Source organism: Microbacterium allomyrinae, from assembly GCF_020682705.1.
In the GTDB taxonomy this organism is placed as follows: Bacteria; Actinomycetota; Actinomycetes; order Actinomycetales; family Microbacteriaceae; genus Microbacterium; species Microbacterium allomyrinae.
On sequence record NZ_JAGTTN010000002.1, the window covers coordinates 110,314 to 167,237 of the forward strand.

57 protein-coding genes (1 of these 57 running past the window's edge) are annotated in these 56,924 nt (G+C 67.2%); 44 read left to right on the forward strand and 13 right to left on the reverse strand.

All coding sequences use genetic code 11. The features are described 5' to 3' along the window. Positions 1-49: 49 nt before the first annotated feature. Entirely contained in the window at positions 50-1,144 is a 1,095-nt protein-coding gene (locus KEC57_RS06825) for a polyprenyl synthetase family protein (RefSeq protein ID WP_229383826.1), read from the reverse strand. Positions 1,145-1,224: 80 nt separating this feature from the next. Here KEC57_RS06825 and KEC57_RS06830 point away from each other — a divergent pair, with 80 nt between their 5' ends. The 10 genes from KEC57_RS06830 (at position 1,225) to KEC57_RS06875 (ending at position 12,412) form a co-directional block, all read left to right on the forward strand. Further along, entirely contained in the window at positions 1,225-1,590 is a 366-nt protein-coding gene (locus tag KEC57_RS06830) for an SCO2097 family morphological protein (RefSeq protein WP_229383827.1), read from the forward strand. Between the two features lie 200 nt (positions 1,591-1,790). Continuing rightward, positions 1,791-2,222, forward strand: coding sequence for a division/cell wall cluster transcriptional repressor MraZ (mraZ, locus tag KEC57_RS06835; RefSeq protein ID WP_229383828.1), 432 nt, complete (start codon positions 1,791-1,793; stop codon positions 2,220-2,222). 105 nt (positions 2,223-2,327) lie between these two features. Continuing rightward, on the forward strand, positions 2,328-3,281 hold the full coding sequence (gene rsmH / locus KEC57_RS06840) for a 16S rRNA (cytosine(1402)-N(4))-methyltransferase RsmH (protein ID WP_229384398.1): 954 nt from the start codon (positions 2,328-2,330) through the stop codon (positions 3,279-3,281). Then, the gene (gene ftsL, locus KEC57_RS06845) at positions 3,278-3,904 is read left to right on the forward strand and encodes a cell division protein FtsL (protein WP_229383829.1); all 627 of its coding nucleotides are present in this window, start codon (positions 3,278-3,280) and stop codon (positions 3,902-3,904) included. Before rsmH ends, ftsL begins: the two co-directional genes overlap by 4 nt. Positions 3,905-3,966: 62 nt before the next feature. After that, complete coding sequence (locus KEC57_RS06850) at positions 3,967-5,751, forward strand: peptidoglycan D,D-transpeptidase FtsI family protein (protein WP_229383830.1); 1,785 nt, start codon at positions 3,967-3,969, stop codon at positions 5,749-5,751. A 23-nt stretch (positions 5,752-5,774) separates the two neighbouring features. Then, a complete protein-coding gene (locus KEC57_RS06855; protein ID WP_229383831.1) occupies positions 5,775-7,202 on the forward strand; it encodes a UDP-N-acetylmuramoyl-tripeptide--D-alanyl-D-alanine ligase in 1,428 nt (475 codons plus the stop codon). Beyond that, positions 7,199-8,311, forward strand: a complete 1,113-nt coding sequence (mraY, locus tag KEC57_RS06860; RefSeq protein ID WP_229383832.1) for a phospho-N-acetylmuramoyl-pentapeptide-transferase — start codon at positions 7,199-7,201, stop codon at positions 8,309-8,311. Before KEC57_RS06855 ends, mraY begins: the two co-directional genes overlap by 4 nt. Further along, entirely contained in the window at positions 8,308-9,858 is a 1,551-nt protein-coding gene (gene murD / locus KEC57_RS06865; RefSeq protein WP_229383833.1) for a UDP-N-acetylmuramoyl-L-alanine--D-glutamate ligase, read from the forward strand. Before mraY ends, murD begins: the two co-directional genes overlap by 4 nt. Further along, the gene (gene ftsW / locus KEC57_RS06870) at positions 9,812-11,098 is read left to right on the forward strand and encodes a putative lipid II flippase FtsW (RefSeq protein WP_372456977.1); all 1,287 of its coding nucleotides are present in this window, start codon (positions 9,812-9,814) and stop codon (positions 11,096-11,098) included. Before murD ends, ftsW begins: the two co-directional genes overlap by 47 nt. Before the next feature lie 225 nt (positions 11,099-11,323). Then, complete coding sequence (locus KEC57_RS06875) at positions 11,324-12,412, forward strand: UDP-N-acetylglucosamine--N-acetylmuramyl-(pentapeptide) pyrophosphoryl-undecaprenol N-acetylglucosamine transferase (protein ID WP_229383834.1); 1,089 nt, start codon at positions 11,324-11,326, stop codon at positions 12,410-12,412. A 12-nt stretch (positions 12,413-12,424) separates the two neighbouring features. Here the strand turns inward: KEC57_RS06875 and KEC57_RS06880 are convergent, their stop codons facing one another. Continuing rightward, positions 12,425-12,820, reverse strand: coding sequence for a GntR family transcriptional regulator (locus tag KEC57_RS06880; RefSeq protein ID WP_229383835.1), 396 nt, complete (start codon positions 12,818-12,820; stop codon positions 12,425-12,427). A gap of 107 nt (positions 12,821-12,927) precedes the next feature. Here KEC57_RS06880 and murC point away from each other — a divergent pair, with 107 nt between their 5' ends. From murC to KEC57_RS06925, 9 genes are all read left to right on the forward strand, one after another. Then, positions 12,928-14,352, forward strand: coding sequence for a UDP-N-acetylmuramate--L-alanine ligase (murC, locus tag KEC57_RS06885; RefSeq protein WP_229383836.1), 1,425 nt, complete (start codon positions 12,928-12,930; stop codon positions 14,350-14,352). 6 nt (positions 14,353-14,358) lie between these two features. Then, positions 14,359-15,429 carry an FtsQ-type POTRA domain-containing protein gene (locus KEC57_RS06890; protein ID WP_229383837.1) on the forward strand — a complete coding sequence of 357 codons (1,071 nt, stop codon included), beginning with the start codon at positions 14,359-14,361 and terminating at the stop codon, positions 15,427-15,429. 187 nt (positions 15,430-15,616) lie between these two features. Then, entirely contained in the window at positions 15,617-16,774 is a 1,158-nt protein-coding gene (ftsZ, locus tag KEC57_RS06895) for a cell division protein FtsZ (RefSeq protein WP_229383838.1), read from the forward strand. Positions 16,775-16,798: 24 nt separating this feature from the next. After that, the gene (locus tag KEC57_RS06900; RefSeq protein ID WP_229383839.1) at positions 16,799-17,485 is read left to right on the forward strand and encodes a YggS family pyridoxal phosphate-dependent enzyme; all 687 of its coding nucleotides are present in this window, start codon (positions 16,799-16,801) and stop codon (positions 17,483-17,485) included. Between the two features lie 32 nt (positions 17,486-17,517). Continuing rightward, complete coding sequence (locus KEC57_RS06905) at positions 17,518-17,979, forward strand: cell division protein SepF (RefSeq protein ID WP_229384400.1); 462 nt, start codon at positions 17,518-17,520, stop codon at positions 17,977-17,979. Positions 17,980-17,988: 9 nt separating this feature from the next. Further along, the gene (locus KEC57_RS06910) at positions 17,989-18,288 is read left to right on the forward strand and encodes a YggT family protein (protein WP_229383840.1); all 300 of its coding nucleotides are present in this window, start codon (positions 17,989-17,991) and stop codon (positions 18,286-18,288) included. A gap of 135 nt (positions 18,289-18,423) precedes the next feature. Next, complete coding sequence (locus KEC57_RS06915) at positions 18,424-18,996, forward strand: DivIVA domain-containing protein (RefSeq protein WP_229383841.1); 573 nt, start codon at positions 18,424-18,426, stop codon at positions 18,994-18,996. Between the two features lie 9 nt (positions 18,997-19,005). After that, complete coding sequence (gene lspA / locus KEC57_RS06920; RefSeq protein WP_229383842.1) at positions 19,006-19,641, forward strand: signal peptidase II; 636 nt, start codon at positions 19,006-19,008, stop codon at positions 19,639-19,641. Positions 19,642-19,646: 5 nt separating this feature from the next. Further along, positions 19,647-20,567, forward strand: a complete 921-nt coding sequence (locus KEC57_RS06925; protein ID WP_229383843.1) for an RluA family pseudouridine synthase — start codon at positions 19,647-19,649, stop codon at positions 20,565-20,567. Between the two features lie 12 nt (positions 20,568-20,579). Here KEC57_RS06925 and KEC57_RS06930 read toward each other — a convergent pair whose 3' ends face one another. Further along, positions 20,580-21,056 carry an NUDIX hydrolase gene (locus KEC57_RS06930; protein ID WP_229383844.1) on the reverse strand — a complete coding sequence of 159 codons (477 nt, stop codon included), beginning with the start codon at positions 21,054-21,056 and terminating at the stop codon, positions 20,580-20,582. Positions 21,057-21,183: 127 nt separating this feature from the next. Here KEC57_RS06930 and KEC57_RS06935 point away from each other — a divergent pair, with 127 nt between their 5' ends. The 7 genes from KEC57_RS06935 to KEC57_RS06965 all read left to right on the forward strand — a co-directional run bounded on the left by KEC57_RS06935 (position 21,184) and on the right by KEC57_RS06965 (position 30,325). Then, entirely contained in the window at positions 21,184-21,756 is a 573-nt protein-coding gene (locus KEC57_RS06935) for a GNAT family N-acetyltransferase (protein WP_229383845.1), read from the forward strand. 96 nt (positions 21,757-21,852) lie between these two features. Further along, complete coding sequence (locus KEC57_RS06940) at positions 21,853-22,272, forward strand: DinB family protein (protein ID WP_229383846.1); 420 nt, start codon at positions 21,853-21,855, stop codon at positions 22,270-22,272. Between the two features lie 447 nt (positions 22,273-22,719). Further along, complete coding sequence (gene dnaE, locus KEC57_RS06945) at positions 22,720-26,190, forward strand: DNA polymerase III subunit alpha (protein ID WP_229384401.1); 3,471 nt, start codon at positions 22,720-22,722, stop codon at positions 26,188-26,190. Between the two features lie 111 nt (positions 26,191-26,301). After that, positions 26,302-27,363, forward strand: a complete 1,062-nt coding sequence (locus KEC57_RS06950; protein ID WP_229383847.1) for a hypothetical protein — start codon at positions 26,302-26,304, stop codon at positions 27,361-27,363. 30 nt (positions 27,364-27,393) lie between these two features. Then, on the forward strand, positions 27,394-28,731 hold the full coding sequence (hisD, locus tag KEC57_RS06955; protein WP_229383848.1) for a histidinol dehydrogenase: 1,338 nt from the start codon (positions 27,394-27,396) through the stop codon (positions 28,729-28,731). Positions 28,732-28,743: 12 nt separating this feature from the next. Further along, a complete protein-coding gene (nrdR, locus tag KEC57_RS06960) occupies positions 28,744-29,241 on the forward strand; it encodes a transcriptional regulator NrdR (RefSeq protein ID WP_229383849.1) in 498 nt (165 codons plus the stop codon). A gap of 55 nt (positions 29,242-29,296) precedes the next feature. Then, positions 29,297-30,325 (forward strand): quinone-dependent dihydroorotate dehydrogenase, encoded by a 1,029-nt coding sequence (locus KEC57_RS06965; protein WP_229383850.1) that lies wholly within the window; start codon positions 29,297-29,299, stop codon positions 30,323-30,325. Between the two features lie 28 nt (positions 30,326-30,353). Here the strand turns inward: KEC57_RS06965 and KEC57_RS06970 are convergent, their stop codons facing one another. After that, complete coding sequence (locus tag KEC57_RS06970) at positions 30,354-30,950, reverse strand: DUF3043 domain-containing protein (RefSeq protein ID WP_229383851.1); 597 nt, start codon at positions 30,948-30,950, stop codon at positions 30,354-30,356. Positions 30,951-30,997: 47 nt separating this feature from the next. Between KEC57_RS06970 and KEC57_RS06975 the strand changes: the two genes are divergently transcribed. From KEC57_RS06975 to KEC57_RS07000, 6 genes are all read left to right on the forward strand, one after another. Beyond that, the gene (locus tag KEC57_RS06975; protein WP_229383852.1) at positions 30,998-32,398 is read left to right on the forward strand and encodes a dipeptidase; all 1,401 of its coding nucleotides are present in this window, start codon (positions 30,998-31,000) and stop codon (positions 32,396-32,398) included. Between the two features lie 106 nt (positions 32,399-32,504). Then, the gene (locus tag KEC57_RS06980) at positions 32,505-32,870 is read left to right on the forward strand and encodes a HesB/IscA family protein (RefSeq protein WP_229383853.1); all 366 of its coding nucleotides are present in this window, start codon (positions 32,505-32,507) and stop codon (positions 32,868-32,870) included. Positions 32,871-33,059: 189 nt separating this feature from the next. Beyond that, complete coding sequence (ctaC, locus tag KEC57_RS06985; protein WP_229383854.1) at positions 33,060-33,947, forward strand: aa3-type cytochrome oxidase subunit II; 888 nt, start codon at positions 33,060-33,062, stop codon at positions 33,945-33,947. A 2-nt stretch (positions 33,948-33,949) separates the two neighbouring features. Continuing rightward, positions 33,950-35,713 (forward strand): aa3-type cytochrome oxidase subunit I, encoded by a 1,764-nt coding sequence (gene ctaD / locus KEC57_RS06990; RefSeq protein WP_229383855.1) that lies wholly within the window; start codon positions 33,950-33,952, stop codon positions 35,711-35,713. A 1-nt stretch (position 35,714) separates the two neighbouring features. Next, entirely contained in the window at positions 35,715-36,149 is a 435-nt protein-coding gene (locus tag KEC57_RS06995) for a cytochrome c oxidase subunit 4 (RefSeq protein ID WP_229383856.1), read from the forward strand. Positions 36,150-36,206: 57 nt separating this feature from the next. Continuing rightward, the gene (locus KEC57_RS07000; protein WP_229383857.1) at positions 36,207-37,013 is read left to right on the forward strand and encodes a PP2C family protein-serine/threonine phosphatase; all 807 of its coding nucleotides are present in this window, start codon (positions 36,207-36,209) and stop codon (positions 37,011-37,013) included. Between the two features lie 7 nt (positions 37,014-37,020). Here KEC57_RS07000 and KEC57_RS07005 read toward each other — a convergent pair whose 3' ends face one another. The 5 genes from KEC57_RS07005 to ctaE all read right to left on the reverse strand — a co-directional run bounded on the left by KEC57_RS07005 (position 37,021) and on the right by ctaE (position 42,080). Further along, positions 37,021-37,440 (reverse strand): rhodanese-like domain-containing protein, encoded by a 420-nt coding sequence (locus tag KEC57_RS07005; protein WP_229383858.1) that lies wholly within the window; start codon positions 37,438-37,440, stop codon positions 37,021-37,023. Positions 37,441-37,610: 170 nt separating this feature from the next. After that, positions 37,611-39,467 carry a cytochrome bc1 complex cytochrome b subunit gene (qcrB, locus tag KEC57_RS07010; protein ID WP_229383859.1) on the reverse strand — a complete coding sequence of 619 codons (1,857 nt, stop codon included), beginning with the start codon at positions 39,465-39,467 and terminating at the stop codon, positions 37,611-37,613. After that, positions 39,464-40,543 carry a cytochrome bc1 complex Rieske iron-sulfur subunit gene (gene qcrA / locus KEC57_RS07015; protein ID WP_229383860.1) on the reverse strand — a complete coding sequence of 360 codons (1,080 nt, stop codon included), beginning with the start codon at positions 40,541-40,543 and terminating at the stop codon, positions 39,464-39,466. The genes qcrB and qcrA overlap by 4 nt, the downstream gene beginning before the upstream one ends. Positions 40,544-40,584: 41 nt before the next feature. Then, positions 40,585-41,418 (reverse strand): cytochrome bc1 complex diheme cytochrome c subunit, encoded by an 834-nt coding sequence (gene qcrC / locus KEC57_RS07020; protein WP_229383861.1) that lies wholly within the window; start codon positions 41,416-41,418, stop codon positions 40,585-40,587. 20 nt (positions 41,419-41,438) lie between these two features. Then, the gene (ctaE, locus tag KEC57_RS07025; protein WP_229383862.1) at positions 41,439-42,080 is read right to left on the reverse strand and encodes an aa3-type cytochrome oxidase subunit III; all 642 of its coding nucleotides are present in this window, start codon (positions 42,078-42,080) and stop codon (positions 41,439-41,441) included. Positions 42,081-42,267: 187 nt separating this feature from the next. Here ctaE and trpD point away from each other — a divergent pair, with 187 nt between their 5' ends. The 3 genes from trpD (at position 42,268) to KEC57_RS07040 (ending at position 44,958) form a co-directional block, all read left to right on the forward strand. Beyond that, positions 42,268-43,329: an anthranilate phosphoribosyltransferase gene (gene trpD / locus KEC57_RS07030; RefSeq protein ID WP_229383863.1), complete on the forward strand. Its 1,062-nt coding sequence runs from the start codon at positions 42,268-42,270 to the stop codon at positions 43,327-43,329. Positions 43,330-43,436: 107 nt separating this feature from the next. After that, on the forward strand, positions 43,437-43,928 hold the full coding sequence (locus KEC57_RS07035; RefSeq protein ID WP_229383864.1) for an aromatic ring-opening dioxygenase LigA: 492 nt from the start codon (positions 43,437-43,439) through the stop codon (positions 43,926-43,928). 28 nt (positions 43,929-43,956) lie between these two features. Further along, positions 43,957-44,958 (forward strand): PHP domain-containing protein, encoded by a 1,002-nt coding sequence (locus tag KEC57_RS07040; protein ID WP_229383865.1) that lies wholly within the window; start codon positions 43,957-43,959, stop codon positions 44,956-44,958. Between the two features lie 37 nt (positions 44,959-44,995). Here the strand turns inward: KEC57_RS07040 and KEC57_RS07045 are convergent, their stop codons facing one another. Next, complete coding sequence (locus tag KEC57_RS07045; protein ID WP_229383866.1) at positions 44,996-45,919, reverse strand: 5'-3' exonuclease; 924 nt, start codon at positions 45,917-45,919, stop codon at positions 44,996-44,998. Between the two features lie 310 nt (positions 45,920-46,229). On the opposite strand from KEC57_RS07045, the gene KEC57_RS07050 reads away from it, so the two are divergent. The 4 genes from KEC57_RS07050 to KEC57_RS07065 are packed head-to-tail and all read left to right on the forward strand — an operon-like array spanning position 46,230 to position 50,576. Next, on the forward strand, positions 46,230-47,174 hold the full coding sequence (locus tag KEC57_RS07050) for a hypothetical protein (protein WP_229383867.1): 945 nt from the start codon (positions 46,230-46,232) through the stop codon (positions 47,172-47,174). Further along, positions 47,171-48,364, forward strand: coding sequence for an acylneuraminate cytidylyltransferase (locus KEC57_RS07055; RefSeq protein WP_229383868.1), 1,194 nt, complete (start codon positions 47,171-47,173; stop codon positions 48,362-48,364). The genes KEC57_RS07050 and KEC57_RS07055 overlap by 4 nt, the downstream gene beginning before the upstream one ends. Further along, entirely contained in the window at positions 48,361-49,233 is an 873-nt protein-coding gene (locus KEC57_RS07060; RefSeq protein ID WP_229383869.1) for an N-acetylneuraminate synthase family protein, read from the forward strand. Before KEC57_RS07055 ends, KEC57_RS07060 begins: the two co-directional genes overlap by 4 nt. Next, a complete protein-coding gene (locus KEC57_RS07065) occupies positions 49,230-50,576 on the forward strand; it encodes a DUF6716 putative glycosyltransferase (RefSeq protein WP_229383870.1) in 1,347 nt (448 codons plus the stop codon). Before KEC57_RS07060 ends, KEC57_RS07065 begins: the two co-directional genes overlap by 4 nt. Positions 50,577-51,415: 839 nt before the next feature. Here the strand turns inward: KEC57_RS07065 and KEC57_RS07070 are convergent. Then, positions 51,416-52,111, reverse strand: a complete 696-nt coding sequence (locus KEC57_RS07070; protein WP_229383871.1) for a hypothetical protein — start codon at positions 52,109-52,111, stop codon at positions 51,416-51,418. 360 nt (positions 52,112-52,471) lie between these two features. On the opposite strand from KEC57_RS07070, the gene KEC57_RS07075 reads away from it, so the two are divergent. The 5 genes from KEC57_RS07075 to KEC57_RS19170 all read left to right on the forward strand — a co-directional run bounded on the left by KEC57_RS07075 (position 52,472) and on the right by KEC57_RS19170 (position 55,301). Then, positions 52,472-52,981 (forward strand): helix-turn-helix domain-containing protein, encoded by a 510-nt coding sequence (locus KEC57_RS07075; RefSeq protein ID WP_229383872.1) that lies wholly within the window; start codon positions 52,472-52,474, stop codon positions 52,979-52,981. Next, on the forward strand, positions 52,978-53,412 hold the full coding sequence (locus KEC57_RS07080; protein WP_229383873.1) for a hypothetical protein: 435 nt from the start codon (positions 52,978-52,980) through the stop codon (positions 53,410-53,412). Before KEC57_RS07075 ends, KEC57_RS07080 begins: the two co-directional genes overlap by 4 nt. A 142-nt stretch (positions 53,413-53,554) precedes the next feature. Beyond that, positions 53,555-53,812 (forward strand): hypothetical protein, encoded by a 258-nt coding sequence (locus KEC57_RS07085; RefSeq protein WP_229383874.1) that lies wholly within the window; start codon positions 53,555-53,557, stop codon positions 53,810-53,812. Between the two features lie 207 nt (positions 53,813-54,019). Beyond that, positions 54,020-54,592: a recombinase family protein gene (locus tag KEC57_RS07090; RefSeq protein ID WP_229383875.1), complete on the forward strand. Its 573-nt coding sequence runs from the start codon at positions 54,020-54,022 to the stop codon at positions 54,590-54,592. A 250-nt stretch (positions 54,593-54,842) separates the two neighbouring features. Beyond that, on the forward strand, positions 54,843-55,301 hold the full coding sequence (locus KEC57_RS19170; protein ID WP_372457007.1) for a DNA N-6-adenine-methyltransferase: 459 nt from the start codon (positions 54,843-54,845) through the stop codon (positions 55,299-55,301). Positions 55,302-55,309: 8 nt separating this feature from the next. On the opposite strand, the gene KEC57_RS07095 is transcribed toward KEC57_RS19170, so the two are convergent. Both KEC57_RS07095 and KEC57_RS19085 read right to left on the reverse strand, forming a co-directional pair. Then, positions 55,310-56,809, reverse strand: coding sequence for a recombinase family protein (locus tag KEC57_RS07095; protein ID WP_229383876.1), 1,500 nt, complete (start codon positions 56,807-56,809; stop codon positions 55,310-55,312). After that, positions 56,806-56,924, reverse strand: partial view of a hypothetical protein gene (locus tag KEC57_RS19085; protein WP_229383877.1) — the final stretch only. Its footprint extends 436 nt past the window's final position; 119 of the gene's 555 nt are visible here — the last part of the coding sequence; the start codon falls outside the window, past its right edge; the stop codon is at positions 56,806-56,808. Before KEC57_RS19085 ends, KEC57_RS07095 begins: the two co-directional genes overlap by 4 nt.

Below are 56,924 nucleotides of genomic sequence, written 5' to 3' on the forward strand. Positions count from 1 at the left end.
CCCGACCGCCGAGCATGGGTGCCGGGTCGATGCCCGCGCGCGCGTCCGATCAGGTGACCCGCACCGTTGCCGCACGAGCGAGGTCTCGCAGTTCGCCGACCGCCGCGTTGCCGAGCTTCGCGCCTGACAGGGCTCGGTCGGCTTCCCGCACGTAGTCGGCGATGAGCGCCTCGACCCGATCGAGCGCCCCGGTGTCGACGATCGTTCGCTGGAGCGAGGCGATCTGGCCGGCCTCGAGCGTCGGATCGCCCACGAGCTCGTCGACGATTCGTCGCGCGGTGGGCGAGAGGGCCTCGCGCGCATAGGCGATCAGGACGGTGCGCTTTCCTTCGCGCAGGTCGTCGCCCGCGGGCTTGCCGGTCTCGCGCTCGTCGCCGAACACGCCGAGCACGTCGTCGCGCAATTGGAACGCCATGCCGAGCGGATGCCCGAATGCGGCCAGTGCCGCCGATTGCGCGGCATCCGCTCCCGCCAGTGCACCCCCGATCGCGAGCGGCTGCTGCACGCTGTACCGGGCCGACTTGTAGGAGGCCACGCGTAGGGCTCGCGCGGCATGCCGGTCGTCGGGCTCGGATGCGTAGGCGGACTCCTCGGCGATATCGAGGAACTGGCCGAGCGTGACCTCGCGACGCATGCGCCCGTACTCGCCGCGGGCGGCCGCCGCACGCGGGGTGCTGGTCACGGCGAGACCCTCTTCGAAGAGGTCGTCGCTCCAGGCCACCATCAGATCGCCGAGCAGGATCGCACTGGACCGGCCGAATGCCCTCGCATCGCCGACCCAGCCGGCATCGCCGTGCGCGGATTCGAGCGCTCGATGCGCCGACGGTCGGCCGCGACGCGTGTCGGAGTTGTCGATCAGGTCGTCGTGGACGAGCGCCGCAGCGTGGAAGATCTCGAGCGCGGCGGCCGCGGCGAGCACCGGTTCCGGTGCGCGGCGCGGCGCGGCCGAGGATTCCTCCACAGCCCTCCACCCGGCGATGCAGAACCGACCGCGGAGACGCTTTCCGCCCGTCGTCGCACTCGCAGCCGCCTCGACGAACAGGGCTGCATCGGCTCCGGCATCCGCGATGCTCGCCCGCTGAACCGAGACGAAAGTGTCGAGTCGCTGGGAAATGGCTTCGATCGGCTCTGCAGAGGCTGACACGGGCCTAGCCTAGTGATCTACGGCACGCGTAGACTTTGACAACGGCCGCTGAAGGCCATCGGAAGTACAGAGGGGGATGCATGCCACTCTCCGAACAGGAGCAGCGCCTGCTCGACGAGATGGAACGCCATCTCATGCGCAACGACGCGGATGTCGTCAGCGCGCCCCGCGACGGACGCAGCCTGAGCTATCGCAACATCGTCTACGGCACGATCCTCGTGCTGCTGGGCCTCGGTGCCCTCATCGTCGGCGTATCGATCCCGCTCGTCGTGGTGGGAGTCATCGGATTCGTCGTGATGCTCGGCGGCGTCATCCTCGCCGTCACACCTTCCAAAGGCCTCGGCCATGTCCGCACCGAGCCGGACCGACCAGCCGCACCGCAGAAGAGCGCGTCGTTCATGGATCGCATGAACGACCGCTGGGACAGGCGGCAGGAGGAGCGCTGAGCGTCCCCACCCGCTAACCCGGCAACGAAAAGCACCGACCTGAGGGTCGGTGCTTTTTTGTGTGCTCGCACGTCTGCGGGATCGGCCCGCACGATGGCGAAGCGGGTGCCAGGCGTGGGCAGACGGGTAGCGAAGTGGAGGAGAGTGGAGTAAAGTGGCGGATAACCCGGGGGGCCGGCTGAAGGGGGTGTGATGTACCGATGCTGTTGGGCACGCACACACCCAAGCTCGATGACAAAGGCCGCGTCATCCTTCCGTCGAAGTTCCGCGACGACCTCGGTGGAGGAATCGTGGTGACACGCGGGCAGGACCGCTGCCTCTACGTGTTCAGCGAGCAGGAGTTCGAGCGGGTGCACGAACGCATCCGTGAGGCGCCGCTGGCCAACAAGCAGGCTCGAGACTTCCTGCGCATGTTCCTCTCGGGCGCGAGCGCCGAGAAGCCCGACAGCCAGAACCGCATCACGATTCCCCAGCCGCTCCGCGCCTACGCCGGCCTGGAGCGCGACCTCGTCGTCACCGGCGTGGGCGCTCATGCCGAGATCTGGGATGCCGCGGCGTGGAACACCTACGCCGAGGCCAACGAAGCCAGCTACGCCGAACTGGAGCAGGAGGTGATTCCCGGCCTGTTCTGAGGCCCCCGGTCCTGACTCCCAGCCGCTCCCGCCCTGACGCACTTCCCCGGCGCCAGGTCAGAGCGGATGGGGATCAGGACCGGGGGAGCAGAAGCCCCGATGATCATGAACCTGCGCGATATCCACACTCCGGTCATGCTCGATCGCTGCATCGAGCTGCTGGCGCCCGCCCTCCAGCGCGAAGGCGCGGTCTTCGTCGACGCGACCCTCGGCATGGGCGGCCACTCCGAGGCATTCCTGGAGCGCTTCCCGGGCCTGCGCCTGGTCGGCCTCGACCGTGACACCGATGCGCTCCGCATCGCCGGCGAGCGTCTCGCACGATTCGGCGATCGGGTGAGGCTCGTGCACACCGTGTACGACGGCATCGCCGACGCCGTCCGATCGTCGGGCTTCGCCGCCGCCGACGGCATCCTGTTCGATCTCGGCGTCTCGTCGCTGCAGCTCGACATGGCCGACCGCGGCTTCGCCTACTCGAAGGATGCCCCGCTCGACATGCGCATGGATCAGTCGGCCGGCACCACCGCCGCCGACATCCTCGCCACCTACGGTGAAGGCGACATGCGGCGCATCTTCGAACGGTACGGCGAGGAGAAGCTCGCCGGCAGGTACGCCCGCGCGATCATCGCGGCGCGGGCCGAAGCCCCGATCGAGCGGTCGGGGCGGCTGGTCGAGATCCTGCAGGCGGCGACACCGGCTGCGGTGCAGAGAACCGGACATCCTGCAAAGCGGGTCTTCCAGGCCCTGCGCATCGAGGTCAACCGAGAGCTGTCGGTCCTCGAGCGTGCAATCCCTTCGGCTCTCGGCATCCTTCCCGTCGGCGGACGCATGGTCGTGCTGTCCTACCAGTCGCTCGAGGACCGTCTGGTGAAACGTGCCCTCGCGGAGGTCTCGACCTCGACCGCGCCCGCGGGGCTGCCGGTCGAGCTGCCCGAGCATGCGCCGAAGTTCACGCTGCTCGTGAGGGGTGCCGAACTCGCCTCCGAAGAGGAGCGCGCGGTCAACCCGCGCGCCACACCCGTGCGCCTGCGCGCCGCTGAACGAGTGAGGCCGGACGCATGAGCACGACTGCGAACGCCCTCGCCGCGCCGCTGACCCTGCCGGGCCGGCCCGCGCCGCGCACCGTCGGACCCGACCGCGACGACGCTCCGTCGCGGCGTCTGCGCGTCGTCGACGCCCCCGCCCGCCGCCGTCGCCCCAAGCTGCTCTACGGCGTCGTGGCCGTGCTCGGCGCGTTCCTGATCGCCGGCTCGCAGATGGCATTGTCGATGATGACGACGCAGAGCTCCTACGAGCTGTCGTCGCTGGTCACGCAGCAGCGCGATCTGACCTACCAGAAGCAGATCCTCTACGACGATGTGGCCGGACTCAGCTCGCCCCAGTACCTCGCCGCCAATGCGGCCGCGCTGGGCATGGTGATCGACGAGTCGCCGAGCTACCTACGGCTGAGCGATGGCGCCCTCCTCGGCGCGTCGGAAGTCGCCCTCGGCTCGTCATCGGTCGACGCGATCGGACGGGGAGCGGTTGCGAATGCACTCATCGCCGACACACCGCTGGTCACGGTGCCCGACGCGACCATCGGCGGGCTTCCGGTCGAGGTCGCCGAGACCGTCCCCGGCGACGGCGGAGTGTCCAACACTCCGCCCGCATTGACCGACGGACTGCCCACGCCGAGCACACACTGAACCATGACGAGCGCGAGCCGTTGGGGCGATGAAGATACGAAACCGATGAGCACGCGAAGCCGATGACCACACGAAGCACGAGAAGCCCACGCCGCCGCACCGTGGTGGCTCTCGCCGTCGTCCTCGCGGTGCTCGCGGGGTTCATCGTCCGACTCGTCGACATCCAGGTCGTGAACGCCGACGAGCATGTCTCGGACTCGATGGACAACGCGTTCGCGGGCACGCAGACGCTGTACGGCACGCGCGGCTCGATCGTCGACGAGAGCGGCCAGACGCTGGCCGGGAGCATCCTGCTCTACGACTGCCAGCTCTCCCCGCTGCTCATCACGCAGATCGACGCCGACGTCCTCGCCGAGAAGTCGGACGACCGGCTGTGGGCGGATGTGTCGGACGACGTCGCGGAGATCACCGGGCAGACCCCGGAGGAGGTCCGGCAGATCGTCGCCGACGCCCTCGCCGAGAACCCCGACTCGCAGTTCACCTACCTGAAGAAGAGCGTCTCGACCGAACAGTTCCGCGCGCTCGCCGACCTCGACGCTCCCTACATCAGCTGCATCCAGCATCCGGCCCGCGCGTACCCCGATGGAGCGGTGGCCGGCAACGTCGTGGGCTTCGTGGGCAGCGACGGAGCAGCGCTCGAAGGGTTCGAGCAGTCGCAGGACTCCTGCCTCGCGGCGACCAACGGCAAACGGGAATACCAGCGGGGCAAGGACGGCGTGATCATCCCGGGCACCGAGAGCGAAGTCGCGGCGACCGACGGCGGCACCCTGCAGCTGACGATCAACCGAGATTTGCAGTGGTACTTGCAGCAGCTGATCGCCGAGCAGACCCAGAACATGGCGGCCCAGCACGGCTCGATCCTCGTCTACGAGGTGAAGACCGGAAAGGTGCGCGCCGCCGCCGAGTATCCCACCGTCGATCCCAACAACGTCAGTGCCACGGAAGCCGACGACCGTACGAGCCAGATCCTGCGTGGCACGTTCGAGCCGGGCTCGACATTCAAGGCGCTCACCGCGGCGACCGTGATCGACGCGGGCGGGCAGACGCCGACCTCCACCGTCGTCGCGTCGGGCCTGGAGACCTTCCCCAACGGCGCCCGCGTGCGCGACTCGTTCCAGCACCCGGCGAACGAGTACACGCTCACCGGCGTGCTGATCGACTCGTCCAACGTCGGCATCTCGAAGTTCAGCGAGAAGGTGAGCGCGCAGACGCGCTACGACTACTTCAAGCGGTTCGGCATCGGCGACGGCACCGCCTCGGGATACCCGCTCGAAGGGAACGGCCTCATCTATCCGGCCGACGAGTGGGGCGCCCAGAGCACCTACAACACGGCGTTCGGCCAGGCGCTCACGACCACCATGCCCGAACTCGCGCGCGCCTACGGCGGCATCGTCAACGGCGGCGTCATGATGCCGCTGTCGATCATCGAGTCGTGCACGACGGCCGACGGCACCGTCGTCCAGCCCGAGCTCGCCGAACCCGAACAGGTCGTCAGCGAGAGCACGTCGGCCCAGATGCGCGCGATGCTCGAGAACGTGTTCCTGCAGGCGCCCTACGCGAAAGCCGTCGAGATCCCCGGCTACCGCATCGGCGGCAAGACCGGAACCGGCGAGAAGAGCGACGGAAACGGCGGATACAAGGCTGGCGTCTACTACACGACCATGGTCGGCTTCGCCCCCGCCGACGACCCCGAGTACGTCGTCGTCGTCACGCTCGACGAGCCGACGAAGGTAACATCGTCTGCGGCCAACGCGACCGCGTTCCAGAAGGCGATGACCCAGGTTCTCAAGACCTACCGCGTCATGCCCTCCACGACGGCGCCGGAGCTGCTGCCCAAGTTCGGGTAGCCTCCCGACCCGGCCGGAGAATCATGATCGCGCTCACCATCGCCCAGATCGCCCACGCCGTCGCAGGCGAGGTGCACCTCGCCCGCGCCGACACGCTCGAGACCGCCGTCTCGGGCGCCGTCGACACCGACTCGCGCCTCATCGAAGCCGGAGGCATCTTCGTCGCGAAGCCCGGAGCCGACACCGACGGTCACCGATTCGTCGACGCCGCGGTGGCGAACGGCGCCGCGGTCGCTATCGTCGAGCACGTCGTCGAGACGGCGCCGGAGGCGGCGGTCACCCAGATCGTCGTACCGAGTGCCGTCGCTGCGCTCGCAGACCTCGCCCGCGCGGTGGTCACGCGGGTGAAGGCGGCCGAAGAGCTGCGAGTCGTCGCGATCACGGGCTCGAACGGCAAGACCACGACGAAGAACCTGCTCGCGCGCATCCTCGAGGGCGAGGGCGAGACCGTCGCCCCGAAGGCGTCCTTCAACAACGAGGTCGGTGCACCCCTGACGATGCTTCGCGTCACCGAGGACACGCGCTTCCTGGTCAGTGAGCTCGGCGCGAGTGCACCCGGCGAGATCGCCCGGCTGGCGGGACTCATCGATCCCGATGTGGCCGTCGTCCTCATGGTCGGCATGGCCCACGCGGGCGGGTTCGGCGGCATCGAGGCGACATTCCAGGCCAAGTCCGAGCTGGTCCGCGCGCTGCGCGCGCGCGGCGTCGCCATCCTCAACGCCGACGATGCCCGCGTCGCGGCCATGGCGCCGCTCGCCGCCGAGCGTGAGGCGTCGGTGCGATGGTTCGGTCGTGGGCCCGCAGCGACCGATGTGCGCGCCGACGACGTCGTGGTGACGGCATCCGGAACCTCGTTCGTCGTCACCGCCGACGGCGTCTCGCTCGCGCTCCGCCTCAAGGTGCTCGGCGAGCACCATGTCATGAACGCCCTTGCGGCGGTCGCCGCCGCCACCGCGCTCGGCGTGAGCCTCGCCGACGCCGTCGCGCGGCTGGAGACGGTCGAGATCGCGGAGCGCTGGCGCATGCAGCCATTGGGCTCGGATCGCATCCGCATCATCAACGACGCCTACAACGCCAGCCCCGATTCGATGGCCGCAGCGCTTCGCACCCTCGCGCAGATCACGGGACCGGGGGAGCGCACCGTCGCCGTCCTCGGCGCCATGAGCGAGCTCGGGGAATACGCCGAAGAGGAGCACGACCGCATCGGCCTGCTCGCGGTGCGACTGGGCATCCAGCGCATCGTGGTGATCGGTCCCGACGCGCGCCGCATGTTCCTCGAGGCCGTCGCGCAAGGGTCGTGGGACAACGAGGCGGTGTTCTTCGCGACCGCCGACGAGGCGTTCGTCTATCTCCAGAGCGAGCTGCGCGACGGCGACCGCGTGCTGGTCAAGTCCTCGAACTCTGCGGGGCTGCGGTTCCTGGGCGATCGTCTGGGAGAATCGTTCTCGTGAGATCTCTCCTGACCGCGGCGGCGATCTCGCTGGCCTTCACGCTCTTCCTCACCCCCGTGTTCCTGCGGCTGTTCCGCAAGTGGGGCTGGGGTCAGGTGATCCGCACGCCCGAGGACATCCGCAACCCCAACCATCAGACCAAGCGCGGCACGCCCACGATGGGCGGGACGATCTTCATCGTCGGCACGATCGTCGGCTATCTCGTCGGCGCCTACACCGGCAACAACCCGCCGACGATCTCGGGCCTGCTCGTGATCTGGATGATGGTCGGGTTCGGCGCGGTCGGGTTCATCGACGACTACATGAAGGTGCGCCAGCAGAAGTTCATGGGACTCAGCGGCTGGCGCAAGATCGTCGGCCAGATCGTGGTGACGGTTCCCTTCGGCGTCGTGGCCCTGACCATGCCCAACAGCTACGGCCAGACACCTGCGTCGCCGTTCGTCTCGGTGTTCCGTGACGTTCCCGCGTTGTCGTTCATGGCTCTCGGTCTCATCATCGGCTGGATCCTCTACCTCGCGTGGGTCTCGTTCATCGGCGTCGCCTTCTCCAACAGCGTCAACGTCAGCGACGGGCTCGACGGGCTGGCGGCGGGCGCCGGAATCTTCGTCACCGGCGCCTACAGCCTCATCGCCTTCTGGCAGTTCAACCAGGCCTGCTGGGGAGGCGAGGTGCTCTCGGCGTCCGCCCAGGCAGCCTGCTACCCGACCCGCGACCCGTTCGACCTCGCGATCGTGTCGGCGTCGTTCGTCGGCGCCCTGGTCGGTTTCCTCTGGTGGAACGCCCCGAAGGCGAAGGTCTTCATGGGCGACGTCGGATCCATGGCGATCGGCGGCGTGATCGCCGCGATGGCGATCCTCACCCGCACCGAGCTGCTGGCCGTTCTCGTGGCCGGCGTGTTCATCATCGGCCCCGGCTCGGTCATCCTGCAGCGGCTGTACTTCAAGCTCACGCGCGGCAAGCGGCTCTTCCTCATGAGCCCGTTCCACCACCACCTCGAGATGCGCGGCTGGTCCGAAGTCACGATCGTCGTGCGCATGTGGATCATCGCCGGACTCCTCGCCGTCTCGGGCGTCGGCTTCTTCTACGTCGAATGGCTCTCTCGCACATGACATCGCCTCGCCTCGCCGCGCTCACCAGCTGGAACGCCGACTGGAAGGGTCTGCGGGTCGCGGTGCTCGGCCTCTCGGTCACCGGATTCTCGGTCGCCGACACCCTCGCGGAGCTCGGCGCCGATGTGCTCGTGGTCACCGAGAAGGCCGACGAGGAGTACGCACGCCTGCTGCCGATCATCGGTGCACGCCTGTGGGCCGGACCGCTCGACGCGGTGCCGCAGACGCTCGTCGACTTCGCCCCCGAGGTCGTGGTCGCCTCGCCCGGCTTCTCGCCGCGGCATCCGATCGTCGAGTGGGCGCAACGCAGCGGCATCGCACTGTGGGGGGATGTCGAACTCGCCTGGCGGGTGCGCGACAAGGTGGTGCGCGCGGACGGCACACCGGCCGACTGGATCCTCATCACCGGAACCAACGGCAAGACCACCACGACCCGCCTCGCGGCCACCATGCTCGTCGCGGGGGGTCTGCGCGCCGCGCCCGTCGGCAACATCGGCACGCCTGTGCTGGACGCCGTGCGGGATCCATCGGGCTTCGACGCGCTCGTCGTGGAGCTCTCGAGCCACCAGCTCTGGTACCTCGGGCTGCAAACCGGCGCCGACCCCGTCTCGCCGCACGCCGCAGTGTGCCTCAACCTGGCCGACGACCACCTCGAGTGGCACGGCTCGTTCGAGGCCTATCGCGACGCGAAGGCGCACGTCTACGACAACACGCGCGCCGCCTGCGTCTACAACAAGGCGGATGCCGCGACCCGGCAGATGGTCGAGGACGCCGATGTCGTCGAAGGCGCGCGTGCCATCGGCTTCGACCTCGGCATTCCGGGGCCGAGCGATCTGGGCGTCGTGGACGGCATCCTGGTGGATCGTGCGTTCCTGGACGACCGCCACACCAGCGCCCTCGAGTTGACGACCGTGGACGAGTTGACAGAGCTCGGCCTCTCGGCACCGCACATCGCCGCGAACATCCTCGCCGCTGCCGCGCTCGCGCGCTCCCTCGGCGTCGCGCCCGAGGCGATCCGCGATGCGCTGAGAGACTTCCGCCTCGACCCGCACCGCATCGAGGTCATCGCCCGGCATCGGGGCATCACGTGGGTCGACGACTCCAAAGCCACCAACCCGCACGCCGCCGCCTCGTCTCTCACGGCGTATCCCGGCGCCGTGTGGATCGTCGGCGGATTGCTGAAGGGCGTCGACATCTCCGAGCTGATCGCCGGCCGAGGCTCGCGCGTCAAGGCCGCCATCGTCATCGGCATCGAGCGGGACGCCGTCCTCGCGGCGTTCTCACGACACGCGCCCGCGGTGCCCGTGTTCGAGGTCGACGACGTCGAGACTGAAGAGGTCATGACGCGGGTCGTCGAACTGGCGGCGGGGGTGGCGCGTGACGGGGACGTGGTTCTGCTCGCCCCCGCGTCGGCATCCTTCGACCAGTTCACGTCCTACGCCGACCGCGGCCACAGGTTCGCCGCAGCCGTGAGAGACCGGATCGGAACGGGGGTCGAGGGTGAGCACGACACAGCCGCGGATCCGTCCGATACCGATCTCTCCTGAGCCGGAACAGTCCGGCAGGCGCGGGCTCGCCGCGCGTGTATCGCTCGGCAGGGTCTTCGCGCCGGTGCCGAGCGAGTTCCTCCTGATCGCGTCGACGACGCTCCTGCTGACCGTGTTCGGTCTCGTGATGGTGCTCTCGGCCACCTCGGCGACCGCCTCTGCACGAGGTGAGGCGCCGTGGGACATCGCACTCAGGCAGGTCGTGTTCGCGGTGATCGGCATCCCGCTCATGCTCATCGCCAGTCGCCTGCCGGTGTCGTTCTGGAAGAGGATCGCGTGGCCCGCGCTCATCTTCGGCGTCGTGTTCCAGCTGCTGGTGTTCACACCCCTCGGGTACTCCAACGACGGAAACCGCAACTGGATCATGATCGCGGGCTTCCAGGCGCAGCCGTCGGAGTTCCTCAAGCTCGGGCTCGCGCTGTGGGTCGCGTACGTGCTGTTTCGCAAGCAGACGCTGCTCACCAAGTGGCAGCACGTGTTCATCCCGCTCGTCCCGGTGGCGATGCTGGCCATCGGGACGGTGCTTGCCGGTGAGGACCTCGGCACAGCGATGATCCTCGTCCTCATCGTGCTCGGGGCGCTCTTCTTCTCCGGTGTGCGCCTGCGGATCTTCGTCCTTCCGGCGATCGGGGCTGCCGCGGCGGTGGCGTTCCTCGCGGTGACCAGCCCCGACCGCATGCGCCGGTTCATGAGCTTCCTGAATCCCAACTGCCTCGCCGATTATCTGAACGACTGCTACCAACCGCTGCACGGCATCTGGGGCCTCGCGAGCGGCGGAATCTTCGGGCTCGGGCTCGGCAACTCCCGCGAGAAGTACGATTGGCTCCCCGCGGCCGCGAACGACTACATCTTCGCGATCGTCGGCGAAGAGCTGGGCCTCATCGGCTGCGCCGTCGTGCTGACCCTCTTCGCGCTCTTCGCCGTCGGCGCCTTCCACGTGATCCGAAAGACCGACGACCCGTTCGTGCGCATCGCTGCCGGCGGCATCACGGTGTGGATCGTCGGCCAGGCGCTCATCAACATCGGCGTCGTGCTGCGGGTCTTCCCCGTGCTCGGGGTGCCGCTGCCATTCATGTCGCAGGGTGGCACGTCGCTCGTGTCGGTGCTGCTGGCCTCGGGGGTCCTGCTCGCATTCGCGCGCTCGCTCCCGGCATCCGTCGCGAAGCGCGAGGCGGCGATCCAGCAGGCGCGCACGGCTCGCCAGCGCCGCGAGGCGCGCGCCGCCCGCGCATCCCGCTGAGCGGGCCGGTCGCGGACAACGCGCCCGACCCTCGCGCATGATTCGGATTGGCGTCGCATCATCCTTGGGAATGCGCCCCGGGGCGCATTCTTCACGTTGGGGCGTGATTCGCCCGTCCCGACGTGAAGAACGTGCCCCGGGGCGGCGCCGTTCCTGGTCGACCGCAGCCGGGTGCCTCGCATGCACCCGCATTACGCCGCTCTTGTGCATGGAAGAATCGTTCGGATGACGACGTACCTTCTTGCCGGCGGTGGCACCGCCGGCCACGTCAATCCGCTCCTGGCGGTCGCAGACGCGCTGCGTGCACGCGATCCCGAAACCGACGTGCTCGTGCTCGGCACCCGTGAAGGTCTCGAAGCCCGGCTCGTGCCCGAGCGGGGCTACGAACTCCTGTTCGTCGACAAGGTTCCCTTCCCGCGGCGCCCCGATCGCGCAGCCGTCGCCTTCCCGGCGCGTTTTCGGCGCGCCATCGCCCAGGTTCGAGACCACATCGCCGCACGAGAGGTCGACGTGGTCGTCGGCTTCGGCGGGTATGCCTCCGCTCCCGCCTACCTCGCCGCGCGGCGCGCGCACGTGCCGTTCGTCGTCCACGAGGCCAACGCCAAGCCGGGCCTGGCCAACGTGCTGGGAGCTCGTCGGGCGAACGGGGTGGGTGTCGCATTCGCCGGCACACCGCTCAAGCGTTCGCGCGTGGTGGGGATGCCCCTGCGCCGTGAGATCGTCACCCTCGACCGCACTGCGCTGCGCGCCGAGGCGGCCGACCACTTCGGTCTCGACGCCGCGCGACCCGTCCTGCTCGTCTTCGGCGGCTCGCTGGGGGCGCAGCGCCTCAATGAGGCGTTCGGCGAGGGGTACGGCGCCGCCTGGCGCGACGTGCTCGATGCGGGCTGGCAGCTGCTGCATGTGACGGGGGAGCGCTCTGAACTCGTCGATCCGGGTGCGGCAGGCTACTCGGTGCGTCGATACGTCGATCGCATGGATCTCGCATTCGCGCTCGCCGACTTCATCGTCGCGCGGTCGGGCGCCGCGACCGTGAGTGAGATCAGCGCCCTCGGCATCCCTGCGATCTACGTCCCGTATGCCGTCGGCAACGGCGAGCAGGCGCTGAACGCCGCGTCCGCGGTGGCGTCGGGGGCGGCGATTCTCATCGCGGATGCCGATTTCACGGGTGACCGCGTGCGCGCCGATATCGTGCCGCTCCTTGCCGACGAAGCGCGCCGCACGGCGATGACGGCGGCTGCGGCATCCGTCGGCACCCGCACGGGTACCGAGAACGTCGTCGCGATGATCGACGAGGCTCTCTCGGAGGCCTGACCGGCGCCCGGCTCAGGGCGCCGTGCGCGGCGACTCTGCGCCCCGCAGAGCCGCCGCGACCAACGCGAGCGCCTCGTCGGTGTCGAGGCGCAACGCCCGAATCTGCTCGGCGTACGCGATCGCGGCGCGCTGTGCCTGCTGATGCGCGGGGTCTCCGTGCGTCGAGACGAACGTGCCGTTGCGTCCGCGGGTCTCGATGATCCCGGATGCCTCGAGCTCGCGATACGCCCGCGCGACGGTGCCCGCAGCGACGCCGAGGTCCTCGGCCAGACGACGGACGGTCGGAAGTCGCTCGCCGGCTGTGAGCGCGCCCGACGAGACGGCGTCGACCAGGCCCGCGCGCACCTGCTCGAACGGGGGAAGGGGTGAGGACGGATCGACGACGATCGCGCGGGGGAGGTCTGACATGGATCGAACGTGGCACGCTCGATCCATCGTGTCAACACAAAGCGCACCGGCGGCGCCCAGCGCGCCGGGGGTCCGGGCATCCGTACCCAACTTAGGATTGGACGGTCATGATCAGACCCGACCTCAGCCTTCCCATTCCCGAGAACATCGAAGCCGCCCATTTCATCGGGATCGGCGGCTCCGGCATGTCCGGGCTCGCTCGCATGTTCCTGGAGCGCGGCATCCGCGTATCGGGATCAGACCGCGCCGACAGTGCGGCGCTGCGCGAGCTCGCTGATCTGGGGGCGACGGTGCATGTCGGCCATGACGCGGCGAATCTCGCCGCCGACGTCGACACCGTGGTCCACACGGGGGCGATCTGGCCCGAGAATCCCGAGTTCCTGCTCGCCAAGGAGCGCGGGCTGCACGTCATCCACCGCTCGCAGGCCCTGCACTGGTTCATCGGCGGCCACAGGCTCGTCTCGGTCGCCGGTGCACACGGCAAGACGACGTCGACCGGAATGATCGTCACCGCCCTGCGCGACCTCGGCGTCGAGCCGACCTTCGTCAACGGCGGAGTGATCGCCCAGCTCGGTGTCTCGAGCGGCAGCGGTGCCGACGAGCTGTTCGTGATCGAAGCCGACGAGTCCGACGGCACCTTTCTGCTCTACGACACCTCGATCGCGCTCGTCACGAACGTCGACCCCGACCACCTCGATCACTGGGGCTCGCGCGAGGCCTTCTACGCGGCGTTCGCCCAGTTCGCGAATGAGGCACGCGAGGCGGTCGTCATCTCCTCCGACGATCCGGGCGCCCGCATCGTGACCGCCCAGCTCGCGCATGCGAACGTCATCACGTTCGGCGAAGCATCCGATGCCGTCGTCCGCGTCGGTGACATCGTCACCGACGGCCCGGTCGCGTTCTCGGTCACCCATGACGGGATCACCGTCGACGCACGGCTCCCGATCCCCGGTGCGCACAACGCGATCAACGCCGCCGGTGCCGTTGCGGTGCTGCTCACCCTCGGGCACTCGCTCGAGCCTGCCGTACGTGCCGTCGAGGGCTTCGCGGGAACGGTCCGCCGCTTCGAACTGCACGGGGTCGAACGCGGTGTCAGCGTCTTCGACGATTACGCGCACCACCCGACCGAGGTCGCCGCGGCTCTCGCCGCCGCCCGCACGGTGATCGGCGACGGCAGGATCATCGCCATTCAGCAGCCGCACACCTACTCGCGGACGCAAGAGATGTACCGCGAGTTCGCGGAGGTGCTCGAGCGGTATGCCGACCACACCGTCATGCTCGATGTCTACGGCGCCCGTGAAGACCCGGTTCCCGGCGTCACGGGCGAGCTCGTCAGCGGCGCGTTCGCCGATCCTTCGCACGTGCATTTCGTGGCGGACTGGCAGCAGGCCGCGGACTACACCGCGACGGTCGCCCGCGACGGCGACTATGTCATCACGCTCGGCTGCGGCAACGTCTACCAGATCATCCCGCAGGTGCTCGATGCCCTCGGGCGCACGCGGGCGGGCGCAGCTCCCGGCTCGGCGGAGTAGGCGCCGATGCGCCGCCCGTCGCCGCTGCCGGAACCGCCCAGCGCACCGCCCGGCGCGCAGCAGACCGCGCCGCCCTCGCGGCGCGCGCCCCGCTCCTCCGACGCCGCGCGCGCTGCGGACCAGAAGCCGGGCGACGCGACGGCGAGTGGCACGACGGATGCTGCGCCTCGCGCTCCGATCGGAGGTGCAGGCCTCACCCCTGACGAGTACGCGACGACGCCTCTCGCGCCTCTCGCCGCTCCGGAGCCGCTGCCGCTTCCTGAAGCGGAGCCGGCCCCCGGAATGACCGGGGATGCCGATGCGGAAGCGCCCGATGTCGGATTCCGCGAGGTGTTCAGGGCCGCTCGTGCCCGGCGTAAGGCGCTGCGCGCCGAGATCCGCCGCTTCACCGTGCGCCAGCGGCGCCGGCGCGCGCTGTGGATCGGAATCACGGCATCTGTTCTGGTGCTCGCGCTCGCGACGATCGGTGCCGCCTACAGCCCTCTTTTCGCCGTCGAGCGGATCGTCGTCGTCGGTGCTGTCCAGCTCGACGCCGCCGAGGTCGCAGACGCACTGTCGGAGCAGATCGGCACGCCGCTGCCTCTCGTCGACGAGAGCGCCGTCAAGGCGGAACTGGTGGCGTTCCCGCTCGTCGAGTCCTACACGCTCGAGGCTCGCCCGCCGCACGACCTGGTCGTGCGGATCGTCGAGCGCACCCCGATCGGCCTCATCGAGACCCGCGCCGGGTACACCCTCGTCGATGCGGCAGGCGTCGCCCTCTCGACGACGGCCGAACCCGGCGCCGGAGTACCCGTGCTGACGATCACGGGTGGCGTCGACTCCGACGCATTCGAGGCTGCCGGCCAGGTCATGCGTTCGCTTCCCGATGAGATCCGGGCGCAGGTCACTGCCGTATCCGCCTCGACGCCGGATGACGTCACGCTCACGCTCGGCGGCACGAACACGCAGGTCGTGTGGGGGAGCGCCGAGGACTCGGCCAGGAAGGCGATGGTGCTCCAGAAGGCGATGGATGCGCGCCCGCCGGCCGATGTCGTCAGCTACGACGTCTCCTCGCCGCAGGCCATCGTCGTCCGCTGACGCCTCTGCGGCGGCGCTGAGTCGCCTCGGGCAGGCAATTCTGTGCGGGATGTCGCGACACGCCCGTGTCGCTCCGCGCGCGGGAGCGGCATCCGCATACTTTCAACTCAGGAATTGCATACCGGGCAATTCTTTATACCTCTACTAGAGGTTGAAGGTTTACAGGTCCAGGGCTACGGAGGCCGGCATGAGCCAGAACCAGAACTACCTCGCCGTCATCAAGGTGGTCGGCGTGGGCGGCGGCGGCGTGAACGCCGTCAACCGCATGATCGATCTCGGCCTGCGTGGCGTCGAGTTCATCGCCATCAACACCGACGCCCAGGCGCTGCTCATGAGCGACGCCGACGTCAAGCTCGACGTGGGCCGCGAGCTCACCCGCGGACTCGGCGCAGGAGCCGACCCCGAGGTCGGCAGGCGCGCCGCCGAGGACCACGCCGAGGAGATCGAAGAGGCCCTGCGCGGCGCCGACATGGTCTTCGTCACCGCGGGCGAGGGCGGCGGCACGGGCACCGGTGGTGCCCCCGTGGTCGCCAAGATCGCGAAGTCGATCGGTGCGCTCACCATCGGCGTGGTGACGAAGCCCTTCTCCTTCGAGGGGCGCCGTCGTCAGCAGCAGGCCGAGACCGGTGTGGCCAAGCTGAAGGAAGAGGTCGACACCCTCATCGTGGTGCCGAACGACCGTCTTCTCGAGATCAGCGATCGCGGCATCTCGATGATCGAGGCCTTCGCGACCGCCGACCAGGTGCTCCTCGCGGGTGTGCAGGGCATCACCGACCTCATCACGACGCCCGGTCTCATCAACCTCGACTTCGCCGATGTCAAGTCGGTCATGCAGGGCGCCGGTTCGGCGCTCATGGGGATCGGCTCGGCCCGCGGCGCGGATCGCGCCATCAAGGCCGCCGAGCTCGCCGTCGAATCGCCACTGCTGGAAGCCTCGATCGAGGGCGCGCACGGCGTGCTGCTGTCGATCCAGGGCGGGTCGAACCTCGGCATCTTCGAGATCAACGACGCCGCGCAGCTGGTGAAGGAGGCCGCGCACCCCGAGGCCAACATCATCTTCGGCACGGTCATCGACGACACGCTCGGCGACGAGGTCCGCGTCACGGTCATCGCGGCCGGCTTCGACGGCGGAGAGCCCCAGACGCGCATCGAGCCGATCACGGCTTCGCGTGTCGTGACGGCTTCGGCGCCCGCGCTCCCGGTCACGTCGGCCGACGACGCGGCCAAGGACCGCGACGTCGTGGAGACGCCCGTCCCAGTCTCGGTCGGCGCAGCCGTGCCGGACTCGTCGTATGACTCCGCATTCGGCGACGACGACCTCGACATTCCCGACTTCCTGAAGTAACTCTTCGACAGGCTCAAGAACCGCATGGAGGATCTCTCCGTCCGCCTCGCGACGGTCGACGACGCGATAGCGGGTGCCGCGCGCGCGGCGGGCAGGGATCCGTCCGAACTCACGCGCATCGTCGTCACGAAGTTCCACCCCGCCGCACTCGTCCGAGAACTGTATGCACTCGGCGTGCGCGACGTGGGGGAGAACAGGCAGCAGGAGTTCAGCACCAAGGCCGACGAGGTCGCCGACCTCGACGGCCTCCGCTGGCACTTCATCGGGCAGATCCAAACCAACAAGGCGCGAGCGGTGAGGGCCGCGGGGACCGTCGTGCACTCACTCGACCGCACGCGCCTCGCCGACGCGCTGCACGCCGCCGCCGAACCCGGTGACTCGGTACTCGACGTACTGCTGCAGGTGAACCTCACCGACGATCCCGGCCGGGGCGGCATCGCCCCGGCCGACCTCGAATCGCTCGCCGCGCACGCGCACGCGCTGGCGTCGTTGCGAGTGCGGGGAGTGATGGCGGTCGCGCCTCTGGAGGAACCGGCCGCCGACGCGTTCGAGCGGCTGCAGGGCTACTCCGAAACGGTCCGCTCGGTCGTGGTGGACGCGGTCTGGATCTCGGCGGGCATGACCGCCGACTATGTCGAAGCGATCGCATGCGGCGCGACACACCTGCGGATCGGCTCGGCAATCACGGGCCCCCGCCCCGAACGCGGTTAACCTCGGAACAGATGAGCACTACGGAGGATGCGATGTCGAACCCGCTCAAGAAGACCATGGTTTACCTGGGCCTCGCCGATGAGGAAGAGATCTATGAAGAGCCGACGCCCCAGCCGCGCGGTCGCAAGACCGATGCGGTCGTCGAGAGGGCGGCGCCCGTGACGCCGATCCACCGTCCTGCCGTCGTGCGCCAGCCGGTACCGCAGGCGATCAGCGAGATCCTGACCGTCCACCCCAAGCAGTACCGTGACGCGCAGGTCATCGCAGAGAACTTCCGGGACGGCATCCCGGTCATCATCAACCTCTCGCAGATGAGCGACGCCGATGCGCGCCGACTCATCGATTTCGCGAGCGGGCTGTCGCTCGGCCTCTATGGCCGCATCGAGCGCGTGACGAGCAAGGTCTTCCTGCTCTCGCCCGAGAACGTCGCCGTTTCGGGCGACGGCGCGGTCGCGCAGGCGGATCCGGACTCGGTTCCGTTCTCGCAGCCGTAATCTGACTACGTGGCTGTCGTCCAACTCATCGCATCGATCCTCAATCTCGCGCTGCTCCTTTATGTCTTCGTGTTGCTCGCGCGGCTGATCATCGACTGGATCCCGTTCTTCAACCGCGAATGGCGCCCACGCGGCGCCGGTCTCGTCGCGGCAGAACTCGTCTACACCGTCACGGATCCGCCGATCAGGCTGTTCCGGCGCTTCATCCCACCATTGCGAGTCGGAGCGATCGCGATCGACTTCGGCTTCGCGCTGACGATGCTGCTCTGCTTCATCCTGCTCAGCGTCACCCGCGCGATCGCCGGTTGACCGATCCTGCCGACTGCGGCATGGTCGTCTTCGACACGCTCGGATGCCGCGGCTATGCTTGCCTGAGGCGGTCGGCCTCAGCCGGTCGGCCACCGACATCGGCCAGCGACCAGACCGCTCGAAAGAGGAATCACCATGGCATTGACCCCCGATGACGTCGTCACCAAGCAGTTCCAGCACGTCCGCTTCAAGGAGGGGTTCGATCCCGACGAGGTCGACGACTTCCTCGACGAGATCGTGGTGGAGTGGCGAAAGACGATCGCGGAGAACGATGAGCTGAAGGCCAAGCTCGCGGCGTACGAGTCGAGTTCCTCGACTCCTGCTGCAGAGCCCGCCGCCGCCGCTCCGGCAGCCGTGGCTGAGGCGCCTCTCGCGAGCGGTCCCGCCGCCAGCGCGGGCATCATCGAACTCGCCCAGCGCCTGCACGACGAGCACGTCGCCGAAGGCATCGCCCAGCGCGACCAGCTCGTCTCCGATGCAAAGGCGCAGGCTGCCTCCATCGTCTCCGAGGCCGAGACCCGTGGCCGCGAAGAGCTCGCGAAGCTCGACCGCGAGCGCACGACGCTCGAGAGCCGCATCTCCGAGCTCCGCACGTTCGAGCGCGACTATCGCGCTCAGCTGCGCAGCTACATCGAGGGCAAGCTGCGTGACCTCGAGACCACGACGACGACCTCTGGCGCCCAGCCGGTCTCGGCGCTCGGTCTCTAAGCCGAGCCTTTGACAGCCCGACCTCCCCTTCGTCAGGCGGCGGCCGGCACCATCATCGCGATCCTCGCGGCGCTGGTGCTGGCCGCCGACCAGTTGGCGAAGCATTTCGCTCTCGAGAATCTGCCCTACCAAGAGCCGGTTCACGTCATCGGCGACTTTCTGATCTTCTACCTGACGCGCAATCCTGGTGCCGCTTTCTCGCTCGGCGAGGAGGTCACGTGGATCTTCACCATCGCGCTGGCCGCGGTCGCGATCACGATCGTGTGGCTGGCGGCGACACGAGTGAAGTCACGCCTGTGGGCTGTGGGTCTCGGCCTCCTCCTCGGCGGTGTGCTCGGCAACCTCACCGATCGACTGCTGCGCGAACCGGGCTTCGCGATCGGCCACGTCGTCGACTTCATCAACACACCCTGGATGATGCCGGCGATCTACAACGTCGCCGACATCTTCATCGTGTCGATGATGATCGGCGTCGCGCTCCTGGTTCTCGTCGGACTCCGTCTCGACGGCACACGCGAGCAGCGCGCTGCGACGACGACCGAGGAGACCGCCGGCGAGGACTCCGACGTCGCGACTCCGGGCGCGATCGAGCCCGACGCCGACTCGACGACGGATGCCGCGGCATCCGATTCCCCAAAGGACTGACCGACGTGGAATCACGCAGCCTTCCGGTGCCGGACGGGCTCGACGGCACGCGGGTCGATGCAGCTCTCGCGAAGATGCTCGGCTTCTCACGCACATTCGCCGCGGACGTCGCCGAGGCCGGGGGAGTCGTGATGGACGGGCGCACGCTCGCCAAGTCCGACAAGCTGCGCGGCGGCTCGTGGCTCGACGTGACGTGGGCTCCGAAAGAGGAGCCGCGGATCATTCCCGTCGAGGTTCCCGACCTCGGCATCGTCTTCGACGACGATGACATCGTCGTGGTGGACAAGCCCTCGGGAGTCGCGGCCCACCCCTCGATCGGCTGGGAGGGTCCGACCGTGCTCGGCGCCCTCGCCGCAGGCGGGTACCGCATCGCGACGACCGGCGCTGCCGAAAGGCAGGGCGTCGTACACCGCCTCGATGTCGGCACGAGCGGCCTGATGGTCGTCGCCAAGACCGAGAGCGCCTACACCGCACTCAAGCGCGCCTTCAAGGAGCGCGAAGTCGAGAAGATCTATCACGCTGTGGTGCAGGGGCATCCCGACCCGCTGGCCGGCACGATCGACGCGCCGATCGGCCGCCATCAGACCCACTCATGGAAGTTCGCCGTCACACCCGATGGCAAGGACTCCGTCACCCACTACGAGACGCTCGAGGCATTTCCCGGTGCGTCGCTGCTCGAGATCCACCTCGAGACGGGGAGAACGCACCAGATCCGCGTGCATATGGCCGCACACCGGCATCCCTGCATCGGCGACCCCCTCTATGGGGCCGACCCGACGATGTCGGCCCGGCTCGGCCTCACGCGGCAGTGGCTGCACGCACACGAACTCTCGTTCGCGCACCCGGCGACGGGGGACTGGGTCACCTTCGGATCGCCGTATCCCGCCGATCTCCAGTACGCTCTCGACGCTCTGCGCGACGACTGACGCAGATCCGCGTCAGCGGCCGCCCTCGAACCGCGCGACGTCGTCTTCACCGATCGCGAGCGCGATCCGGCGGCGCATGTCGGAGTGCTCGAGGGACGGAAGTGCATCGAGGTCGTACCACCCGACCTCGGTCATCTCACCGTCTGCGGGGTACGGGTCGCCCGACACCCACGCGCAGCGGAACACGAGGTCGAGGTAGTCCACCTGGTCGCCGTGGCCGTAGACCACGCGCGGGAGCTGGTGCACCCAGGCCAGGCGCTCGACGCGGCATACGACACCGGCCTCTTCGAGGGTCTCGCGCACGGCCGCGTCGGCGGGCTCCTCGCCGGGGTCGACGATGCCGGTGATCGGCGTGAGTGCGCCGTTGTCGCTGCGGCGCCCGAGCAGTACCTTCTCATCGCGGAAGACCACGGCGGTCACACCGACGAGGGGCAGCGGGTCGGTGCCGATCTTGCGGCGCAGGTCCAAAACGAAGTCAGGGGTGGCCATGTTCCTCACCCTAAGCCGCTGAGGTGCTGTCGAAAGTGCACGAACCGCGCTCGCGGAGCGGACCTCGTCGCAGTTCGTGCACTCTCGGCGGGTTGTCGATGTCGGATGCCGAGAGCAGAGTGTTCGCATGGCGATCCAGGTGCGGCCGGCAACCGTGTTCGACGACGTCGCGGCGGTCGTCGGGCCCAAGAACCCCGGGTCGAACGTGTGCTTCTGCCTGAGCTACCGCATTTCGAGCAAGGAGAACCTCGCGCTGCGCGGTCCTGAGCGCTCAGAGCGCGTGCGCCGGCTGATTGCGGAGGAGGGGCCGATCGGAGTCCTCGCCTACGACGGCGATGACGTGGTGGGCTGGGCCGCCGTGGCACCCCGCTCCCGTACCCATTTCGCGACGTTCCGCAAGATTCCACACGTCGATGAGCTGGACGTGTGGTCGCTGTGGTGCTTCCGGGTGCGACCCGGCCATCGCAAGCAGGGAATCATGCACTCGCTCATCGACGGAGCCGTCGCCTTCGCGAAGGACAGCGGCGCCCCGGCGGTCGAGGGCTACCCCGTCGACAACGGCGAGTCGAGGGTGGACCTCACGATGGCGTACGTCGGCACGCGTCGTCTCTTCGAGAAGGCCGGGTTCGCCAAAGCGGCAGACACGGAATCGGTGCTCTCCGGGTTCCCTCGCGTGCTCATGCGGCGGGACCTGAGCTGAGCTCGACCATCGCGCCGTAGCTGCGGCATGTGCTGATGTCGGTGATCGCCCCTAGCGTGAGACTCGTGAAGGACCTCCTGCGTCGCCGTCTCACCCGTGCCAAACGCCCTGTACCTCGACTTCGTCGATGCGCTCACCGCCGAGCACCTGGGCTCGCGACTCCCCGGCCTGCCGTCCGACACCGTCGGGCATCAGCTGTGGTGCGTTCTCGGCGCCCGCGAGAGCTACCCGCCTGCCGCCCGCGCGGGCGAATGGCAGGGCTTCACGAGCCCGGTCACGGCGGCGCAGACCACGCATCCCGCGGTCCTGCGCACGGCGCTCGTTCAGACCGCGGCTGACGTCGACGAGTGGGTCGCGGGCATCGACGCCGAAGACGAGGCGTCCTTCTCCTATGTCCTTTCGCTGCTCGAGCACGAGACTCAGCATCAGGGGCAGCTCATCCGCTTTCTCTACGGCCTGCGGATCGCTCGGCCGCAGTCCTGGCAGCAGCAGTACGCCCTCGACGAGGACTTCTGAGAAAACGTGAACCACGTGCGCAGCATCCGGCAATACCTGATGTGAGTACAGACAGCGAGATCATCCGCCGGTCCCTCGACGCGCCCTCCGTGTTCGCGGAGCTGTTCGGGCGGCACGCGCGAGTGGTCGGCGCGTTCGCCGCGCGGCGGGTGGGATCGGAAGCCGCCGAGGACGTGAGTGTGCCGGACGGCGGCGCGCCGGTGTACGGAATCGGAAGTTCTCGCCGGCACGCCGGGGCGCGGCATCCGGGACCGGCGTGTCGCCGAAGCCCTCCGATTCTGTGCACCAGCACAGGGGAACTTTCGATCTCTGGTTGAAGGTGAAGTGACATCACGGTGCAATCCGATGGCGGCGCGCGAGCCCGGCCGGAGCGTCGGTGGGCGTCCGTAGACTCGATCCGTGGCATCCGACTCTTTCGTTCACCTGCACGTGCACAGCGAGTACTCGATGCTCGACGGTGCTGCCCGCATCGGGCCGATGGTGCAAGAGGCCGTGCGTCTGGGCATGCCCGCGATCGCGGTGACCGACCACGGCAACACGTTCGCCGCGTTCGAGTTCTACAAGACCGCGAAGGACGCGGGCATCAAGCCGATCATCGGCATCGAGGCGTACGTCACTCCCGGCACGCACCGCAGCGACAAGGCGCGCGTGCGATGGGGCACACCCGAGCAGAGCAACGACGACGTGTCGGGCGCCGGTGCGTACACGCACATGACGCTGCTCTCCCACTCCACGCAGGGCATGCACAACCTGTTCCGGCTCTCGTCTCTGGCGAGCATGGAGGGGTATTACTTCAAGCCCCGCATGGACCGCGAGCTGCTGCAGAAGTACTCGAAGGGACTCATCGCGACGACCGGATGCCCCTCCGGAGAGGTGCAGACACGCCTGCGTCTCGGGCAGTACGACGCGGCCCGCGCGGCGGCGGCGGAGTTCCAGGACATCTTCGGCAAGGAGAACTACTTCGCCGAGATCATGGACCACGGTCTGTCGATCGAGCGGCGCGTGATGACCGACCTGCTGCGCATCTCGAAAGACCTCGACATCCCGTTGGTCGGCACGAACGACCTGCACTACACGCACCAGCACGACGCCACAAGCCATGCCGCACTGCTTTGCGTGCAATCGGGCTCCACCCTCGATGACCCGAAGCGGTTCAAGTTCGATGGCGACGGCTACTACGTCAAGTCTGCTGCCGAGATGCGCCAGGTCTTCCGAGACCACCCCGAGGCCTGCGACAACACGCTGCTGATCGCCGAGCGGTGCGAGATCGAGTTCAACACGAGCGCGAACTACATGCCGCGCTTCCCGGTGCCCCAGGGCGAGACCGAGGACTCCTGGTTCGTCAAGGAGGTCGAGCAGGGTCTGCACGTGCGGTACCCGGCCGGCATTCCGGATGCCGTGCGCACGCAGGCAGAGTACGAGACCGGCGTCATCCTGCAGATGGGCTTCCCGGGCTACTTCCTCGTCGTCGCCGACTTCATCAACTGGGCCAAGAAGAACGGCATCCGTGTCGGGCCGGGTCGTGGCTCCGGTGCCGGGTCGATGGCTGCCTATGCGATGGGCATCACCGATCTCGATCCGCTCCAGCACGGCCTCATCTTCGAGCGGTTCCTCAACCCCGACCGTGTCTCGATGCCCGACTTCGACGTCGACTTCGACGACCGTCGTCGTGGCGAGGTGATCCAGTACGTCACAGAGAAGTACGGCGACGAGCGCGTCGCGCAGATCGTCACCTACGGCACGATCAAGGCCAAGCAGGCGCTGAAGGATGCCGGTCGCGTGCTCGGATTCCCCTTCAGCATGGGGGAGAAGCTCACCAAGGCGATGCCTCCCGCCGTCATGGGCAAGGACATGCCGCTGGAGGGCATGTTCGACAAGAACCACGCGCGCTACAAAGAGGCGTCCGAGTTCCGCCTGCTGATCGAGACGGATCCCGAGGCCAAGACGGTCTTCGACACCGCGGTGGGCCTGGAGAACCTCAAGCGGCAGTGGGGCGTGCACGCTGCCGGTGTGATCATGTCGAGCGATCCGCTCATCGACATCATCCCGATCATGAAGCGCGAGCAGGACGGCCAGATCGTCACGCAGTTCGACTACCCGTCGTGCGAGTCGCTCGGTCTGATCAAGATGGACTTCCTGGGGCTTCGCAACCTCACGATCATCAACGACGCGCTCGACAACATCACCGCGAACCGCGGCACCGACCTGGTTCTGGAAGACCTCACGCTCGACGACGCAGCGTCTTACGAACTGCTCTCCCGCGGTGACACGCTGGGCGTCTTCCAGTTGGACGGCGGACCGATGCGTTCCCTTCTGCGACTGCTGAAACCTGACAACTTCGAAGACATCTCCGCCGTCATCGCCCTCTACCGACCAGGGCCCATGGGCGCCAACTCGCACATCAACTACGCGTTGCGCAAGAACGGCCAGCAGGACATCACGCCCATCCACGAAGAGTTCAAGGAGTCGCTCTCCGAGATCCTCGACACGAGCTACGGCCTCATCATCTACCAGGAGCAGGTGATGGCGATCGCGCAGAAGGTCGCCGGGTTCAGCCTCGGCCAGGCCGACATTCTCCGACGTGCGATGGGAAAGAAGAAGAAGTCCGAACTCGACAAGCAGTTCGAGGGCTTCCAGGCGGGCATGCATGCCAACGGCTACTCCGATGACGCGGTGCAGAAGCTGTGGGAGATCCTGCTGCCCTTCTCGGACTACGCGTTCAACAAGGCTCACTCCGCCGCCTACGGACTCGTGTCGTACTGGACGGCCTACCTCAAGGCGCACTATCCCGCCGAGTACATGGCCGCGCTGCTCACCAGCGTCGGCGACTCGAAAGACAAGATGGCGGTGTACCTCAACGAGTGCCGTCGCATGGGCATCAAGGTGCTCCCGCCCGACGTCGGCGCATCGATCCGGTACTTCGCCGCCGTCGGTGAAGACATCCGCTTCGGTCTGGGCGCCGTGCGCAACGTCGGCGCGAATGTCGTTGACGGCATCGTCGCGTCGCGGGCAGGGGAGCGCTTCTCGAGCTTCCACGACTTCCTCGCCAAGGTGCCGGTGCACGTGGCGAACAAGCGCACCGTGGAATCGCTGATCAAGGCCGGTGCCTTCGACTCGCTCGGGTCGACCAGGCGCGCGCTCATGGAGATCCACGAGGATGCGGCCGAGGCGGCCGTCGAGGTGAAGCGCAAGGCCGCGACCGGCGCGATCGGATTCGATTTCGACAGCCTCTACGACGAGGTCGACGAAGTGGCTCCCGCCAAGGTGCCGGAACGACCGGAGTGGACGAAGAAGGACAAGCTCGCCTTCGAGCGGGAGATGCTCGGGCTGTACGTGTCCGATCACCCGTTGGCCGGGCTGGAGATCCCGCTTGCGAAGCACGCGTCGACGAGCATCCACGACCTCCTCGCATCCGAGGACATCAACGACGGCGATCAGGTCACCGTCGCCGGCCTCGTCACCAGCGTGCAGCATCGCGTCGCCAAGCAGAGCGGCAATCCGTACGGCATGATCACCGTCGAGGACTTCGACGGCGAGGTCACCGTCATGTTCATGGGCAAGACGTACACCGAGTTCCAGTCCATGCTCGTGGCCGACTCGATCTTGGTCGTCCGCGGCCGCGTCTCACGGCGCGACGACGGACTGAACCTGCACGGTCAGACCGCGTTCAGCCCCGATCTCGGGGCGATGGACGAATCGGGGAGCCTGGTGCTCGTCATGCCCGAACGGCGGGCGAACGAGATGCTCGTCGGAGAGCTTCTGCGAATGCTCGAGCGCCACAGGGGAGACACCGAGGTGACCGTGAAGCTGCACAGCGGTAACGTCGCGAAGGTCTTCGAAGTGCCGCACCCGGTGCGCATCACCCCGGATCTGTATGGCGAATTGAAGGGTCTGCTCGGCCCGCAGTGCCTCGGATAGAGACCTTTGCGTGGATGTCGCGGCGCGACATCGGATCTCATCGGCGTCTCATGCGCCGTGGGTAGTATCAGGACGAAAGCGGGCTTCGAGAGCCCGCCGGAAAGGACGATCGTGACGTTTGACCAGCAGGACGCCGGCAGCGAGGTCGACGCCTCCGTGACGAAGGAGCAGCCTCAGTACGGCGTCGGGCCGTTCTCGATCCGCGAGGTCGCGCTGGTGGGCACCTGGCTCGTCGCGTTCGTCATCTCGTTCTTCCCGATCTACGGCGAGATCGGCCGTGGACCGTCGGTGTGGAGCAACGGCATCGACTGGGTGCTCACGATCGGCGTCCCGACCGCCGCAGTCTTCCTCATCGCTCTGCGCCGCCTCTCGCCGCAGGGTATCCGCCGTGTCGGCTCGCTCGGGATCGACCAGTTCGCCTCGGTCGCCTTCTCTGTCTCGACCGTGCTCTGGCTGACCACGATCTGGAACTCCTTCATCACCCTCGCCAACCAGCGCGTGTTCCTGGCGACCTGGGTCGTCTGGGTCGAGTTCTTCCTCATGCTCGCCGGTGTTCTGCTCACGGTGTTCGCACCGCTCATCGCGCCGTTCCAGCAGGACTTCCAGGACCGCGTCGAAGTGCCCGCGCACCGCAACGCCCGCCCTGTCCGCGCCGTGTCACCGCGGCCGGCCACGATCGTGCCCGCCGCCGTGGCGGAGGATCCCGCCGCCGGGGGAGCGTACGCGGACTACGCCGCACCCGACGAGGCCGCAGGCTACGCACCGGCGGACGCGCACGCCGCTGTCGTCGACGATGCCACGGACTCCGCTTCGCAGGCGGAGCCGGCCGCCGCCACCGCCGCGTACGCCCGGATCGGCGACGAGGACCCGGCCATCGCGTCGGATGACTCCCTCGTCGACGCCGGACAGGCCGCGGAGCAGTCCGCCGCCGAGTGGCCCTCCGCAGAATCCGGCACCACGCACACCCCCGCCGAGGCCCCGCGCCACCAGGCGTTCTGGGCCCTCGTCCCCGAGGACCGCGACATCGTCGACGAGATCGGCATCCCGGTCTTCCGCATCGGCCCGAGCGCGTGGGCGCTCGTCATCGAGGATCGCGGCGAAGCGTTCGTGGTCCGCCACGAAGACGGCCGCATCGGGTATCTGCACGACGTCTCCGGCGTCACGCGCGGCTAGCCTCTGGGCTGCGCGCGATACCGTAGACGGATGCTCCGGACGATCGACCTGCGTGGGCGTGTGCTCTCACCCACGGAACTCCTCGAGACCGTTCCTCGTGCGACGGCAGCGCGCGAAGAGGCCCTCGCGACAGCTGTCCGCATCGTCGATGACGTCGCGCAACGCGGCGAGGCGGCGCTGCGCGAGCAGGCCGACCGATTCGACGGCGTGACGGATCACGACGTGCGAGTGCCTGCCGTACATCTCGACGAGGCGCTCGAAGCCCTCGACCCCGCAGTTCGGTCGGCGCTCGAACAGGCGATCCTTCGCGTGCGCGAGGCGTCCGCCGCGCAGGTCCCGCCGATGGCCGTCACCGAGCTCGCACCCGGTGCACGCGTGGTGCAGCGCTGGCAGCCGGTTCGCCGTGTCGGCCTCTACGTGCCCGGCGGCAAGGCCGTCTACCCGTCCAGTGTCGTCATGAACGTCGTCCCGGCGCAGGTCGCCGGCGTGTCCGAGATCGCCCTGGCCTCGCCGCCGCAGCGTGAGTTCGGCGGCCGCGTGCACCCGGTGATCCTGGGGGCTGCCAAGCTCCTCGGCGTCACCGAGGTCTACGCGATGGGTGGCGCCGGGGCGATCGGCGCGCTCGCGTACGGCGTGCTCGAGATCGGCCTCGAAGCCGTCGACGTCGTCACCGGGCCGGGAAACAACTTCGTCGCCGCCGCCAAACGCGCCGTGGCGGGGAGAGTGGGGACGGACGCCGAGGCCGGCGCCACCGAGATCCTCATCGTCGCCGACGACACCGCAGACGCGCGCCTGGTGGCCGTCGACCTCATCAGCCAGGCGGAGCACGACGAACAGGCCTCTGCGGTTCTGGTCACGACCTCCGAGCGTCTTGCCGCCGCCGTGCGCGAGGAGATCGCTCCGCGTGCCGCGGCGACACGCCACGCCGTACGCGTGGAGGCCGCGCTTGCGGGGCCGCAGTCGGCGATCGTGCTCGTCGACGACCTCGCGACCGCCACGGCGTTCAGCAACGCGTACGCGCCCGAGCACCTGGAACTGCACCTCGCCGACCCGCGCGCCGAAGACTTCGTCCACGCGGGCGCCGTCTTCGTCGGCGCGCACTCCCCGGTGAGTCTGGGCGACTACCTGGCGGGGAGCAATCACGTGCTGCCGACAGGAGGACAGGCACGCTACGCCGCGGGGCTGTCCGCGGCGACCTTCCTTCGCCCGCAGCAGGTGATCGAGTACGACCGCGATGCTCTCGCTGCGGTGCACGACGCCATCGTGACCCTCGCCGAGGCCGAGGCGCTCCCCGCGCACGGTGAGGCGATCACGGCGCGGTTCGCCGTCCCCGACGCTCAGGAGCCCGGTGGCAGGTCCAGGCCGTAGGCTGGACCCGATATGCACTGCCCGTTCTGCCGCCACGCCGATTCGCGAGTCATCGACTCGCGTACGAGCGACGACGGTCTCAGCATCCGTCGCCGGCGCCAGTGCCCCCAGTGCGGCGGGCGCTTCACGACCGTCGAGACCGCGAGCCTCAACGTCATCAAACGATCCGGTGTGATCGAGCCGTTCAGCCGCGAGAAGGTGATGTCGGGCGTTCGCAAAGCCTGTCAGGGGCGACCGGTCACCGAGGGCGATCTCGCGGTGCTGGCGCAGACGGTCGAGGAGAGCGTCCGCCAGACCGGGGCATCGCAGCTCGACGCCAACGAGATCGGGCTCGCGATCCTCGGCCCGCTGCGCGATCTGGACGAGGTCGCCTACCTGCGCTTCGCGAGCGTCTATCAGGCGTTCGATTCGCTCGAAGACTTCGAGGCTGCCATCGAGCAGCTCCGCGTCGACCATGCGCGCAGCGACAAGGTGCTCGACGACGCCGACGCGTCCGCCACGGGGGAGTGACGAGCGAAAGCCTCGGCACACGGCCGCGGTGGCGCGAGCGGATAACCTGGACGGGATGTATCCCCTCCTCTTTCGCACCGTGCTCACGCGCATGGATCCCGAGTCCGCCCATCACGCCGCGATGGCGGTGATCCGCGTCCTCGGTGTTCCACCGTTCTCGTGGGCCGCACGGGCCATCACCCGGCCTGCGCCGAGCCTCCAGACGTCCGCGCTGGGCCTGAGATTCGAGTCGCCGTTCGGTGTCGCAGCCGGATTCGACAAGGACGTCAAGGGCGCCGCCGGCCTCTATGCGCTCGGATTCGGACACGTCGAGGTCGGGACGCTCACCGCGATCCCGCAGAACGGCAATCCGCGTCCTCGACTGTTCCGTCTGATCCCCGACCGCGCCGTCGTCAATCGCATGGGATTCAACAACAAGGGGGCGCAGGCTGCCGCGGAGCGCCTGCGCTCGCTGCGCCGCCGCTCGCGTCGCGCCGTGCTCGGTGTCAATATCGGCAAGAGCCGCGTGGTCGACGTGGCCGATGCGACCGCGGACTACGTGAGGTCCGCGACGCTCCTGGCCCCTCTCGCGGACTACCTCGTGGTCAACGTCTCGTCACCGAACACGCCCGGTCTGCGCGGACTGCAGGCCGTCGAGACACTGCGCCCGCTGCTGGCCGCTGTGCGCGACGCAGCGGGTGAGACACCGCTCCTCGTGAAGATCGCCCCCGACCTGCCCGACGACGAGGTGTCTGCGGTGGCGCATCTTGCCGTGGACCTGGGGCTTGCCGGCCTCATCGCGACCAATACGACGATCTCGCGCGACGGGCTCGCGACCGATGCCGCCACGGTGGCGGCGGCCGGGGATGGCGGCCTCTCAGGTGCGCCGCTCAAGGCGCGTTCGATCGCGGTGCTGCGACTGGTGCGCGCGGCCGTGCCACCCGAGTTCTGTGTGATCTCCGTCGGCGGGGTCGAGACGGCTGCGGACGTGCAGGAGCGGATGGATGCCGGCGCCACCCTCGTGCAGGGCTACACGGCGTTCCTCTACCGCGGGCCCCTCTGGGCGCGGCAGATCAACCGGGGCCTGGCGCGCGCGAACGGCTGAGCCGACGCGCCCGCCGGGCGGGGACGGATCAGGCGGGCTTCTGGCCGCGCTTGACCTGGGCCTTCGGCAGACGCAGGAAGCGCATCTGCACGGTGCGCATCGACGCGTACCAGCCGAGACCCTTCTCGATCTTGTCGGCGCCGAACTTCTGCTTCACGGCCCGCTTCACGTTGATCGAGGTCAGGATCATGTCGCCGATGACGAACAGGATGAAGATCCACAGGCCGACGAACGCGTAGTACTGGATCGCGGCGACCGGCAGGAATGTCGCGAGGATCACGAGCACCATCGCGGGCATGACAGCCTCGCCGAGGTGCCAGCCGGCATCGACGTAGTCGCGCACGAACTTTCGCTGTGCGCCCTGGTCACGAGCGGGAAGGTAGCGAGGGTCGCCGGCCGCCATGCCGACACGGGCCTTCTCGCGCTGTGCAGCCAGATCTGCTTTGGCGCGGGCCTTGGCCTCTTTGGTGTCGGGCACGAGGGGACGCTTGCGCGCGGCCTCCTGCTCGGCGCGGGTCGGGGTCGCCCGGCCCTTCGGCGAGGCGCCCCCGGTGGGGACACCGTTCAGCACGGTGCCCTCGGACGGTGCGTCGTTGGATGAGGGAGCTGCAGGTGTCTTGGCCACGGGTCATCCTCGATAGTGCGATAGGGGGTTCGCTTAAGATTACCCGCATGACCTCTGAGCTCTCCCGACAGGATGCTGTGCGCGATGCCGCGGCATCCGGCATCCCCTCCGCTCTCGCCGATCTGGGCGCCCTCGTGCGGATCCCGTCGATCGCGTTTCCGGGATTCGACGCCGCCCAGGTGCAGCGAAGCGCCGAGGCAGTGGCTGAACTGGTGCGGGAAACCGGATTGTTCGAGTCTGTCGAGATCCGAAGTGCGGCGATCCCCGGCACCGATGAGCGAGGCAACCCCGCCGTTCTCGCGACGCGGGCGGCGCGAGCGGGCCGGCCGACGATCCTGCTCTACGCGCACCACGACGTGCAGCCGGTCGGCGACGAGGCCCTGTGGGAGTCCCCGCCCTTCGAGCCGACGGTGCGCGACGGGCGCCTCTACGGTCGTGGCGCAGCCGACGACAAAGCCGGTGTCATGGCGCACATCGCCGCGCTGCGCGCCTTCAAAGAGGCCGTCGGCGACGACTTCGACCTCGGGGTCGTGCTGTTCTTCGAAGGCGAGGAGGAAGCCGGCTCGCGCTCTTTCGCGCAGTTCCTCGCCGACAATGCCGACGCGCTGCGCGCGGATGTCATCGTGGTCGCCGACTCCGGCAACTGGGATGCGAAGACGCCCGCGCTGACGGTGTCGCTGCGCGGCAACACCCGCTTCACCCTTCGCGTGCGGACGCTCGAGCACGCGTCGCACTCCGGGATGTTCGGGGGGGCGGTGCCCGACGCCATGATGGCGACCGTGAAGCTGCTGTCGACGCTCTGGGACGACGACGGCGCCGTCGCCGTGGAGGGACTGACCGAACGGGATGCCGTCACCCCGCCCTACAGCGAGGAGACCCTGCGTGACGAGGCAGGGCTTCCCGACGGCGTCACACCCGTCGGACGGGGCACGATCCTCAGCCGCATCTGGAATAAGCCGTCGATCACCGTCACCGGCATCGATGCGCCGAGCGTCGTCAACGCCTCGAACACCCTCACCCCTGAGGTAGCCGTCGTGATCAGCGCGCGCGTCGCGCCCGGCCAGCCGGCGCGCGACGCGTACGCAGCGGTCGAGGCGCATCTGCGTGCCCACGCGCCGTTCGGCGCACGGCTCGAGTTCAGCGACCAGGACTTCGGCGACGCCTTCCTCGTCGATACGTCTGGCTGGGCCGTCGCCGCCGCGCGCGAAGCCCTTCATGAGGGCTACGGCGTCGAATCTGTGGATATCGGGGTGGGTGGCTCGATCCCCTTCATCGCAGACCTCGTGCGCGAGTTCCCGGGGGCGCAGATCCTCGTGACGGGCGTGGAAGACCCCCACGCCAAGGCGCACAGCCCGAACGAGTCGCTCCACCTGGAGACGTTCCGCAACGCCGTGCTCTCGGAGGCGCTACTGCTCGAGAAGCTCGACGCGCGGACCGCCGAAGCATAGAAACGTCGAGCTCGGAGCCTCCTCACGGCAGGCGCGCGTAGAATCGAGCCATCCAGCCGCTCTGTTCACCGATCTTCGATCCAGGCGGCCCGTCCAGAGGAGTGCCATGACCGACACCGCACTGACGACAGAGCAGACCGTACGCGAGCACGGTGTGCTGCTGACCGACGCCGCCTCGATCAAGGTCAAGAACCTGCTGTCGCAGGAGGGTCGCGACGACCTTCGTCTGCGCGTCGCCGTCCAGCCGGGCGGATGCAGCGGCCTGATCTACCAGCTCTACTTCGACGAGCGCTTCCTCGACGGAGACAAGGCGGTGGACTTCGACGGTGTCGAGGTCATCATCGACGACATGAGCGTCCCCTATCTCGATGGCGCGACCATCGACTTCAAGGACACGATCTCGGAGCAGGGTTTCACGATCGACAACCCCAACGCCGCCGGCAGCTGCGCCTGCGGCGACAGCTTCCACTGAGGCTGGAGACGGCGATCAGCGGTGGCTGATCCGAGAGACATTTCCGGCGGGCCCGGGCGCTTCGAATAGTGCCCGGGCCCGCCTTTTTTCGTCCCTGCGACACGTTTCAACCTGAGCGGATGGCCTGAATCCCCTGGATGCTTGCCCTAGACTGACTGAAGTCCTGTTCGCGATCCGGAAAGGTGCACCGTGCCCTCGAAACGCCGTATCCGCTGGGCCGTTCTCCCTGTCGGAATCGCAGCGGCGGCAGTCCTCGCCGGGTGCACCCCGACGGAGTTGCACGGCTTCCTCCCCGGCTTCACCGAAGACGGCCAGGCCGCCACGAACCACACCGACATGGTCGCCGGCCTGTGGGTCAACTCGTGGATCGTGCTGCTGGCCGTCGGGGTCATCACGTGGGGTCTCATGGGATGGGCCGCGATCGCGTATCGCCGTCGCAGGGGCCAGCGTGGCCTCCCGGTCCAGCTGCGCTACAACATGCCGATCGAGATCTTCTACACGATCGTGCCCCTGATCCTCGTGATCGGCTTCTTCGCCTTCACCGCACGAGACCAGACGATCCTCGAGACCCAGTACGAGGACCCCGACGTCTCGATCACCGCGATCGGCAAGCAGTGGTCGTGGGACTTCCAGTACGACGGCGAGACCGACGACGACTCCGTGTGGACAATGGGCGTCCAGGCTCAGACCGACGAGCGCGGCGATGTCGTCAGCGAGCTGCCGACCCTGGTGCTCCCCGTCGATCAGACGGTGAAGATCAAGCTCCAGTCGCGCGACGTCATCCACTCGTTCTGGATCATCGACTTCCTCTACAAGAAGGACATGTACATCGGGAAGGACAACTTCTGGTCCTTCACCCCGACTCGCGAAGGCACCTATGCCGGCAAGTGCGCCGAGCTGTGCGGCGAGTATCACTCGATGATGCTGTTCAACGTGGAGGTCGTGAGCGAGGCTGAGTACGAGGACTACCTCGACACGCTCCGCGACGCCGGTCAGACCGGTGACATCAACGATGCGTACGACCGCCTGCAGAACATGCCCGGCACCGGTACGACCACGAACACAGAGGAAGACTGATCATGGCGACGACGCTTCCGCTCGAGGAGAAGACGCAGGGTCGTCCCACGACGCTGCCGCCTCGTCAGGCCGCACTGCTCAGCGCATCGCGCGTCGAGCAGAAGGGCAACATCATCGTCAAGTGGATCACCTCCACGGACCACAAGACGATCGGCTACCTCTACCTCATCGCGTCCGTCATCTTCTTCCTCCTCGGTGGAGTGATGGCGCTCATCATCCGTGCAGAGCTGTTCGAGCCCGGGATGCAGATCATCCCGACCAAAGAGCAGTACAACCAGCTCTTCACGATGCACGGCACGATCATGCTCCTCATGTTCGCGACCCCGCTCTTCGCCGGATTCGCCAACGCGATCCTGCCGCTGCAGATCGGCGCGCCCGACGTCGCGTTCCCGCGACTGAACGCGTTCGCCTTCTGGCTGTTCCTGTTCGGTTCGACGATCGCCGTCGCCGGATTCCTCACCCCGCAGGGTGCCGCCTCGTTCGGCTGGTTCGCATATCAGCCGCTGGCGAGTGCCAGCTTCTCGCCGGGTGTGGGCGGCAACCTCTGGATGCTCGGCCTCGGCATGAGCGGTTTCGGAACGATCCTCGGCGCCGTGAACTTCATCACGACGATCATCACCATGCGCGCGCCCGGCATGACGATGTGGCGCATGCCGATCTTCTCGTGGAACACGCTGGTCACCAGCATCCTGATCCTGATGGCGTTCCCGGTTCTCGCCGCAGCCATCCTCGCGGCTGCTGCGGACCGTGTCCTGGGAGCTCACATCTACGATCCGGCCAACGGCGGCGTGCTGCTGTGGCAGCACCTGTTCTGGTTCTTCGGCCACCCCGAGGTCTACATCATCGCGCTGCCGTTCTTCGGCATCGTGTCCGAGATCTTCCCGGTGTTCAGCCGCAAGCCGATCTTCGGCTACAAGACGCTGGTCTACGCGACGATCGCGATCGCCGCGCTGTCGGTGGCGGTGTGGGCTCACCACATGTATGTGACCGGAGCGGTGCTCCTGCCGTTCTTCGCGCTCATGACGATGCTCATCGCGGTGCCCACGGGTGTGAAGATATTCAACTGGATCGGCACGCTCTGGCGAGGGTCGGTGACGTTCGAGACGCCCATGGCGTTCGCGCTCGGGTTCCTCGTGTCGTTCGTGTTCGGTGGTCTGACCGGTGTCATCCTCGCATCCCCGCCGCTGGACTTCGCCCTGTCGGACTCCTACTTCGTCGTCGCGCACTTCCACTACGTCGTCTTCGGAACCGTCGTGTTCGCGATGTTCGCCGGCTTCTACTTCTGGTGGCCCAAGTGGACGGGCAAGATGCTCAACGAGCGTCTCGGCTACGTGCACTTCTGGATGCTGTTCATCGGCTTCCACATGACGTTCCTCATCCAGCACTGGCTGGGCGTCGACGGCATGGTCCGCCGCTACGCGGACTACTCGGCTGCTGACGGTTGGACCTGGCAGAACCAGGTGTCGACCATCGGCGCGATCATCCTGGGCGCCTCGATGATCCCGTTCCTGTTCAACGTGTGGATCACCGCGCGCAAGGCGCCGAAGGTGACCGTGAACGATCCGTGGGGCTACGGAGCGTCGCTCGAGTGGGCGACATCCTGCCCACCGCCGCGTCACAACTTCACGTCGATCCCGCGCATCCGCAGCGAACGACCCGCGTTCGACCTGAACCACCCCGAGGCCGGAGTGCCCGTCGGCGTGGGAGCCGCGAAGGACGCGCCCGAAGCTCCGGTTGTCGACCTCGCCGATGGAGAGGGGAAGTAAGGTGCGCACCAACACCGGTCTCTGGTGGCTGCTGTCAGGGTTCTTCCTGCTGATAGCCGTCATTTACACCACGTGGAGCATCCTCGCCCACCCCGATCGTGAGATCGTCAACGCCATCGAGTGGGTCGGCAGCATCGCGCTGCTGTTCACGGCTCTCATGGGCGCGCTCATCGCGTTCTACATCGGCAAGGTGCACCAGGCGCAGGGCGGCGAGCTGCCCGAAGACACGCTGACCGCCGACATCGACGATGGAGACCCTGAGCTCGGCGAGTTCAGCCCGTGGTCGTGGTGGCCTATCGTCCTCGCGTTCTCCGCAGCGCTCGCAATGATCGGCCTCGCGGTCGGCGCATGGCTGATGCCCATCGGCATCTGCGTCTTCGTCGTCGCCATCGTCGGCTGGGTCTACGAGTACTACCGCGGCTACTTCGCGCGCTGATCTCCGGACAGTTCTGACTTCTGTGCCATTGCGGCGTACGCCTGTGAGGTTCTGTCGATGACAGAGCCTCACAGGCGTTTGCGTGTCGCGGCCGCATCGGAGACGGGCGCCTATCGGGCAGTCAACCAGGACGCCGCCTTCACCGCCCCCTGGGCCGTCGCCGTCGCGGACGGCGTAGGCGGGGGACCGGCGGGCGATCTGGCTTCCGCGGCGCTGGTTCACCGCCTCGCCGCAGGCCGTGGCGATGTGATGGATGCAGAGCATCTGGCCGCGAGCATTCGCGCCGCCAACTGGGATCTCCGCGCCCACGTCGAGCGAGACCCGACGCTGGACGGCATGGCGACCACATTCACCGGGATCTTCGTCTCGCGAGCCGGCACGCTTCTTCTCGCGCACGCGGGAGACTCACGGGCGTATCTGCTCCGCGATGGCGCATTCAGTCAGCAGACTCGGGATGACTCGCTCGTGCAGGCCCTCGTCGATCAGGGCCTCATGACGGCGGAGGATGCAGCGAACTCTCCGCGCCGCAATCTGATCACGGCATCGCTCAGTGGTGGCGAAGGCGACAGCGTGACGGTCGCAGTGCACGCGCAAGTACCCGGTGACCGGTGGATGCTGTGCAGCGACGGCCTCAGCGACTATGTTCCGCGTGCCGACATCCATAGCCTGCTCGCGACGCACAGTGATCCCGCCGAGGCGGCGCGTCGCTGCGTAGAGCTGGCGCTCGAGGCCGGGACGCGCGACAACGTGACCGTCGTCGTGTGCGACGTGACCGACGAGGGTGATCAGGTCGGCACTGCCACGCAGACGACGTTCTACGGATCTGCGGCGGCGCGCTTCATGGAGGGCCTCGAGACGGCCTGAGCGTCGCTCAGCCGGCCACCGGAGCCCGTACGACCATCACGTGGGGATCGAATACCCGGGGGAGTGAGCCTTCGTCGTTCTCGGTCGGCTGGCCTTCGCGCACCCAGTACTCGTAGCCACCGATCATCTCCTTGACGGCGTAGCCGAGACGGGCGAACTCCACGGCCCCTTTCGCGCCCGCATTGCACCCCGGGCTCCAGCAGTAGACGACGACGGAGACGGACGGCTCGATCTCGCGAGGGGCACGCTCCGCGATGTCGCGGTACGGCATGTGGATCGCGCCGGTGATGCGCCCCTGCGTCCATGCCTCGTCGCCACGGACATCGATCAGGACGAAGCGCTCGCCTGCCTTCTGGGCGGCGTACACGTCAGAGGCGTCTGTCTCGACAGCGAGCTTGGCGGAGAAGTACGAGAGTGCGTCTGTCATGCGTTCAGCCTACGAGCGGGGCACGTCCGAGATGGTGGGCAGGGAAGACACCGGGCGCCGGAATCCTGCCGATCTCTTCGGGCGCGCCGGCGAGATCGTGGCCAAATGACGGATGCCCCGGCCCGATCCTTGTGGATCAGGCCGGGGCATCTGCTCTCGCGGGGTACGACCTACTGGCCGGACTCCTTCTCACGGTTCTTGGCCGGCTTGGTGCCCGGCTCGGGCTCAGGAACGATCACGTTCGAGGGACGAACGGCCGTCTCGGAGTTGCGACCGTCATCGATCGGCGTGTGAGGGGCATCGGGCACGCCGGCGCGCTCGTGAGCGGCCTGCAGCTCGACATCCTCTTCGGTCGCGATGTGGTCGAGCGCGTGGTGCTGGTGCGCCAGTGCGGCGTCGACCTCGCTCTGCGTCACGGGCACGAGCCGGTCCTCGAAGAACCAGCGCGAGATCGAGGCGCGGACATTCTCGTGCCACGGGATGCGTCCCTTGGCATTGGGGCGCACGACCAGCGGCGCATACGTCTCGTAGCCCGACAGCTTGTAGCGCTCGTACGTGTCGACGGGCTGGTGGACCTCGATGTACTCGCCGCCGGGGAGGCGGACGATCCGACCCGACTCATAGCCGTGCAGAGCGATCTCTCGGTCCTTCTTCTGCAACGCGATACAGATGCGCTTGGTGACGAAGTACGCGATCAGCGGGCCGAGGATGAGCAGTGCCTGGAGCGTGTGGATGACACCCTCCATCGTGAGCCAGAAGTGGGTCGCGATGATGTCGGAGGCCGCTGCGGCCCACAGCACCGCGTAGAAGGTGACTCCGGCTGCACCGATGGCGGTACGGGTCGCCGCGTTGCGCGGCCGCTGGGCGATGTGGTGCTCGCGCTTGTCGCCCGTGACCCACGCCTCGATGAAGGGGTAGATCAGGACGAGGACGATGAACACGCCGATCACGATCAGCGGGGCGAGGATGTTGAACGACCAGGTGTGGTCGAGGAACACGATCTCCCAGCCCGGCGGCACGAGGCGCAGAGCACCGTCGGCGAATCCGATGTACCAGTCGGGCTGCGTGCCTGCAGACACGGGGGACGGGTCGTACGGCCCGTAGTTCCAGATCGGGTTGATCGTGAACAGCGACGCGACGAGCACGATGACGCCGAACGTGAGGAACAGGAACCCGCCCATCTTCGTCATGTAGACCGGCATCATCGGGTAGCCGACGACGTTGCTGTTGGTTCGCGCGGGGCCGGCGAACTGCGTGTGCTTGTTGATCACCATCAGCATCAGGTGGACGACGAGTAGGCCGGCGAGGATCGCGGGCAGCAACAGGATGTGCAGCGAGTACAGGCGGCCGACGATGGCGGTGCCGGGGAACTCGCCCCCGAACAGCAGGAACGAAGTCCAGGTGCCGATCAGCGGGATGCCCTTGACCATGCCGTCGATGATGCGCAGGCCGTTGCCCGAGAGCACGTCGTCAGGGAGGGAGTATCCGGTGAAGCCCTCTGCCATCGCGAGGATGAACAGCACGAAGCCGATAACCCAGTTCAGCTCGCGCGGCTTGCGGAAAGCTCCGGTGAAGAAGACGCGGAGCATGTGGACACCGATGCCGGCGACGAAGACGAGTGCGGCCCAGTGGTGGATCTGGCGGACCAGCAGTCCACCGCGCAGGTCGAACGAGATCTCGAGCGTCGACGCCATCGCGGCCGACATCTCGATGCCTCGCATCGGCAGGTACGCGCCGGTGTAGTGGGTCTCGACCATGGAGGCCTGGAAGAAGAACGTCAGGAACGTGCCCGACAGGAGCACGACGACGAAGCTCCACAGCGCGATCTCGCCCAGCATGAACGACCAGTGGTCGGGGAAGATCTTGCGACCGAGCTCTTTGACGAAGCCCGAAAGGCTGGTGCGCTCGTCGATGTAGTTCGCCGTGGCGCCGATGAAGCGCCCACCGAGCGGCTTCTCACGGTCGGTCGTCGATGCGGGAGCCGCGGCGGGAGCCGCGGTCTGCTCGGGGACGGTTGCGGTACTCAATGACGCTCCCAGAAGCTCGGGCCGACGGGTTCGGTGAAGCCGCGGCGTGCGACGAGGTAGCCCTCGTCGTCAACGGTGATCGGCAGCTGCGGGAGCGGCCGCGCGGCGGGTCCGAAGAGCACCTTCGCGTGGTCGGTGACATCGAACTGCGATTGGTGGCACGGGCACAGCAGGTGGTGCGTCTGCTGCTCGTAGAGAGCGACGGGGCAGCCGACGTGCGTGCAGACCTTCGAGTAGGCGACGATGCCGTTGTAGGACCAGTCCTTGCGCTCCTCCGACTCGGTGAGGTCCTCGGGAAGAAGGCGCACGAGCAGGACGATGGCCTTGGCCTTCTCTTCGAGATAGCCGTCGTGGTGCGACAGCGACGCGAGCTCTTCGGGGATGACGTGCACCGCCGAGCCGAGCGTGAGGTCGGCGGCACGGATGGGCTCGCCGCTCGGGTCGTGGGCGAGGCGCGACCCTTCTTTCCACATGGTCTGCTCGAGGAGGTAGACCGGATCACCAGCATGCGGGTGCTCGGGGGAGTCCTGCGGAGCGAGGCCGCGGAACAGCACGATTCCGGGCGCGATGGATGCCACAAGAGCAGCGATCATCGAGTTGCGAACCAGCACGCGCCGTCCGAAGCCCGATTCCTCGTTCGCGTCGGCGAAGGCCTGGATCGCAGCCTCTCGCGTGGTGTCGCGTCCACGGGTCGCGTGGCGGGGCTCGATGAACTCCTTGTCGGACACGATCGCCTTGGACCAGTGGATCGCAGCGATGCCGATGGCGAGCAGCGCGAGTGCGATGCCGAGCCCGATGAAGAGGTTGTTGTTGCGGATGTCGACGATCCGGCCGCTCTCGATCGGGAAGAGCATGTAGGCGGCGATGGCCCAGATGCTGCCCGCGATCGACAGGTAGAAGAGCGTGTAGACCGTCCGCACCGCGCGCTTCATGGCGGCGGGGTCCTGGTCGGTCACCCGCTCGCGGTGCGGAGGGAGCTCCGGGGTGTGCACCGGGTCGGTGACCGCGACGGCGAGCCCGGGGGAGGGCTTCCAGGAAGCCCTCTCGTGCTCGAGCGGGTCGTCCTCGTGTGCCATGCTGCTCCTCGTCAGTGTTGCTTCTTGCGTTCGTTCGTCGATCAGTTGGACTTCGCCGTGATCCACACGGTGATGGCGATCAGCGAACCGATCCCGAAGATCCAGATGAAGAGGCCCTCGGACACCGGTCCGAGCGAGCCGAGCGAGAACCCGCCCGCCGACTCGTTGTCCTGCAGGTACAGCAGGTAGGTGATGATGTCGCGCTTCTCTTCGGTCGTCAGCGTCATGTCGTTGAAGACAGGCATGTTCTGAGGACCCGTGACCATCGCGGCGTACATGTTTAGCGGCGTGGTCGTGTGGAGGGCAGGGGCATACTTTCCCTCGGTGAGCGCACCGCCTGCGCCGGCCACGTTGTGGCACATCGCGCAGTTGATGCGGAACAGTTCGCCGCCCTCGGCCGCGCTTCCCTCGCCGTCGAGCACCTCGTCGTCGGGGAAGGTCGGTCCCGGAGCGATCGACTGGATGTAGTCGCCGATCGCGGTGATCTGATCGTCCGTGAACTGCACCGGCTTCTGCGGTGCCTGCGGGCCCTGCATCTGCAGCGGCATGCGACCGGTGCTCAACTGGAAGTGCACGGCGAGCTCGCCGACGCCGTAGAGCGACGGGCCGTCGCTGGTGCCCTGGACGTCGAGCCCGTGGCAGGTGGCGCAGTTCGCCTGGAACAGCTTCTTGCCGTCTTCGGCGGTGAGCGCCGAGTTGACGGTGGATTCGGTGGTGGTCGTCGCCATCGCGGCGGACGCGCCGGCGTACACGCCGCCGGTGATCAGCAGACCGATGCCGATGAGCGCGGCTGCGGCCCACGGGCTACGACGGCCCTGTGCGCGCGGCGTGCGCGCGCGACCGTCTCGGGAGCGGCGCGAGGTATCACGTGCCATGTCGGGAATCAGCTCCGCTCTTATTTCAGGAAGTAGATGACGAGGAACAGGGCGATCCAGACGACGTCGACGAAGTGCCAGTAGTACGACACGACGATCGAGGAGGTCATCTCTTTGCGCCCGAAGTTCTTGACGGCGTACGCGCGTCCGATGACGAGCAGGAACGCGATGAGACCGCCGGTGACGTGGAGCGCGTGGAAGCCCGTTGTCAGGTAGAAGGCCGACGCGTAGGAGTTCGCGCTGATCGGCATGCCCTCGGCGACCAGCTGCGCGTATTCCCACACCTGGCCGGAGACGAAGATCGCGCCGAGCGCGAAGGTCAGCCAGAACCACTCGACCATGCCCCAGCCGAGCCACCCGCGCTTCTTCGTCGAGTACGGCTGGAACCGCTCCGCGGCGAACACTCCCATCTGACACGTCACCGACGAGAGCACGAGGATGATCGTGTTCGCGGTCGCGTAGGGGATGTTCAGCAGCTGCGTCTCCTCGGCCCACAATTCTGGGGAGGTGCTGCGCAGGGTGAAGTAGATCGCGAAGAGGCCCGCGAAGAACATCACCTCACTGCCGAGCCACACGATGGTGCCGACAGCGACCGGATCCGGCCGCTTGACGGACCGCATGGCCTGAGAGTAGGTCGCTGTGGAGGTCGTCACGCTCCCCATTATGGCCGATTCGAGCCGGCGATTTTCGCATCCGGGCGCACCTATTTGCCTCGACCCGAACTTAGGACCACCTAAGAGAACCCCGCGAGTATGCCGTGAACACGTGGTGAGGACGCGGAATCGCCGGCTCGGGTACGCCGTGTCACGAATCGGTTCCGATCTGTCGTCGCGGCTAGGCTTGTGCGTCATGGCAGAGCAGTACACCTGGCCCGCAATCCTCACCACGCTCCTCGAGCGACGCGACCTGAGCGTTTCCGAGTCGACATGGGCGATGCGCCAGATCATGTCGGGTGCGGCCACTCCATCGCAGCTGTCCGGTTTCCTCATCGCGTTGCGGGCGAAGGGCGAGACGGTGGACGAGATCGTGGGCTTCCGCGACGCGATCCTCGAGGCCGCCGTCCCGCTGCGGGTGGATCCCGCCGTCCTCGATATCGTCGGCACCGGCGGTGACCGCTTCGGCACGGTCAACGTCTCCACCATGTCCGCACTCGTTGCCGCGGCATCGGGTGTTCCGGTCGTCAAGCACGGCAACCGGGCCGCCAGCTCGTCGTCGGGCTCTTCCGACGTGCTGGGCGCTCTCGGCGTCGACCTGTCGCTGTCACCGGAAGCGGTGGCCGAGACGCTGTCGAGGGCCGGAATCACCTTCGCATTCGCGGCAGCGTTCCACCCGGGCTTCAAGCACGCCGGGCCGTCGCGCAGCGAGCTGGGCGTACCGACCGTCTTCAACTTCCTCGGACCGCTCTGCAACCCGGCCCGCGCCGAGGCCAACGCCGTCGGCGTGGCGCAGCTCGACCGCGTACCGCTCATCACCGGCGTGTTCCGCACGCGAGGCGCGACCGCACTGGTGTTCCGCGGCGACGACGGGCTCGACGAGCTCACCACCACGGGCCACAGCCGCCTATGGGAGGTCAGCCGCGGAGACATCCACGAGCACGACCTCGATCCGCGCGACCTCGGCATCCCCCTCGCCGAGATCGACGACCTTCTGGGCGGCGATCCCGTGCACAACGCCGCCGTGGTGCGTCGCGTGCTCTCTGGCGAGGAGGGGCCGGTGCGCGACATCGTCCTGCTCAACGCCGCGGCAGGTCTGGTCGCCTATCGTCTGTTCCTCGACGCTGCCCAGGTGCAGCGGCCCATCCTCGAGCGCCTGGCCGAAGCACGCGATACCGCCGCCGCCGCGATCGACAGCGGCGCCGGCCTGGCAACGCTCGACCGATGGGTCGCGACCACCCGCGAACTGTCTTCCTGACTCCGAGCCTGTCGGAGGGCGTGGTTTTGCACGGCTCCCGCTCTTCCGAGTCGTCGTCGCCCAGCGATACGGTGTCCCAAAGACGCCCTGATCTGCTGGAGGATCCGATGAGCCAGGAAGCACCCACCACTGCCGACACGATCGAACCGCCGGCGAAGAAGGTCGGTCTCGTCAAAGCGGTCGGCATTCTCGGGATCATCGGCGGCGTGCTGCTGATCCTCGTCGGTCTGATCGCTTGGATCGGCGTCACGAACCAGCTGACAGCCGAGAACATCACGATCCCCGACGATGCGGCGGCGTTCCAGGGCCAGCAGGTCACGGGCCCGTTTACCGCCTTCGTGCAGGCCGACATCATCAACCATCACGCGCTCGAGGCGTCGGGCGGGAAGACCTACGCGGAGCTGGATCAAGATGACCCGGTCCGCGCCACGATGATGCAGGCGTCCTTCCTGCGTGCCTCGCTGTTCACCTCGGTCGTCGCCTACGGCGTCGCGCTGTTCGCCGCCGGTATGGGCGTGCTGGCGATCCTGTTCGGCTGGGCGATTCATCGCCTGGCGAGCGTGCCCGTCGTGGTGAAGCGGTCGGTCCTGACCGAGTGATGGCGCGACCGCGCGCACGGCACAGCTGATGAACCCGCACGACGCTCTCACCGAGATCGCGACGCTTCTGGAGCGCGAGCGCTCCTCGCGGTACAAGTCGAAGGCGTTCCGCGCGGCGGCCGATGCCATCGAGGGGCTGAGCGAGGCGGAATTGCAGGATGCCGCGGCCCTTCGCCGCCGCAAGGGCATCGGCGATTCCACCTTCGCCGTCATCGAGCAGGCATTGGCGGGTGAGGTGCCTGGGTATCTGGTGGATCTGCGCGAGCGCGCGGGTGTGCAGCGCGCCTCGACGCTTCGCCCGCTGCTGCGCGGTGACCTGCACTCGCACAGCGACTGGTCGGACGGCCTCACTTCGATCGATCTGATGGTCGATGCCGCGCGCGCCCTCGGCCACGAGTATCTCGCTCTGACCGACCACTCGCCGCGGCTGCGCGTAGCGAACGGTCTGTCGCCCGAGCGGTTGCGGACCCAGCTCGGCGTGGTGGCGGGGATGAGCGGCGATGGCTTCACGCTGCTCTCGGGAATCGAGGTCGACATCCTGGACGGCGGCGCGCTCGATCAGGAGCCCGCTCTGCTCGACGAACTGGACATCGTGGTGGCCTCGGCGCACTCCAAACTGCGAATGGAGAGCAGGCCGATGACCCGGCGCCTGATCTCAGCGGCGTCGAACCCTCACGTCGACGTGCTGGGGCACATCACGGGGCGGCTCGTAGAGGGGTCGCGTGGAACTCGTCCGCCATCCACCTTCGAGGCGCGGCCCGTCTTCGAGGCGTGCGCTCACCACGGTGTCGCCGTCGAGATCAACTCCCGGCCCGAGCGACAGGATCCGCCGGACGACCTGATCGCGATCGCGCTGGAGCTCGGGTGTCTCTTCTCGATCGACTCGGATGCCCACGCGCCCGGCCAGCTGTCGCTTCTCGATTACGGCGCTGAGCGCGCCGAGCGCCTCGGGGTCCCGCCGGAGCGGATCGTCACGACCTGGCCGCTCGAACGGCTCCGCGCCTGGGCCTCGCGGGAGCGCGGCACCTGAAGGCAGGGTCGAGCGACGGGCGAGCGCGCCGTGATCGTCAGACCGTGTCGAAGGCGTCGAGGATGCGCTTCATCGCGGTTCCCAGCGCCCATCGCTCGGCGAGGGCCGCGGCATCCGCCTTCTCCTGTTCGTCGAGCGGGTGCAGCGTTGCGTCAGGCAGCGTGAGAGGCAGATCGCGGACGACCGCCACGACGGTCGGTGCCACCGCCAGGTAGGGCAGACCTGCGAGGACCTTCGCCCGCACACCCGCCGACATGCCCTCGCCGGCCTCTGCCGCCGCGATGATGCCGGCCAGATCCCCGTGCGTGGCGAGGAGGCCAGCCGCCGTCTTCTCGCCGATGCCGGCCACCCCTGGCAGGCCGTCGGACGAGTCGCCGCGCAGCGTTGCGAAGTCGGCGTACTGACGAGGAAGCACTCCGTACTTGGCGACGACGGTGGCGTCGGTGACGACCTCGAGATTGCTCATGCCGCGGGCGGTGTAGATCACGCGCGCTTCGCGGGCGTCGTCGACGAGCTGGAACAGGTCGCGGTCGCCGGTCACGATGTCGACCGGCATCGTCGCGGTGGTCGCGAGCGTGCCGATGACGTCGTCGGCCTCGTGAGCGGCAGCACCGACGACGGGGATGCCGACCGCGGCGAGTGTCTCGCGGATCACCGGCACCTGCACCTCGAGCGGATCGGGCACGACCTCGACGTCGGGGCCGACCGCGGTCACCTCGGCGACCCGGTGCGTCTTGTACGTCGGGATCAGGTCGACGCGCCACTGCGGACGCCAGTCGTCGTCCCAGCAGGCGACGAGATGCGTCGGGCGATACGTCGTCACGAGCTTCGTGATTATGTCGAGGAACCCGCGCACCGCGTTCACGGGCGTGCCGTCGGGTGCGCGCACCGTGTCGGGCACCCCGTAGAACGCACGGAAATACAGCGATGCGGAGTCGAGGAGCATGAGGCGGTCGGTCACGGCTTCATCCTGGCATGTCCCGTCGACACCCGAAGGGATGCCGCAGCGCCGTCGGCCGTCATGTGAAGCGGTACGTGAGGTGGGTGACGTGCGGCGTCGCGCGCACGCGCACCGGCTCCAATCGGAGGGGCGGGACACCGTCGAACACGCGCACGCATGGCGGCTCACGCCCCGCTCGCCCGAAAGCCCCGCGTCCTGCGCGCTCGCGGCACCCGTCGTTCATCTGCCGGACCGCTGCCGGCCCACCCGGGGCACCCGTCGCGTTCACGTCTCGCGCCCACCGTGGTGAGACGGCCGCGAAGGAGGCGACATGGGCAGGGACGACGTCCTGGCGTGGGTGGAGTCCCCGCTGCAGCTGCTCGGCGCGGCCGAATGGGCCGCTGCGCACGGCGCCACGGTGCCTGTCGCAGGCCGGCTGACCCCGCAGATCTCGGAGACGGCGGATGAACTCGTCGCGCGCGGTGCGCGCTTCGCCGAGTTGGAGCCGTACCTCGGCATCCCGTGGAACATGCTCTCGCGTCACGGACACTGGCTGGTGGGCGACGGGTTCTCGGGGCAGTTCCGGCTTGCCGCGGCAGTTCTGCGCCCGCATCGCATCACGTTCCTCGATGACGGCGCCCACGCGATCGCGTACGCCGACACTCTTCTCGGACGCCGAGAGTATGCGCGACCGGCAGTCGCCGAACACGGCCTGACGACGGCGGTCGCACCGTTCACCGCCGAGATCATCCGGCGACGGGCCGCGGCACGCCGTGCCGGCATGTTCACCGCATTCGAGCTCGGCGCCGATCGACTCGACGCCCTGGCGGACCGGGGCTTCGGCATCCGTCGTCACGACTTCTCGTGGACCCGCGCCACCGCGCCGGCGACGCCCGATCTCGGACGGCGGATCGTGCTGGGCAGCGCCCTACCCGTCGACGGACGCATGCTGCTCGTCGACTATGTGCGCTGGGTGAGGGATGCCGCGGCGGAAGGCGCCGTCTACCTTCCGCACCGGCGCGAGACCCAGGAGCAGCTGGATGCCGTCGCCACGGTCTCGGGCATGGCCATTCGCGAGACGCGACTGCCGGTGGAGCTCGTCCTGGCCGGCGCCACCGAGCCGCTCGACATCCGCACCCTCGCATCGAGCACGACCACCACGCTTCCGCTCGTTCTCACCGGGACGGGATCGCGCCTGCGCACCGACACGGTCCGTAGCAGCGCGCGCACCGGTTCGGCCGGCACCGTCAGCACGCAGCGAGCGGGTGTCGCATGAGCGAGGTCGTCGCGATCATCCCGGCGCGCGGGGGATCCAAGGGAGTCCCGCGCAAGAACCTGCAGCGCGTCGGCGGCATCCCGCTGATCGCCCGTGCCGTCGACGCGGCGCTGCGATGCCCCGCGATCGATCGCGTGGTGGTCACCACCGACGATGACGAGATCGCCGCCGTCGCGGCCGAGTGGGGCGCCGAGATCGTGCAGCGCCCCATCGCGCTCGCAGGGGACGAGGCGAGCTCGGAGTCTGCGCTCGTACACGCTCTGGACGAACTCGAGAGGCGTCATGTCGACGTCTCGGTGGTGGTGTTCCTGCAGGCGACTTCGCCGTTCATCGACGTCCCTGCTCTGGATGCCGCGGTGCACCTCGTGCGCTCGCGTCGCCGCGACAGCGTCTTCTCGGCCGTCGAGACTTACGGCTTCCTCTGGGAGAAGGGCGCCGGGGATGCCGCCGAACCCGTCAATCACGACATCGATGTGCGTCCACGCAGGCAGGATCGCACCCCGCACCACCTCGAGACCGGCGGCTTCTACGTGATGCGTGCGGCCGGATTCCGTGCGGCCGGGCATCGCTTCTTCGGAAGCGTCGGCATCGCCGAGGTCGCACCGCGCACGGCGATCGAGATCGACACGACCGACGAACTGGAGCTGGCGCGCATCCTCGCACCCCTCGTGGACCGGCCCGCAGCGATCGCCGTGGATGCGGTGGTCACCGACTTCGACGGCGTGCACACCGACGACACTGTGCACGTCGACCAGGACGGCGTCGAGGCGGTGACCGTGAGCCGCTCGGATGGCATGGGGGTATCGCTGCTGCGGGCGGCGGAGGTGCCGGTGCTGATCCTCTCGACCGAGTCCAACCCCGTCGTGACTGCCCGGGCCCGCAAGCTCAGCGTCGAGGTACGACAGAACACGGGCGACAAGGCCGCTGCGCTGCGCGAATGGTCGGATGCACGCGGCATTCCGCTCGAGCGCATCGCCTATCTCGGCAACGACGTCAACGACCTGTCGTGCCTCGAAATCGTCGGCTGGCCTGTCGCCGTGCCCGACGCCCACCCCCTCGTCCTCGCCGCCGCACGCGTCGTGTTGGACCGTGCCGGTGGTTCCGGCGCCGTGCGCGACCTGGCTGAGCGCGTGCTCGCCGGCCGCGCCGCGGCATCCCAATCCCTCACCGCTCCACAGGAGGCATCATGACCGTCACGATCGGAACCCGCGTCATCGGAGGCGGCCGACCCGCCTACGTCATCGCCGAGATCGGGCTCAACCACAACGGCGACGTCGAGATCGCCAAGCAGCTGATCGACGTCGCGGCCGAGGCCGGGGCCGACGCCGTGAAGTTCCAGAAGCGCACCCCCGAGATCGCCACGCCCGAGCACATGCGCGACGTGCCGCGCGAGACGCCCTGGGGCACGATGACCTATCTGGAATACCGCCGACGCGTCGAGTTCGACCGCGACCAGTACATCGAGATCTCGGACCACGCCCTGCTGCGAGGGCTCGAGTGGTTCGCGTCGCCCTGGGACGAGCCGAGCGTGGCGTTCCTCGAAGACCTCGGCGTGCACGCCCACAAGGTCGCCTCAGCCTCCTTGACCGACCATGGCCTGCTGCGGGCGCTGCGTGAGACGGGCAAGACGGTGATCCTGTCGACCGGCATGTCGACGATCGAAGAGATCGACACCGCCATCGAAGTTCTCGGCACCGAGCACCTTCTTCTCATGCACGCCACCTCCACCTACCCGATGGAGCCCGGCGAGGCCAACCTGCGCATGATCCCGGCGCTGCGCGACCGTTTTCCGGGGGTGCCGGTGGGGTATTCGGGCCACGAGCGCGGCCTGCAGATCTCGGTCGCCGCGGTCGCGCTCGGCGCGGTCGCGGTCGAACGGCACATCACGCTGGATCGCACCATGTGGGGTTCCGACCACGCGGCATCGCTCGAGCCGACCGGGCTTCAGCACCTCGTGCGCGACATCCGGGTGGTCGAGGCGGCGCTGGGCGACGGCGTCAAGCGCGTCTATCCCGGCGAGCTCGCTCCCATGGCGAAGCTGCGCCGCGTCTCCGCGTGACATCCCGCCATAACCGGGGCGGCGGCGGGCCGGCACTCCCGAAGATCGTCGCGATCGCCGACACCGACTCGTATGTGAAGTGGGCGGCTGCGCTGATCGGCACTCTGCCCGGCGCAGGCGCTGGGGGATGGGATGCCTCGCTCCTGGTGCTGCAGACACCTCTCGCGGTGAGCGAAACCCAGTTGACCGCGGCCCTCAGTGGCAGCGGGCTGAGCGATGACCGTGTGGAGCGCGTGGAGTACGAGCGGCTCGCGGCACGCCTGGCGCACCTGCAGCCCGACGCGGTGCTGATCGCTGCCCGAGGACCGCTCGTGCGCGTGGTCGCCCGCGACGTCGCGGCCATGGCGCCGCGTCCGGTGATCGTGACGGGGCTTCCCGGCATCTCGATCCCCGCGACGCGAAAGGCGGTCGTGTATCGGATGCAGTGCGACCTGTTCGTCCTGCACTCGCACCGTGAGCTGCGCGAGTTCGCAGATCTCTCGGTGCGGACAGGGTTCGCGCAGAGCTACGCGCTCGCCACCCTCCCGTTCGCACGCCGTCCGGAAGGGGAGGACGCCGTGGCATCAACAGACCGATCCGCGGCGACGCCTGCCGGAAGCGACCTGGTCTTCGCCGCGCAGGCCGTGGTGCCCGCCGAACGCGCGGATCGACTGCGCATCGCGCGTCTCCTCGTGCGGGCTGCGACTGCCGATCCGGGTCGGCGGGTGGTCGTGAAGCTGCGCGCCGCGCCCGGCGAGCAGCAGACTCACGCCGAGCAGGACGGCTATCCCGAGCTGCTCGCGACGCTGGGGCCGCTGCCGGCGAACATCGTGACGTCGACGGCGCCGATGGGCCGGGCGCTCGCCACCGCCGAGGGACTCGTCACCGTGAGTTCGACGGCCGCGATCGAGGCGGTCGCAGCAGGCATCCCGGTGATCGCGCTCGACAGCTTCGGCGTGTCACCCGAACTGATCAACGAGACGCTCGCGGATGGCGGACTGCTCGGCGGAGAGGACGACGTCGTCGCCCGGCGGTTCCGTCGCCCGGTGCCCGAATGGCTCGACGACAACTACTTCCACGCGCCGCAGGACGACGACTGGGCTCTGCAGCTCGCCACGCTCGTGACGCAACGCCGCGCGGGTTCCCTCTCGCCGCGTTCGGCCGTCGCCCGGCGGGGCGGCGCGTTCCGAGACGCGTGGGAGCGCAGGGTCGCGCTCGGACGCAACGACACGTCAGCGGCGGGAACAGTCGCCTACGCGGTGGGTCTGCCGCTTCGCGGAATCGTCCGGATCCGCAACAGGGTGAGGCGAGCGCTGGCCGGACAGGACGCGAACGCGATGGCCCGCTCAGCAGCCCGGGCCTGAGGGGTCCTCGGCGCACGTCCGGTCCACGAGGGCCGTGCGCGCCTCGACCACGCGCACGTCGTAGCCCGCCGCGGTCGCGCGGACGACACCCGGCACGGGCCTCCACGAGCCGTTGCCGAAATCGACGGATGCTGTATTTGCAATATCCGCTAGCGATGTCGCAGAGTCCGCGGATATTGACGAAACCTCCAAACTTCGCCCATAGACAGAAGTCGTAGCGCAGGACGCACGAACTCGGGCCACCGGTGCGCGATATCTAAGGCATGTCACTTCCCGAAGCCATCGCCGCCCTCCGTGCCCTCGACCGGCTACCCCGTCCGCGGCAACGTGAACTGATTGCGCGAGCCGCACTCATCCACGACCCTGCCGAACTTCGCCGACTTGTGTACATGGCGCGTGCGGAGGAAGCACGCGCCATCGCGGTGCAGGATGCCGACTACCGCGCCGAGTACGAACTGCGCGCCGCGTACTCGGCTCGCCATGTTGGCGACCATGTGACCACGCGCCAGCACGCCCGCACGTCCGGCTCAACGTACGCACCGGTACCCCTTCGCGAACCGGTACATCGCCCCGTCGTCGTGACGTGGACGACGCCGTCGCGGCCGGACATCATCCGGCCTGAGAGACGGCCCGAGATGGCGGAAGGACGCGAGACGAACCGCTCGCACCGCTGTCCGCCCGAGCATCGACATGAGCGTACTTCAAGCTGTTACGTGGTGCACAAATGTCGATGCGTGCCGTGTCGAGAGTTCCAGATTGCACGAATGAGCGCGTGGCGCGAAAGAAGAAGGCTCAAAGACAATTCATGAAAATGGCAACGGGGCCATACCGAACTATTGTTAGAGGTCGGCCAACAGCGCATCCAAATCTTTAGTATCTAACCATGAAGAGTCTTCTTCTTGGGTGTCCATCATCAAATGAATCTCATCTGCTCTGAGAGAATTCTTCTTTGAAGAATCCGCGTCTGACGACGCGGGCGATGGAGCGTCAGCGACTGAGCGATTCTTATCATTCATTACATTACTGAGATTCCTATTGTGTTCTCCAGTAGCACTACCCGGTTCTCCAGTAGCACTACCCGGTTCTCCAGTAGCACTACCCGGTTCTCCAGTAGCACTTGCTCTTTCGGTCCATCCTTCTGCATCTCGCTTGGACAATACCTTTTCCACTTCTGGTGAGCGACGGAACTCGAAGACTTCCGAAGGCTGACCTCCGTTCCTCCCCTGGTGAAGCTCGACCACCTCAATGGCTCCGTTGGTCTTCAGAACGTCCAACACCTTAGTGATGGTCTCATGGTGAGCACCCGTGAGCCGGTGGAGGGCCTTCTTGCTTGGATTCACCCTCGTACCGGTCTCGTAGTCGCCGAACTGTGCCAGGGTCATGCCCACGGCCACGAAGGACGGACGGGATACACCAGCCCGCTTCAGGGCCAATGTAGGGAAGTGCAGGACGAACCATCTGAACTCAGAGTGGCTGAGTGCCCCAGGGGCAAGAATCTTCTGGGCCTTGCGTGTTGGCTTCTTGTATTGGGCCATTGTCGTACTCCATGTTTGCTTTGCCTTCTCTATTTCGGAATCGAGAAGGACGAGGCCAGGCGGTGCGGAAACATGGAAATCGCTAAACCGCCTGGCCTCACCTAGGGTGACGCGGGATTCCGATTCCGCTGACGTACTTATACGTCCGCCTTTCACTATCGTCCAGAATCTTCTCAGAATCTTCTCGAAATCTCGTCACTATCTCGCTCAGTGCGCGATAGTAGAAAGTACGGAATTGGAAAGGCAAAAGGGAATCCTTACCCAAGGGCTTTCTGATTCCTACTGGGGGGATTCTCGCGGGGTACACCCCAGCCCAACAAAGAGTCGCGAGAATCCGCAAATCTTCAAAGGAAACAGACCATGGCCAGACAATCGACGGTGACGACACACCCGCAAGTCGCGCGCATCAACGAGATGTTGGCCGATGGTGTGCCTTACTCGGAAATCGCACGGCACATGGGGCTGTCACTCGCCAGTGTCGGAAGATATGCCCTTCTCGTTAAGAGCGAGCTAGCCAAGTTTGTGGACGACGAACCGTCGGCTTACGTCGTCATCACCCGGCTTCTCGAAGCCGCCGACCACGCCCAGGAAGCTCGTCGCCGTTCTCGCGTCTCGGGGTCCCCGATTCACCAGGCGAGGGCAATCAAGGCCGAGACCGATGTTCTCGCGCGACTGGTTGACGAACTCGGAATCACTGACACATCGGCGACAGAGGTGTACCAGGCCTCACACGAGCTTGTGCAGGTTCTCGCAGAGTATGCCCGCGATGAGCCGCAGTATGCGCGAGCACTAATCGACCGCCTGAAGAAGCACGACAACCTCACTGACCTAGCGGCGGCACTCAGCCGCCAGAACAGGAACCAATCATGACTAAGCCAGCGACCGGCATCTACCACGTGAGGGCCTCCGGGCTCACCGTCCCGGGAATCCCGGCGACCCCGACCGGCACGGCGACGGGGCGAGTTCTCCGACGTGGCGAAGAGTTCGAAGTCACGCCCGAACTGTACGCCGAAACGCTCGACCGCAACGGCGAATCTTGGTTGGATTTGACCCCCGAACAACAGGTGACCCGATGGGGGCAACAGCGCTTTGGTGCTGGGCCAACGCCGGAGGGCATCGTCATCGGTGATGACGATGAAGGCTATTTGTATCGCCTGGGTGTCGCGGCACGTGAGCAGGCGCTTGCAGTGTCGGACCCCGGCGACCGCGCACTCGCACTGAAGGCGGTCTACCGCGATTACGGTGCGGCCCTGAACCCAACCCAGCCAGCCCAGATTTACCCGGCGCGGAACGGTTTCTAGAAGATGAACTCGGCAAACGTCGCTCTCGTCGCTCTCGTCGCCGTCGTGGCCGACCTCGACTCAGGCCGAATCGCCGCTTCCGACAACGACCACGAAATTCTGAATCACGCGATGGAAGTTCTCGCCCAGCTTGGAGACGAAAATGAACGATGACACGTCCTGGCGTGCCCCTCGAAAGAGCACACCGGCTGATGATGCGCGACTACGTGCCGTCGTTGCCGACATGCGCCAAATCGAGCGTGACGCCGCGAACGCCTACGTCGCGCCCGAATGGACCGATGAGGACGTGGCAAGAATCTTCGACGCCGACGACCCCGAGGTAAAACGACTCACCCGAGTCGATGACGCCGACCCCGAAGTTTCCCGCCTCGCGCGTCTTGCACGCGACCTAGACCGCTGAGCGCCCCCTACTCGCTCAGCCCCCACATCGCCCCTTCGCGCCTCTCCTTGGGTCTCCGCGAAGGGGCGATGTTCTCTCTCAAAAACGATGCTCCCTTGAGAGAGCGCCGATGCCCCTTCCAGTACGTTCCAGTACGCCGAATGGGTCTATCAAAACCCAAGCGTTAATGACTTGCATAAATGTGCGAGTTGTTGAGAGACTAGACGCATGGCAACCGCGACAGGCACCCGGCTCGGATACGTTCGCGTCTCGACGGGCAAGCAAGACGAAACCCTCCAGCACGACGCCCTCGACGGCGCAAAGGTGCTGAAGCGGAATCGATACGTTGACCATGGCGTGAGCGGGTCCAAGACTTCCCGCCCCGGACTCGATGCCCTTCAGGCAGATGCTGAGCCGGGAGACACCATCGTGGTCTACAAGCTCGACAGAATCGGGCGCAGCACAGCACACGTTGCCCAGTTGCTTGCAGACCTCACTGAGCGCGGCATCTTCGTAGAGTCCATTAGCGATGGCCTCAACTCCTCTACGCCGACCGGCAGGGCCATGCTCCAAATGCTGGCCATCTTCGCCGAGATGGAGCGCGCGTTCATCTCTGAGCGCACGACGGCAGGACTTGCCGCCGCGAAGGCTCAGGGCCGCGTGGGGGGACGCCCCAAGACTGACAACGCCAAAGCTCGCAAGGCTCAAGCTCTCCGCAACTCAGGGGAGAGCGTGCCCGAGATTGCCCGCACGCTGGGCATGAGCGCGGCGACTGTCTACCGGCTGACCAAAGCCGTCTGATTCCCTTCGCTCCAGTACGCTCCAGTACGTGCTGAGTGCCCCGGATAAAGCCCTAGAGAATCGCCTACGCCGTGCCGCCAAGGCACGCGGCTACTTGCTGGAGCGGAATCCCGTCAGGACGCCCTCAGCGCCCGCCTACGGCCTCTACAGGCTCAGGGCGTCCGCAGGTGCGAAGACGGCACCCTACGCCCTCCCGCTGTCACAGGTGGCGGATGCAATCCAGACCGCCAAGACCCCGAAGAAGCAACGTGTGGTCACTGACCGATGGCTAACGCCGAAGCCTCTAGTTCAGGCTCTGGGCGAGTTTGACCTAGACCCGTGCGGAGCACCCGGGCATGAGTTGGCCGCTCGAACGCTGATTCTTGAGAATGGGGATGATGGCCTACAGGACCCTTGGCATGGCCGGGTCTGGCTCAATCCGCCATTCTCCCGTGCAGAGCCCCACAGAGCGTTTGTCGCCCGGATGGCAGAGCACGGGCACGGAACAGCCCTCCTCCCCCTTTGGACCGATACTGACGTCTGGGAGGACTCCGTGTGGACAGTCGCGGCGGCAATCCTCGTGCTTCGTAACCGAGTGCGATTCCTGAAAGCGGATGGTAGCCCCTCACCAGGCGCGCCCTTCGCGATGGCTCTAGTCGCCTACGGCGAGCAAGACGCCGACGCCCTGGCCGGTTCCGGCATTGGAGGGCACTTTCTGCCGGTGAGCTAGTCCGGCCTCTATGCCCAGGCCTCTTCGGATTCTGGATTGAGTGACAGCACCTTAAGGTGTGATACCTCGTACTCCCGATTCTTCCCGCCCAATAGGCGAACTTGTACGTAAGTCCGGGCCAAATGCCGCCGTTGCTCCAGCGGCAGTGCGTCAAATCGAGAAGCTAGTTCCTTCTGAAGCTCAGCCATGCCTTCGAATGAGGCTACGTGCGTTACTGGGTCGATGAAACCGGCTCGGAGGTCCACAAGCATGTGGGCGGACGCAGAGCGCGTTCTAGCGCCTTCTAGCTTCGCCTGGAGCTTTGCAAGAGGTTCGTTACTTTTGTCCAGCACCTTCTTCAATTCAGCCGCAGTGATGGCCCCAGAGTTTCTGAGGGCGATGAACTCACCTCGTCTGGCTTGAAGCTCTTTCACCTGAGCCTGGACTGAGAGGACATCTGCCGTACCGTCTCCCAACTCTTTGGTAGTGCCATAGGCGAAGGCATCGATAACGGCCTTCCGAATCAGGGCATCCACTTCTGCGACGTGTCCTGATGGGTGACGTTCGCCGTTCCGCTGAGGGTTGGCACAGTTGAGAATCTTGATATTGCCGGTCTTGTCCTGGGAAGTGTTGCTTTTCGTCTTGAAGCCACACTTGCCACAGATGGCGGAAGCCGTAGACATGTGAGTGGGTTTGAAGCCAGGACTGAAGGACGTTCCGGAGCCGATGGTGTGCGTTACGCGCCTCCAGAGTTCTTCATCCACAATGGGCGTCCAGGAGCCGTAGACGCCTTCAATCAGATGCCCCTCCTTGTCGGCCACCAGCCCAGCGTTTCGGGGTCGCAGGAGAATCGCCCGGATGTGTGCATGGGTCCATCCCTTCTTGCCTCCCTTGCGCTGGGGAATCTGGAGTTCGTTCCAGAGCTTCACGAGGCTGGAGATGGATTTGCCTTCGTCCATATGGACGTACGCGGCGCGGATGTGGTCTGCCTCCCACTCGACAATCTCGAAGCCGTCATAGCCGAAGGTGTTCGCTGGAGCGGGAAACTCACCTTCTGTCCTCATGCGTTCGAACTCGCGCCGGATGCGCTCACTCTTCACTTGAGATTCGAACTGAGCGATGGCATCGAGAATCTTGGCCAGAAGTCCACCCTCGGCGGTTGACGGGTCCACGGTCATGCCGCTAGCGAACTGCCATGTAACTTTCTTCTTCACACTGCCCACGCGCAGGATGGTTGCCTCTTCCTCGTTGCGCGTCAGGCGGTCCTGATGACGGGCAAGGATGATGTCAACTTCCCCGTCATCCATCGCGCTCAAGAGCCGTGTGAAGGCCGGTCGGGTCTTACCGGAGTACCCTGACATGCCGTCGTCCACGAACTCCCCAGCGGCCTCGTAGCCGTTCGCAGAGAGCATCTTTCGGAGGTCGGCTAGCTGGGTCTCGATGCTGTCGCTCGGCTCGGCATTGCCCTTGTCGTTCTGGGCCGTAGACAGACGTGCATAGATGGCCGCTCGAAGTGGGATTTGGCTCACACGGACAACTGTAAAGCCGCAGATGCCGCGTACTCGACCGTGACGGCCGCCTCGAAGCTTCCGCGCGAACGGTACGCGTGGCTCGTGGTGGTGGGCGTGAACTGCGCCTGCCCGA

Coding starts and splice junctions, on each gene's coding strand:
- mraZ (WP_229383828.1), top strand. CDS start 1,791: ATGCTGTTGGGCACGCACACACCCAAGCTCGATGACAAAGGCCGCGTC.
- KEC57_RS06890 (WP_229383837.1), top strand. CDS start 14,359: ATGCGCCGCCCGTCGCCGCTGCCGGAACCGCCCAGCGCACCGCCCGGC.
- qcrA (WP_229383860.1), bottom strand. CDS start 40,543: ATGGCACACGAGGACGACCCGCTCGAGCACGAGAGGGCTTCCTGGAAG.
- KEC57_RS06880 (WP_229383835.1), bottom strand. CDS start 12,820: ATGTCAGACCTCCCCCGCGCGATCGTCGTCGATCCGTCCTCACCCCTT.
- KEC57_RS06935 (WP_229383845.1), top strand. CDS start 21,184: ATGGCGATCCAGGTGCGGCCGGCAACCGTGTTCGACGACGTCGCGGCG.
- nrdR (WP_229383849.1), top strand. CDS start 28,744: ATGCACTGCCCGTTCTGCCGCCACGCCGATTCGCGAGTCATCGACTCG.
- KEC57_RS07060 (WP_229383869.1), top strand. CDS start 48,361: ATGACCGTCACGATCGGAACCCGCGTCATCGGAGGCGGCCGACCCGCC.
- KEC57_RS06850 (WP_229383830.1), top strand. CDS start 3,967: ATGACCACACGAAGCACGAGAAGCCCACGCCGCCGCACCGTGGTGGCT.
- KEC57_RS07050 (WP_229383867.1), top strand. CDS start 46,230: ATGGGCAGGGACGACGTCCTGGCGTGGGTGGAGTCCCCGCTGCAGCTG.
- KEC57_RS06900 (WP_229383839.1), top strand. CDS start 16,799: ATGGAGGATCTCTCCGTCCGCCTCGCGACGGTCGACGACGCGATAGCG.
- KEC57_RS07090 (WP_229383875.1), top strand. CDS start 54,020: ATGGCAACCGCGACAGGCACCCGGCTCGGATACGTTCGCGTCTCGACG.
- KEC57_RS07035 (WP_229383864.1), top strand. CDS start 43,437: ATGAGCCAGGAAGCACCCACCACTGCCGACACGATCGAACCGCCGGCG.
- KEC57_RS07080 (WP_229383873.1), top strand. CDS start 52,978: ATGACTAAGCCAGCGACCGGCATCTACCACGTGAGGGCCTCCGGGCTC.
- ftsZ (WP_229383838.1), top strand. CDS start 15,617: ATGAGCCAGAACCAGAACTACCTCGCCGTCATCAAGGTGGTCGGCGTG.
- trpD (WP_229383863.1), top strand. CDS start 42,268: ATGGCAGAGCAGTACACCTGGCCCGCAATCCTCACCACGCTCCTCGAG.
- KEC57_RS06980 (WP_229383853.1), top strand. CDS start 32,505: ATGACCGACACCGCACTGACGACAGAGCAGACCGTACGCGAGCACGGT.
- KEC57_RS06975 (WP_229383852.1), top strand. CDS start 30,998: ATGACCTCTGAGCTCTCCCGACAGGATGCTGTGCGCGATGCCGCGGCA.
- dnaE (WP_229384401.1), top strand. CDS start 22,720: ATGCTCGACGGTGCTGCCCGCATCGGGCCGATGGTGCAAGAGGCCGTG.
- KEC57_RS07085 (WP_229383874.1), top strand. CDS start 53,555: ATGAACGATGACACGTCCTGGCGTGCCCCTCGAAAGAGCACACCGGCT.
- ctaD (WP_229383855.1), top strand. CDS start 33,950: ATGGCGACGACGCTTCCGCTCGAGGAGAAGACGCAGGGTCGTCCCACG.
- KEC57_RS06875 (WP_229383834.1), top strand. CDS start 11,324: ATGACGACGTACCTTCTTGCCGGCGGTGGCACCGCCGGCCACGTCAAT.
- KEC57_RS07040 (WP_229383865.1), top strand. CDS start 43,957: ATGAACCCGCACGACGCTCTCACCGAGATCGCGACGCTTCTGGAGCGC.
- KEC57_RS06905 (WP_229384400.1), top strand. CDS start 17,518: ATGTCGAACCCGCTCAAGAAGACCATGGTTTACCTGGGCCTCGCCGAT.
- KEC57_RS06915 (WP_229383841.1), top strand. CDS start 18,424: ATGGCATTGACCCCCGATGACGTCGTCACCAAGCAGTTCCAGCACGTC.
- KEC57_RS06965 (WP_229383850.1), top strand. CDS start 29,297: ATGTATCCCCTCCTCTTTCGCACCGTGCTCACGCGCATGGATCCCGAG.
- KEC57_RS07070 (WP_229383871.1), bottom strand. CDS start 52,111: ATGGCCCAATACAAGAAGCCAACACGCAAGGCCCAGAAGATTCTTGCC.
- ctaE (WP_229383862.1), bottom strand. CDS start 42,080: ATGGGGAGCGTGACGACCTCCACAGCGACCTACTCTCAGGCCATGCGG.
- murD (WP_229383833.1), top strand. CDS start 8,308: ATGACATCGCCTCGCCTCGCCGCGCTCACCAGCTGGAACGCCGACTGG.
- KEC57_RS07005 (WP_229383858.1), bottom strand. CDS start 37,440: ATGACAGACGCACTCTCGTACTTCTCCGCCAAGCTCGCTGTCGAGACA.
- KEC57_RS07075 (WP_229383872.1), top strand. CDS start 52,472: ATGGCCAGACAATCGACGGTGACGACACACCCGCAAGTCGCGCGCATC.
- qcrC (WP_229383861.1), bottom strand. CDS start 41,418: ATGGCACGTGATACCTCGCGCCGCTCCCGAGACGGTCGCGCGCGCACG.
- murC (WP_229383836.1), top strand. CDS start 12,928: ATGATCAGACCCGACCTCAGCCTTCCCATTCCCGAGAACATCGAAGCC.
- KEC57_RS06855 (WP_229383831.1), top strand. CDS start 5,775: ATGATCGCGCTCACCATCGCCCAGATCGCCCACGCCGTCGCAGGCGAG.
- KEC57_RS06830 (WP_229383827.1), top strand. CDS start 1,225: ATGCCACTCTCCGAACAGGAGCAGCGCCTGCTCGACGAGATGGAACGC.
- KEC57_RS06930 (WP_229383844.1), bottom strand. CDS start 21,056: ATGGCCACCCCTGACTTCGTTTTGGACCTGCGCCGCAAGATCGGCACC.
- rsmH (WP_229384398.1), top strand. CDS start 2,328: ATGAACCTGCGCGATATCCACACTCCGGTCATGCTCGATCGCTGCATC.
- KEC57_RS07055 (WP_229383868.1), top strand. CDS start 47,171: ATGAGCGAGGTCGTCGCGATCATCCCGGCGCGCGGGGGATCCAAGGGA.
- hisD (WP_229383848.1), top strand. CDS start 27,394: ATGCTCCGGACGATCGACCTGCGTGGGCGTGTGCTCTCACCCACGGAA.
- ftsL (WP_229383829.1), top strand. CDS start 3,278: ATGAGCACGACTGCGAACGCCCTCGCCGCGCCGCTGACCCTGCCGGGC.
- KEC57_RS07000 (WP_229383857.1), top strand. CDS start 36,207: ATGACAGAGCCTCACAGGCGTTTGCGTGTCGCGGCCGCATCGGAGACG.